Source organism: Streptomyces sp. NPDC050508 (assembly GCF_040655155.1).
Taxonomy (GTDB): Bacteria; Actinomycetota; Actinomycetes; order Streptomycetales; family Streptomycetaceae; genus Streptomyces.
The window spans coordinates 112,671-170,341 of the sequence record NZ_JBFAJJ010000004.1 but is presented as its reverse complement, the minus strand read 5'-3'; the positions used below and the strand labels follow the sequence as shown (position 1 = coordinate 170,341).

Below are 57,671 nucleotides of genomic sequence, written 5' to 3'. Positions count from 1 at the left end.
CTCCCGGCCCCAGAAGTCGGCGAAGTACGCGGGGAAGATCCCTCGCGCCACGGCGGTCATCTGCGCGTCGTCGGAGATGGTGGGGATGCTCTGGAACGCCTCAATGACCTCGGGGAGCCCCGGGTTGTCGGCGTGCCGGGCGGCGAACTCCTGCACCAGGCGCATGGCCTCGGCGCCGTGCTCGGGACCGGTCACCGGCGCGCTCTCGTAGAGGATCACGCCTGCCATGCGGTCGGGGTGGTGCAGGGCGTGGTATTGGGCGACGAAACCGCCGTGCGAGTGCCCGAGGAGGTGCACCTCGGGGACGCCGAGGTGCTCGATCAGCCCCGTGAGGAAGCGGCTGTAGCGGTCCCGGGTGTAGCCGTGCGGGTGGGACGGCAGGCGGTCGGAGGCGCCGGTGCCGACGGGCTCCGGGTAGACGACCGTGAGGTGCTCCTCCAGCGCGGGCATGCGCAGGTACTCCCAGAAGATGCCCGGTCCGCCGGAGTGCGCGATGCAGACCGGTCCAATGCCGTGGACGTGGTAGCTCTGCGTGACCCCGTCGATCTCGACGGTGTGGGTCCCGGTGGCGAGCGGGTCGGTCGAGGGGGTGGTGCTCATGGGATCTCCCTGTTCGGCATGCGGCAATGACACGGACAGGACGCGGGAGAAAGGCCGAAGTTCGAAACAGATGACGTGACGCCGGTCACACCATGAGAGGCTGGAGGGAATGCGGGACGGGCACCGGCCGGGGATGGACGAGACGCAGCCGATGCACCCGCCCGGCACCGTCCAGGCTCATGAGCCAGGCCACGGCGGGCGGGCAGTGCTCGGGGTCGTCGTCGGGATTGGTGATGTCCATCTCCCAGACGACGAGCGACCGTCCGGCCACGGCGTGCACGAGGTGCTGGCGTACGCCGGCCTCCAGGTCGCACTCCATCCCACGCACCAACAGGCCTCTGCCGCCGACCGGTTGGTTCCCCTGGACCAGCGCAGCCTCGGGCGACCAGCGCTCGGTGAGCAACTTGCCGAAGTGTCCGCTCTCGGCCGCGTCGAGGGTTTCGCGCGCCTCGATCCGGCTGGCGCGGGTGCGGCGGGCGGCATCGCCGTGCGGGGCGTCCGCGGTGGCGGCGAGGGCCAGCGCGAGCTTGGCCCGCCCCTGACTGAGCCGACTTCGGACCGTTCCAACGGGAACGCCGCAGGCCTCGGCGATCTGCTCGTAAGACGTGACCCCGACACTGAAATGCCGCAGCACGAGCGGCAACCGCAACGCCGGAGACAGCTCCTCGATGGCCTCCCAGATCCAGTCCCGCATCGCGTGCTGCTCCAGCCACCGTTCCGGACCGGCGTCAGTGGCGGGCACATGCAGGTCGTCGAGCGGCCGGAAGTCGACGGACCCCCGCAGCAGCGAACGGGCCGCGTTGCGCACGATCATCCGCAACCACGGCCCTACGGCCTCCGGGTCACGCACGTCTCCCACGCGCCGGAGCGCTGTCAGTGCCGCGTCCTGCACCACGTCGTCGACATCGGGCCCCGGCCCCAGCACACTCACCGCGACGGCCCGCATCCCGGCCCGGTGCCGCTCCAGCAGCAGACCCAGGGCGGCGACGTCACCGGCCTGCGCGGCCAGGGTGAGCGCCGCGTCCTCGATGCGCGTGATCTCGCCCGCGTTCCGGCTGCTCATGGTGCCCCTCTTCCGGCGCTTCCGACGTCCCTACGACCGTAAGGGGAGCGGCGCGGTGACGTCACATCGCGAGGCGTCCGACGGTACCGGCGCCGTACCAGGTCGTGGGTGCGGGCGATCGGCTCCCGCACGGGTTCTGCACGGGGTCCGTACGCCCCGCAACGGAAGTGTTCAGCGGATGTTCAACGACTTGGACCGGTCCCTACGACCGTTGCGGGCGCGCCCTGTTGACCTCGCCCGGTCCCCGTCGCCGGCACTCGAATCCTGCCCACGGTCACCGCACCGCGGGCCGCAGTTGTTCAGCGCGCCGACCCCCGGCCCTGCACCGCACCGGTGCCCCCGTCCCGCGCAACCGCCGGGACGGCCACGCCGATGATCCGGGCGCTGTGCCGCCGGAAGGAGACGAACTTGGTGACGGCCTGGAGCAGGTTCGCGCAGGCCAGCACGGTCCAGAGGCCGGCCAGGCCCGCCGTGTCGGCGATCGGGACGGCGACGGCCGCCAGCACGCCGAACCACACCGCCGTCGACACCAGGCTCGGCACGGTGCGCTTGAGCCCGACGAGGCCGAAGCCCGCCACTGCCTGCAGGGCGTCGGCGACCACCACGGCCAGGACCAGCGGCAGCAGACGTACCACTTGGTCAGCCAGCCCCGGGCTCCTGGTGAACAGGTCGATCACCGGGCCGCGCAGTACGAACAGGACGGCGCCGAGGACGGCGACCGCGCACAGGGCGACCCCGATCCCGGCGTCCACACTGCGCCGGACGCGGGCGAGGTCGCGTTCCTCGGCGTAGCCGGCGATCAGCGGCACCGTGGCCTGGCCGACCGCCACGGCGGCGGTGAAGACGACGTTCACCAGGGATTCGGAGACGCTGTGTACGGCGGCGCTGTCAGTGCCGATACGGGCGGCGGCGAAGGTCAGCACGCCCAGCACCGAGAACTTCACCAGCACGGTCCCGCCGAGCGGCACCCCGACCCGGGCCAGCCGCAGTACCTCGCGCGGATCGGGCCGCGCGGGACGGATCGGTCGGCCGGCGAGGACCGTACGGCGGCGCAGCGCGTACTGGTTGAGGCCGGCGCCGGTCAGGCCGGCGGCGAGCATGGCCAGCCCGGCACCCGTCAGCCCGAGGCTCGGGAACGGTCCAAAGCCGCCGACCAGCAGTACCGACAGCGTCACGGACACGGCGGTGCCCACGAGCCCCGACCGCATCACCTGCGCCGAGCGGCCCAGCGCGACGAGCACGGCCGTGGCCGACGAGTTCACGGCGATCAGCAGCACGCTGCCCGCCAACATCCAGGGAAACACGCCCAGTTGGTCGATAATGCGGCCCGGGACCCCGAACGCCCCGCCGAGCAGCGGCACCGCCGCGACCGCGGCAGCGCACACCCCGCCCACGGCGATCGCCAGCCACATCCCGCTGCGCACCAGCTGCAGCAGTCGCCCGGGGTCGTCCCGGTGCGGTGCGACGAACGGCATCACCCCGCGCAACGCGCCCGCCACGGTGGCGGTGGCCGGGCTGAACACCGCGATCGTCACGGCGAACGCGGCCAGGGAGACGGTGGCATGACGGCCCAGCAGCGCGGTGTCGACGAGGGAGCCCGCCGAGGCGGCGAGGGTGGTGACGTAGACCGGTGCGGCTGCCCGGGCGATGGTCATGAATGCGCTGCGTTCGCTCACGCCCACCGATGTTGCCAGTCAACTGCCTTCCCCCGCAGACCAGTTACGGCGTTAGCGCCACACCTGCGCTGCCACACGACGGAAGTTGCCGCCCAGGATCGCGGCGACGGCGTCCTCGGGGTACCCGCGGGCGAGCAACGCGCCCTCGACGGTCAACAGGCCCTCCGGAGGCATGAAGTCGATCGGCCCCCAGCGGGTGTAGCAGTCGGGGTACAGCTCGGGGCTCTGTGCGAGCATCGCGTTGAAGTCCCCTTCGTCGAAGGGGTAGTCGGTGGACACACCGACGTGTTCGGGCCCTATGAGGTCGACGGCGTGGTCGATGTGCCGGACGAGCGCGTCGACGGAGGCGTCGTTGGGGCCGAGGAAGATCCCGACGCCGGTGATGCCGACGACCCCGCCCGTGGCGGCGCACTCCTTGGCCTGCTCGTCGGTGATGTTGCGTGGGTGGTCCCAGACCGCGCGCATGCAGGAGTGGCTGTAGATGACGGGCAGTTGGGACATCTCGCACAGGTCGAGGCCGGTACGGGCACCGCAGTGCGAGCCGCCCGCGACCATGCCGACGGCGTTCAACTCCCGTACCAGCGACCGGCCGTAGGCGGTGAGCCCTTCGTCGACCTCGTCGAGGCAGCCGCCGCCGGCCGCGTTGCGGGTGTTGTAGCTCGGCAGCATCGTGCGGACGCCGAGGTCGTAGAAGTGGCGCAACCGGTCCAAGTCCCCTTCGAGCGGCCCGGAGTCCTCCAGGTCGAAGGCGACCGCCACTTCGCCCGCACGTCCGGCGTTGTCGATGTCGTCGACGGTCGCGACCAGCCGCAGCCGCTCGTCCGCGGCGATTCGCTGCCGCCAGCTTGCGACGAGGTCGGTGACGTCGTCGGCGCCGTGGGGCGCGTAGCCCACGTTGACCGAGACGAAGCTGCCGCCCGGTCTGCGGTAGCGGGCCAGTTCGCCGACATCGGCGTTTTTCTCCAGCGCCAGGCAGCAGTGTTGTTCCCAGAGGAGGGGTGGGCGGCGCGCTTCCGTGGATTCGTTCGACACCGTACGGATCATGCCCGCGTCGGCGCTACGCCGTCGAGGGTGGCCCCGTACTCCCCCGCACCTCAAGCCTCGGTTCCGACAACACCGTCTCCGCCGCCCGCCCCGGATCCCTCATCCGGTCGACGAGAAGCCGCGCGGCGCGGCGCCCGATGTCGTGGCTGGAGTTGTCGACCGTGGTGAGCCACAGGTGTCGTAGGCGCGCGAGGTAGGTGTTGTCGTAGCCGACGAGGGAGATGTCCCGAGGCACCTGTAGGCCCAATTCATCGGCTGCCGACAGGGCGCCGACGCACGCGATGTCGTTGAAGGCGAAGACGGCCGTGGGGCGTTGCGGGGCGGTGAGCAGGCGGACCATCGCGCGGTAGCCGCCCTCCTCCGTGTGGTCGCCCTGTTCGACCGTCGCGAGGTCGGTCAGGCCGTGGCCGTGCATGACCTCTTCGAAGGAGGTGCGGCGGAGTGCGCCGGCGACGCCCTGACCGGCGATGTGGGCGATGCGGCGGTGGCCCAGGTCGATGAGGTGTTCGGTGGCCAGGGTGGCGCCGTACGAGTCGTCGCCGGCCACGACGTCGACGTGGGGCAGGACCGGCTCGACGGCGCCCGCGACCACCGTGGGGATGTGGCTCGCGGCGGCGAGGAGTTCGTCGGAACCGGGGAAGGTGCCCACCACGATCAGGCCGTCGACGCGGAGCTCCGTGAAGATGCGGGTGAGGTCCTCGCCGAGGTGGCGGTTGAGGCGGCCGTCGGCCAGCATCATGTGCAGGCCGTTCTCGTGCAGGCGGGAGCCCAGACCGTCGAGGAGTTCGACGAACCAAGGGTTGCGCAGATCGTTCAGCAGCACGCCGACCGAGCGGGTGCGGCGTTCGCTGAGGCTGCGGGCGGCGGCGTTCGGGCGGTAGCCGAGTTCCGCCACGGCGGCCAGCACGGCCTGCCGTTTCTCCGGCCGTACCTGCTCGGAGCCACGCAGCACCAGGGAGACCAGGGATTTCGACACACCGGCCCGCTCGGCGACGTCACGGATGGTCGGAGCGCTCATGGCTGGACCGTTCCATGCGGTCGCGCCCCCTGTCAAAGGCGCGGACACTCGGTGTTGACGTCCACGTATTGACATCAGGACGAACGGGTTCCACTGTGGCGGAGACAGTTTATGGACCGGTCCAAAGAAGGGCAGTCATGGTGACCTCTCTCGGCGTTGCCGTCGTGGGCTTCGGATGGATGGGGCGCGTGCACACCCAGGCGTACGCCCGTGTCCCGCACCACTTTCCGCAGCTGACCGTGCGACCGCAGCTCGTGACGGTCGCCGAGGAGGTCCCCGGGCGGGCCGAGCAGGCGGCCGAGCAGTTCGGCTTCGCCTCCACCACCCGTGACTGGCGCGAGGTGGTCGACGACCCGCGCGTGCAGGCGGTGAGCATCACCGCGCCGAACTTCCTGCACCGCGAGATCGGCGTCGCGATGGCCGAGGCCGGCAAGCACATCTGGATCGAGAAGCCGGTGGGCCTGTCGACGGCGGACGCGTCCGCCGTGTCCGACGCGGTCACCAAGGCGGGCGTCCAGGGCGCGGTCGGCTTCAACTACCGCAACGCGCCGGCCGTCGAGGCGGCCCGCGACCTGATCGCCTCCGGCGAGCTGGGCACGGTCACCCACATCCGCGTCCGCCTGTTCAGCGACTACGCGGCCCACCCGGACGGCGCGCTGACCTGGCGCTACGAGCTGGAGCGCGGCGGCCACGGAGTCCTGGGCGACCTGGCCTCGCACGGCGCGGACCTGGCCCGGTACCTCCTCGGCGACATCACCTCCCTCGCCGCCGACACCGCGATCTTCCTGCCGCAGCGGGCCCGCCCCACCGGCGCGACCGCCGGCCACGCCCTGGCCACCGGCGGCGAGTTGGGCCCGGTCGAGAACGAGGACTACGTCAACTGCCTGCTGCGCTTCGCCTCCGGCGCCCGGGGTGTCCTGGAGGCCTGCCGGGTCTCGGTCGGCGAGCAGAACAACTACGGCTTCGAGGTGCACGGCACCAAGGGTGCGGTGTTCTGGGACTTCCGCCGGATGAACGAACTGGCGGTCAGCCGCGGCACGACCTACCAGGACCAGCCCGTCACCACGGTGTATGTCGGCCCGGGCGACGGCGAGTTCGGCGCCTTCCAGCCGGGCGCGGCGAACGCGATGGGTTACGACGACCTCAAGGTGATCGAGGCGTACCGCTTCCTGCGCTCCGTCGCCGAGGGCACACCGTACGGCGCGACGCTCCCGGATGCCGTACGCAGCGCGGCAGTTCTGGACGCCATGGTGCGTTCCGTCGAGACCGGCACCTGGGTGAGCCCGGCGTGAACGGCGCACGCGTCGCCTGATCGGCGCGCCGCCGGGCGCCCGCGCGATCTCGCGCCCACCCGCCGGACTCGACTACCGTTCACGCTCGGGAGTCACTCGCCTACGCTGTGGTGACCGGTTGGCGGACGGGTATGGGGGCGGCATGGGATACGGCTTCGGACAGCGGCGGGGCGGTCAACTCCCCGTGGAGTTGACCAGCTTCGTCGGACGCACCGAGGAACTCTCGGTGCTGCCCGCCGAGTTGGCGCGGTCGCGGCTGGTCACGCTGGTCGGTCCGGGCGGTGTAGGCAAGAGCCGTACGGCACTGCGGGCGGCCCGCGCGGTCACGGACCGGTTCGCCGACGGGGTGCGGCTGGTGGAGCTGTCGGCCCTGCACGACCCGGAGTTGGTGCCACCGACGCTCGCGGGCGTCCTCGAACTGCCCGAGCAGTCCGGCATGACGCCGTTGGACGCCATCGTGGAACATCTGCGCGGGCGGCGGATGTTGATCGTCCTCGACACCTGCGAGCACCTGGTCGACGCGTGCGCGATGCTCTGCGACATCCTGCTGCGCGAGGCCCCCGGACTGAGCGTCCTCGCCACCAGCCGACAGCCGCTCGACGTGCCCGGTGAGCGCTGCCTGCCGATCGCCCCGCTGGCCCGCGCGGACGCCGTCGACCTGTTCGTGCAGCGCGCCGCGGCCGTCACCGGCGGCCCCGCCCTCGACGGCGCCGACCGGGAGAACGCCCTCGCCCTCGTCGACCGCCTCGACGGGATCCCCCTCGCGCTCGAACTCGCCGCCGTCCGTCTGCGGGCCGTCCCCCTCTCCGAGCTCGTGGCCCGCCTGGACCGCCACTGCGAGGTCCTGACCGGCGGCCGACGCACCACCCTCACCCGGCACCAGACCCTGCGGGCGGCCATCGACTGGTCCTACGACCTGTGCACACCGCAGGAAAAGCTGCTGTGGGCGCGGCTGTCGGTGTTCGCCGGTTCCTTCGAACTGTCCGCCGCCGAGCGGGTATGCGCGGGCGACAACCCTGGTGGAGCGGTCCAACTCGACGGCGAGCAGGTCGTCGAGGCGCTGATCGGGCTCGTCGACAAGTCGGTCGTCCAGCGCATCGGCGAGGACGGCGGCCGCTACCGGCTCCTGGACACCATCCGCGAGTACGGCACCGCACGCCTGGCCTCCACCGACGACGCCGAGGCCGTACGCCAACGGCACTTCGCCCACTACGACGAACTCGTCGACCGCTTCTGGAACGGTCTGATGGGCCGGGCCCAGGTCCAACTGCACCACTCCGTACGGGCGGAGATCGCCGACGTACGGGCCGCCCTGGAGTACGGCTGCGCCACCGAGGGACGGGCCAGCGACGCGCTGTGGCTGGCGACCCGGCTCGGGGCGTACTGGCGGGCGGCGGGGACGCTGTCCGAGGGCCGGTACTGGATCGACAAGGGGCTCGGCCTCGTCCCGCAGGACTCCGCGACGCGGGCCTGGGGGCTGTTCGTGACCGGGGTGTTCGGGATCTGGACGGCCGATCTGGAGACGGCGTTGGACCGGTTCCCGCAGGCCCTCGACGTGGCCCGCCGCGTCGGTGAGAGTCGCGTGGAGCTGTTCAGCGAGGGCTACTTGGGCGCCCTGACGGTGCTCGGCGGGGCCGTGGAGGAGGGGACGGCGGCCCTCGAAGCGGTCCGCCGACGGATGATCGCGGCGGACGACGCGCTGGGCATCGGCGTCGTCCACTACGAAGGGGCCCTGTTGTACGCCGCGTTGGGCTACACGGACCGCGCGCTGGAGTGGTGCGAGACGGGCCTCACGTATCTGGAGGGCCGCGGCGAGCGCCAGTTGTACGGGTCCACGCTCACCGTCCAGGGCGTCATCCTGTGGCTCGTCGGGCGACCCGAGGAGAGTGCGACGGCGTTGCGCCGGGGGCTGGAGGCGGCGAGTGAGATCGGCGAGGTGCTGGTCGCGGCGCTCGCGTCCCTGGGCCTCGCCTGGCACGCGGCCGGGCAGCGGCGGTACGTCAGGGCCTGCTGGCTGCTGGGCTACGCGGAGCACGCGCGACGGCTGGGCGGCGACCCGGTCGGCATGCTGCCCCGGCTGCTGGAGGAACAGGAGTCCCAACAGCGGGCGGTACGCGCGGCGTTGGGCGCGGAACAGTACGAACGGTGGCGCGAGGCCGGCGCCCGAATGTCGGGCCGCGAGCTCCTGGACGCCGTACGGGCCGACGCGGACGAACCGCCCGGCATCCCCACGGCCCGCCCCGGCACCCCGGACAGCCGCCCCGCCGATCCCCTCACCCGCCGGGAACGCGAGGTCGCCGCGCTCGTCACCCAGGGCCTGTCCAACCGGGAGATCGCCGAACGGCTCGTCATCTCCAAACGCACCGTGGACGCCCATGTCGAGCACATCCTGGCCAAGTTGGGCATCGCCTCGCGTACCGAGATCCTGGCGGCGGCACAGCCCGAGGGCACCAAGTCGGCGTAGGTACCCGGTACCTACGTACCCCTTCCGCGACCCGCGCCGACGCCTACGTGCACCGATATCGCCACCGATGTAGGGGAGTTCACGCCCCCCGCACCCGCCCGGCACCCCAAGCTGGTCCTACCGCCAGGGGAACGGGAAGTGTCGGGGCCGGCAGTGTTGGTCAACCCCACGGCTGTCATGGCAAGGCATCCGTCACCGCACCTCCCCTGGCGGCATTCGCGTAGGGCTGCCCCTGTCGGCGGGGGCAGCCCTCCTCCACGGGCCCGGCGGTCAGCCGCGCTCGGCCCGCTCGTACATCGTCTTGGCGGTGGCGCCCAGGATCTCGCCGTACATCTTGGTCGGCGTGAAGCCGTCCAGCGAACTGTTGACCGAGACGAGGGTGCCCTGCCCGGTGGTCTCCTTGAAGTCGGCCAGCCACGGGCCGCCGCTGGAGCCGCCGGTCATGTCGCAGGGGATCATCTGCTGGCCGTTCTCCTTCTTCTCCGTGCCCACGCAGCGCAGGAGTTCCTCGCCGAGCTGGGGGTGGGTGGCGGGGTAGCCGAAGGAGGAGATCTTGCCGCCGACCGCCCGGTTGAAGGCGATGGGCGTGCCGCCCACGACATCCGTGAGCTTACGGCCGCTCTTGTCGGCGTCGACGACCATCGCGGCCACGTCGTTCGTGCCCTCCTGCGCGAAGGTGCGCGGGGTCAGGACGGTGCGGACAGCGAAAGCGCCATACGGCTGCTTGCCCTTGCTGTAGGCCGGGACGAAGACCATCGACATGTTGGTGTTGTCCGGTGAGGCGGAGCGGCGGACGCAGTGCCCCGCGGTCATCACCACGGAACGGTTGGCGCTCTTCACTGCGGTGGCCGTGCACCAGGTGTCGGAGCCCCCGGCGTTGACCATGAACATCCGTCCCACGGTCTTCAGCTGTGGACCGGTCCACGTCTTGGTCTTCGGCCCGGTCGGACCGAGGTCCACCGACTTCCCTACGGCCTTGATGCGCGCCGGTGTCCAGTAGGCGAGGGCGTCCTTGCGTTCCTGCGCGGTGAACGAGAAGGAGGACACCGGGTCGGGGGCAGCGGCAGCGGCACGGGTCGCGCCGGAGACGGCCGTGGCCGAGACGGGGACGGCGAGCGCGAGGGCCGTACCGGCCACGGCGAGTACCGTGACCCGGCGACTCAGGCGCCGGTTCCCGGGAAGGGGACTGTCGTACATGGGGGAATGTCTCCTCGGCTGGTTCAAGCGGTTCTAGTGGTTCGAGTGGCTGTTGCGACCCGGCCCGGCCCGGCTACGCGCAATCCAAGAGAGGTAAATCCGGCGATCCGGGTTGCGTCCTCGGGTCGGTGGCCGTCTCCCGGAGGAAGGCGAGGAACTCCCCCACCGTGCAGCTCCAGAGCCGGCGTTCCACCAACGCCGTGTGCCGGCGGGCGAGTTCGTGATCGGCGCCGTAGACGAACCTGACGACGAGCGGGCCCTCGTACTCGCGGATCTCGATTCCGCTCGGCTGGACCTCGTCCGCCGAGTGCAGGCCCACCGCGATGCCGATGATCTCCCAGGCCAGCACGCCCGCTCTCCTGAACGCGCCGTCGGACGAGGTGTGCCACACCACCTCGAAGTGCTCGTGCGCGGGCGCCCCGGGATCGGGCCGCCGGTTCACGTTGTTCGATGTACTGGACACACCTACGTCCTTTCTGTGCGGCAGGGAACTTCGCGGCACGGGCTGCCTAGTTGAGGGCGTCCTCGGGGTTGGTCAGCCAGTAGGTGGTGGTCAGGGAGCTGTCGATGTACACGCCCTTGCTGGGCAGCGCGACCTTGACGCCCGAGCCCACGAAGTCGAGCGCGCGATTCTGGAAGATCACCGAGAGCGTCTTCGCGGTGTAGCCGCCGGTGCCGCTGCCGTCGGCGGCGGAGAGGAGGACGCCCGCGTAGCCCGACTGTCCGGGGCGGAGCGTGGTGACCGCCTGCGGCTGCGAGTCCTTGTAGACCGGGGGCACGGACTGGGCGTCCTGGAAGTTCAGGGCCGGGTAGCCGTACAGGTAGCAGGTCTTGGAGCCGGTGTTCTTGGCGGTCAGCAGCAGGTGGTTCAGCGGACGCGACACGGTCTGCGCGGTGACCTTGGTGTTGACGCCGGTGCAGGTGACGATGCCCGAGGTCGTGTTGGACCCGGTGGACCCCTTGGCGGTGGTGCTGCCCGACTTCGAGACGGCCGCGTCCGTACCGGAGGCCGTGGTGTCCGCGTCCGTCTTGGTGCCCCCGGTGTTCCCCTTGGGGGTCGCCGTCGAGGAGACACCGTTGTCGGCGACGACGGTCGGGGTGCTCTTGGCCCCCGTGTCCGTGCTGGTTCCGCAGGCGGTCAGTGCGAGTGAGGCGGCCGCGGCGAAGGTCGCGGTGAGGAGTGCCGTGCGGCAGCGGAAGGCGGTGTTGGTCATGATCGGGTTCCCCCTGAGTGCGGTGCTGGAAGGCGAGCCACCGGGTTCGTGGTGGGTCTCGCTGCGAACAACCGCAGCTTGCGCGGCGATCCGTCCCAGCCGCCAGAACAGTCGGGGGAAACGGGAAGCTGGAACGCTCACACAGGGCCTGACCTGCTGGAACGCACCGTCCCTGGAACGCGGGGGTGGGACGGGCACCGGCCGTTGGAGCGGTCCAGCCGGTGCCCGTACCGCACGATCAGCAGTACAGGTTGGCCCCGGTGCTGGTCCCGAGGATCGAGGTGAACCGCGTGTAGGCGTCCACGCGGCTCTGCACCTGGGCGGGGCTCTTGCCGTCGCACTCCACCGAGCCGTTGATGCTGCGGATGGTCTGGCCGAAGCCGGCGCCGTTGACCATCGCGTTGTGCGGGGTCATGCTGCCGGGTCCGCTCTGGGTGTTCCAGTACCAGAGCGCGGTCTTCCAGGCCACGGCCGAGTCGTTCTGCACCAGCCAGGGGTTGTTGAGCAGGTCGATGCCCAACGCGTCACCCGCGGCCTTGTAGTTGAAGTTCCAGCTGAGCTGCAGCGGGCCGCGCCCGTAGTAGGCGGCCTGACCGGCCGGGCAGCCGTATGGCTCGTTCCAATTGCAGTACGTCGGGTAGTTGGCGGTGTTCTGCTCGACTATGTACACCAGCCCGCCGGTCTCGTGGCTGACGTTGGCGAGGAAGGCGGCGGCCTCCTGCTTCTTGGTGGTGTCGCTGCCGGTGTTCGCGAAGCCCGGGTAGGCGCTGAGGGCGGCGGTGAGACCGCTGTACGTGTAGAAGGAGTTCCGGCTTGGGAACATCTGGTTGAACTGCGCCTCGCTGACGACGAAGTTGCCGACGGGCGTGCCGGACCCGTCGCAGGCGTACGGCTCCCAGAACCAGGTGCTGATGACCGGGTCGTAGCCCGGGTTGTCGTGCTCGGCGATGTACGCCTTGCCGTCGGTGTAGCGGACGATGTTGCCGGTGACGTACGACTGGCCGGCCACCCAGTTGGGATAGCTGGAACAGGAGGCGGCGGACGCGCCGGCGGCCGGAAGCACCACCGGCGTGAGGCTTCCGAGGACGAGTGCGGTCAGTACTGCGGCGATGCGGCGTCTCGACACAGGGTTCAACTCCTCTGTGGAGCACGGCCGTACCCCCCGCCAAGGGCAGGGCGAAGCAGAGCCTTTGAGCGCACGGGCCGGTTGGACCGGTCTAAGCGTGGGGGGCGGCCGTGGTGGGGGATGACGCAACTCACTGAACCGCATTGGTATGTACCAGTCAACCCCACGCCCGGGCGGCCGAGTTGCGACCGGCCCGCGCTGTGTCGACCGGCGTCACCTGCGCAGAGTCGTCACCTCCAGGGCCGGGTCAGCGGCGATGTCCGCCTGGGTGAAGCGTTCGGTGACCCACTGCTTGCGCGAGAAGAGACGGGTCTGGTCCGAGAAGTGGGGCGACGTCGGGTTCACCGACTCGCCATAGGTGAGGAGCGTGTGGCCGCGAGGGCCGCCCGGGGTCAGCTCGACGGTCATCAGGAAACTGCTGCCGAAGGCTCCGGCGGTCGGGGTGCCGGTGCCCGCGTCGGGGCTCGCCTCCACGACGTCGAAACAGCCCACGTCGCAGCCGGGCAGCGGGATGCCAGCCCACTTCTGTACAGCACCGAGTTCGACGTCGACCGGGAGCTCACGGGCCGCGAAGTCCTGGACGGCGTCGGCCAGGGCGCGTTGGACGCGTGCGTCGTCGCCGTTGATGCCGCGTGGCGTGGTGAGGGGCTGGGCGGGGTCGTAGGGGACGCGGCTCCAGGTGGGCGGGCCCTGGTCGGCGAGGCGGTTGTAGAAGGTGATCCAGAGCGCGGCACCCCGGCTGGTGGTGTCGGCGCGGGTGTCCCAGCGGGCGAGGGCCGCGCACGCCTGCGATACGTCGACCTCCATGCCGTCCGTGGCCGTCAGACTCGGGTGGGCGCGGCACAGGGCGACCACGTCGTCGCGGCCCGTCTCGGCGGACAGGACACGATTGCCGAGCATCGACGCGCGCAGGGTGCTCTCGGTGAAGCCCGCGGCGCCCAACCCGTCGGTGCCGTCCCGGCGTTGGGCGATCATGTCGAGTCCGAGCTGGGCACGCTGGTCGAGGTGGGGATCGATGTCATACACCCCAGGGAGTTCGGTGATGGGCGCCTCTGGATTGACGTACTGGGGCCCGTTGTTGGAGTTGGCGACATAGTCGGTACGGATCGACTTCGGCTGGTGCGAGGGACCGTAGATGCCGGGCACGAGTGCGTCGGGGTCGCTGCCCCAGGCGCAGGCCGACGTGGAACCGTCCAAGGCGGTGAACTCCCCGTCGTCCGCGACGGTGCAGCGCGCGAGTTGGTCGTCGGTGAGGTACGGGACGGCCGAGGAGTCGGTGAAGTACGTGGCACCGCTGGTGTCGGCCGCGAGGGTGTAGGTCCAGGGGATGCCCTGGAAAGTGTCCTGGGCGGCGCGGAGTTGGCCGAGGTCGCGGGCCTTGCCCATGGCGAGCCAGGTGTTCATGGAGCGCAGGTTGTCGGCGTTGGCGTCATGGATCGCGTAGGCGGTCGTCGTGGTCCAGCCGGAGGACAGGACCGGTCCAAAGCGTGAGGAGTACAGAGTCCGTTCGACGGTCGACAGACCGCCGTCGGCGTCCCGGACGGTGACCGGGACCGTACGGCGTTCCATCCGCACGGACTTGCCGTCGAGCACATAGCTGGTCGGGTCGCCGGCCACGAGCTTCAGCGCGTAGACGGAGGCGTGTTGGGCATCGCTCGCGGTGTGCGTCCAGGCGAGGGTGCTGTTGTGGCCGATCTCGACGAGGGGGGTGCCGTAGAGGCCGGCTCCGGACACGTCCAGGGTGCCGGGAATCGTCAACTGCACCTGGTAGAAACGGAAGTAGCCGACGGCCCACGGCAGGTGCGGGTTGGCGAGGACCATGGCGTTGCCGGTACGGGTGGCGTCCCTGCCGAGGGCCCAGCCGTTGCTGCCGACGTCGGCGGCGGCGAGGTCCTGGACGCCCGGGACGGCGGGCGTGGCGGATGTCGTGCCGGAGGCCGTGCCTGAGGCCGTCGGGGGCTTCGCGTCGCCGATGTCCGGGACCAGCGGTACCGTCGCGGTCACCTCGTCGACGTCGTAGACGACACTCCACAGGTCGAGCGCGGTGATCGGCCGTACCCAGAGCTTGCCCTTGCAGCGCGGGTCGGGCAGCCGGTCGACACCCGTGTCCCGCAGATAGCGGTTGTACCCGGCCGCGTACCCCTCGACCATGCGGCGCAGCTCCGCCGTCGGCCCCAACGGCGCCTTCCTGTCCAGCAGTTGGCGGACGGTGCCCGCGCGGACCTGCCCGCTGTAGTACGCGTCGCTCGCGAGGTTGGAACGGTCCACCTCGCCCTCGCCGGACTCTCCGTCGGGCCCGAAGTACCGGGACCGCTCACCCCGCAGGGTCACCACATGGTCGGCGAGTTCGCACAGGTTGTCCTGCGCGAACGCGTACCCGTACCCGTATCCGAGCCCGTCGAAGTCCCCGGCCAGGATGTGCGGGACGCCGTACGCGGTCCGACTGATCCGAACCGTGTGCCCGCCCTCGCCCAGCGTCTCACCACCCGGCCCCGCCGCGGCGGACGAGGGCGCAGGCAGCAGGTTCACGGTGGCCGCGGCAAGACAGAGAGCGGCCACGACGGCCGCCAACCTGCTTGATAACACACCTCTATGACGTTTCGTCAGTTCTCTGGGTTCGCCCATGGCCGCCACCTTGCAGGCTGAACCGTGCGGCGACATCGGGCGTGCGGCGGATATCCGGGCGGCTTGTCGGTCTGGGGATGTACGCCTTGAGGCCCTGCCCGGCGCTGCCCGACTCAGCGGCCTGCTACCCGCCACCTGCTCACGTCACGCGGCTCCTTGGTCGGCATACGCTCTGTCGAGGAGTTCCTCCACCAGCGTGCGCTTTGCTTCCGAGTAGGCCGCCCGGCCGGCGCGGTCGGCTGTGAACTGCCGCGCCAGCCCCTTCTTCAACTGGCTGTACCGCTCCACCTGATCGGGATGGCGCCGCAGGTAGTCGCGCAACAGAACGTGGTTCAGGTGGGGTTTCAACCGCGCGACGACGACATACAGGTGATGGGGACGGATGCCGATCGGAGCTTGGAACGCCTCTCGCCCCGGAATCCCCAGGTCTCCTTCGTGCCGGTAGCCGGCGGTTGCCAGTCGACGATTCACCGGAACCCAGCTCTACCTCTCCCTGCACACGAGTCCGCGTCTGCTGCGCGGCCGCCCCCGAACAGGGCAGACCCGCGGGACGAGTTCCGCGTCGCCGAGGGTCAGCGGACCCGGACTCCGGTGAGCACCCCGTCGCCCAACTCGTGGAGCTGCACGTCGAACGCCGGGTCTTCGGTGAGCAGGTCGCGGAAGGCGACCACCTGGTCACGATGGCTCACCGCGTTGTCGACGGCCACCACGCCGTACGGTTTCAGCACCCGCCGCAGCTGCGTCCAGTACTCCACGTACGCGGGCCGCTCCGCGTCGAGCACCACCAGGTCGACCGAGCTGCCGGGCAACTTGGCCAGTACGTCGGCCCCGTCGCCGTGCACCACGTCCACGTGTTCCTCGACCCCGGCGCGCGCCAGGTTCCGCAGCGCGACCGCGACCCGGTCCTCGTCGATCTCCACCGTCGTCAACATACCGCCGGTGTCACGGACCGCGTCGGCAAACCAGATCGCCGAGTAGCCGTTGGAGGTCCCGATCTCCAGCACGGACGTGGCGCGCCGGACGCGGATCAGCAGGGCGATCAACCGGGCGGCGTCCGGTGTCATGTTGCGCAACCGCAGCAGCCGGTCGGCCAACGGCCCGTCGTGCGCCCGCCCTTCCTCGTAGAGGTTGTCCAACAGGCGTGCCAGCTGCTGATCCACGGAGACTCCCGTCTTCGGTCGGTCGCAGTGCTTGATCTCGATCTCGATCTCGTTGCTAACACGTCCGACGCGATCCGTACACCCGGCAACCCGTCGACCTCACGTCTCCGAGGGACACCGTGAGCGCCGCCCCGGCAGGGACCGCCGGTGGCTTCGCAGTCACCTGCGTGAGCCGATGCGCCCTGTGTACGCCGTGTAGCTCTGGGTAGGTTGTACTTGCCGATGGTGACGGGAGGGGACGTTCCGTGACGACCGATACCGCCAATTTCCTGCGCAAGGCCACCGCGGTCCCCCGGCTCGCGGCCGTTCGCGTCGGCGTGACGGGGCACCGTTCGGTCCCCATGTCCCTTCTCCCCTACGTCCGTTCCGCCCTCCGGCGCCAATTGGCGCGGCGAGACGTCGAGTTGAAGGCCTTCAGCAGTCTCGCGGCCGGCGCCGACCAGTTGTTCGCCGATGTCGCGTTGTCCGAGGGCGTCCCGGTGACGGCCGTGATCCCCGGCATGGACTACTACGAGGCCCATCTCGGCGACGACGAGGCTCGGGCGACGTACCGCAGAATCCTCAGCTCATGTGCGGACCGCGTCGATCTGCCCCTCCAACCGACGCACGAGAAGGCCTACTTCGCGGCGGGGCGCTGGATCGTTGATCACGCCGACCGGCTGATCGCCGTGTGGGACGGCCGCCCGGCCCGCGGCCCGGGCGGCACCGGCGACGTGGTGGCGTACGCGCGGCGCATCGGGGTACCGGTGACCGTGCTGTGGCAGGCCGGGGTGCATCGGGACTGACCTCCGCCCCACCCGGCTGTCCTCTTCCTCAAGTCATGGCAGCCGGACGGAAACTGACTGACTCTCAGCCGCCGAAACGCACCAGCCACTCCGTGTGCGCCGGTGACATCAGGCGCTCCGCCTCCCCCACCGCTTCGGCCCAGCCCGCCTCCGTCACCGTGGTGGACATGGCGATCCTGGTCGTCTCCAGGTCCTGCTCGATGAGGGTGTGGGCGTGTGTCAGCGGCCCGTGCCGCCGGACCTCCTGCCAGGCGACGCCGGCCGCGGCCGCCGCGCTCAGCAGCCCCGCCAGGTCCGCGCCGCCGAGCAGACCGGCGGTGCGCAGCATGGCGGCCGACAGGGCGAGCAGGGTCAGCGCGGCCGTGAGGGTCGACCAGCGGGCGGCGGAGCGGTGCGCGCGCGTGGCCCGGTTCTTGTACCAGACCTCCTGCTCCAGGAGCCGGTCGCGCAGGTAGATGTCCCGGCGAGCGGCGTACGACTTGGACCGCACCAAGCGCATCTGGGCGGTGACCTGCCCCATTCCGCGCTCGCCGATCCCGTCGCGGGTGTCCTCCCAGCCGCATTTGCGCAACTCCCGCAGCCGCTCCTCCAGGCGCTCGCCGAACATCGCGTCGGGGTCCGCGACCCGGGAGTGGAAGGGACCTCCGTGGACCATGTACTGCCAGGCCAGCGTCTTGACCACTTCGGCGGCTGCCCGGTGCGCCTGCCAGTAGGCCCGGGAGCGACGGCGCGAGGTGCGCCGCCCGAGGAGGATCGTCACGCCGTACAGGATCGCGGCGAACGCCGCCATGATGCGGCCGGACGCCTGCTCGATGAACATCGCCGCCGTGGTGGCCAGGAGCAGCACGACGAGGTGCGTGCGGACCGAACGGAAGGCATCACCCTGATGGCGTAACGCCGATTGATCACTCGAACGGAACAGCGGTGGCAGGTCCCGGTCGTTCAGCATGGTGCTCGGTGCAGGTGTCATAGCGGCATGCATGGCGCCCCCGAAATCCCTGCGCGCCACCCGACTTCGTTCGCGCGCCCCGTAACAAGCAGGGTACGAAGGGATGCAGTACCGGAACCAGACCCACGCTCAAAGGGATGTCCCGACCTTCCTGGTATAGGGTCCGCACCATCGGGACCAGTCTCGCTCGGCGGTTCGTAATCCCTTGGTCCACTTGGGCACACCTAATTGGTCCAGTTGGGCACACCTAAGACGAAGCAACCCGAACCCACGACCGTTCCACACAATTCGAACCGGAGCGACGAACGATCATGATTCTCGACGTGACGCCCATGAGGCGCCCCTCCCACACCTCCGCGCCTGCCGCCCGGCGCACCCGCCTGACCGGTGACGGCCGGCAGGCAGCCGTCGCCGCGCGCGCCGCGGGCCGTGTGACCGACGTCCCCGACCGCCGCTCGGGCCTGCCGATCACCTTCAACTCGGCCTCCTGACCAGGGAAGCCGGCGCGTAACTTCACACGGACGGGGTGCGCGCGGCGGACAGCCGCCACCGCGTGTACCCACGTCAGTGACCTGACGACACGTCAATGCGCCTTCCACTCATGCGGTTTGGCGTGTCCTCGGGTCCGGATTCTGGAAGACTGACTCCAGTGACGAGTCAGGTGACCGATAATCCACCTCTGAGACAGCTGGTCCTCAAGATCCACAGTAGGTGTGATCTGCTCTGCGACCACTGTTACGTGTATCAGCACGCCGACCAGAGCTGGCGGTCCCGCCCGACCTTCATCCGCCCCGACACCGTGCGCGCCGTCGCCGCCAGGCTCGCCGAGTACGCGACCTCACGGGCCCTGGAATCCGTCTCCGTGATTCTCCACGGGGGCGAACCGCTGCTCGTGGGCCCGGCCCGGCTGCGCGACATCTGCGCGGAACTGACCCGCGCGCTCTCCCCCTTCACCACGCTCGACCTGCGGATGCACACCAACGCCGTCACGCTGGGCCGCGCTCACCTGGACGTCTGCAAGGAGTTCGGGGTCCGCGTCAGCGTCTCGCTCGACGGTGACCGCCTGGCAAACGACCGGCACCGACTGGACCGTCGGGGGCGCAGCAGCTACGACCGTGTGGTGCGGGGCATCCGGCTGCTGCAGGAGCCCGAATACCGCCACCTTTTCAGCGGACTGCTGTCTACCGTGGATGTGGCGAACGACCCGGTGGTCGTCCACGATTCGCTGGCCGCACTGCAACCGCCGCGGATCGACTACCTCCTGCCCCACTCCACCTGGGACAGCCCACCGCCCAACCCCGCCGGGGCGAGCACCCCGTACGCCGACTGGCTGCTCGCGGTCTTCGACCGCTGGGAGGAGCAGGGCCGCCCGATGCCGGTGCGGACGTTCGACTCGGTGCTCAGCACCCTGCGCGGCGGCCCCAGCCTGACCGAGGCGCTGGGGCTCGCGCCGAGTGATCTGGCAGTGATCGAGACGGACGGCACCTTCGAGCAGGCGGACTGGCTGAAGACGGCGTATGCCGGAGCTCCCGAGACGGGATACGACGTCTTCCGGCACGGTTTCCCGGAGTTCGCCGAGCATCCCGGCGTACAGGCAAGGCAGTTGGGCGTCGAAGGTATCAGTGACACGTGCCGTCGCTGCCCGGTGCTGCGGTCCTGCGGCGGCGGACTGTACGGGCACCGCTACAGTTCCGAACGCGGGTTCGACAATCCCAGTGTCTTCTGTGGCGACCTGCGCTCCTTGGTGGACGGTATCGCCGACCGGGTGACGGATCCCACGTTCAGCCGGGCCGTCCTGGGGACCGCTCAACTCCGGGGCGCCCAGCTGGAGTTGGACACTGGGTTGCTGCGCCGGGCGCACGGGCGTCTGGAGTCCGAGCCGGACTGGGCCCAGGCCTGGCGACTGCTGCGGACGCTGGACGACACCCCGGAGGCCGCCCCTCATCTGGACGAGGTGCTCACGCACCCCTACACACGCACCGGCCTCGTGCGGTTCCTGCACGGCGCCGCCGACACGGCACGCTTCATGTCGCTGGCGGCTGCCGCGGCCCTGCGGGCGGGGGTGCGGGCCACCCTCGCCTGGGACCAGCCCGGCACCCGGCTGCACCTGCCCACCCTGGGGTCCTATCGACTGAGCGCCACCGGCCGGATCGAGGTCACCGTGGCGCCCGGCGCCTTCCGCGTCCGGGGGGACGGGAATCCCGACGGGAGCTGGGTCCGGCTCGACGAGGGCCCCGCCGCCGGGCGTTGGCGGCCCCTGGTCCGGCTGTGGACCGAGGACGGCCCGCTCATCGACGACGCCGACCCCTACCGTGACTGCTTCCCGGCCGCTGTCGCCCTGCCGCCCGTGCCCGGCGAGTTCGCCGAACGGCTGGCCCGCGGCTACGAGTTGCTGGAGAAGGACGCACCGGACCGGCGCAGCGACCCGGATGCCTTCCACCCCACCGTCCTCACCCCGCTGGAGGCGGGCAGCGGTCTACTGCTCGGCGAGCACGGGTTCGGGGCGCTGGGCGTGGCAGTGGACGTCGAACCCAAGGAGTTCGCCCGGGAGTTGCCCCGTATCGGGCGCCGGGCGCGGCTCACCGCCCTGCGCGCGACGGCCGACCTGCACCGGCTGGGCGGCCCGGCGGGCGAACTGCTGGACCGGGCGGACGAGGGGCTCGGCCGGGAGGCCTACGAGGAGGCGGCTCGGGCGCTCACCGCGCTCAGCCTGCTGCCGGTGCACGAACTCACCGCCACCGGCGCGGTGTTGGTGGCCCGGATGTGGTCCCAGTGGGCGGCGCGCCGTGGCTGAACAGGCGAGCACCTCCCTGACCGATGGGGCCGCGAAGGAGCAACTCCCCCACTTATTGCGCTCGTTGGGCGTCCGGCCGGGTGGCGTACTGATGGTGCACGCCTCGCTGAGCGATACCGGGGTTGCCCCGGAGGTGGTCCGTGACGCCCTGTTGGACGCACTCGGCCCCACGGGCACCCTGATCGTGCCGGCCTTCACACCCGAGAACTCCGACACCTCCCGGGCACACCTGGCCGCCGTGTCGGGCCGGAGCGAGGCGGAGGTGGCGGAGTTCCGTCGGGCGATGCCGCCGTTCGACCCGGACGCCACCGAGTGCCCGACGATGGGGGCACTGGCCGAGTGCGTCCGGTCGACGCCCGGCGCCGTGCGCAGCGCGCACCCGCAGACCTCGCTGGCCGGACTCGGGCCCCAGGCAGGGAAGTTGCTGCGCCGCCACCCGCGGATCAGCCATCTCGGCAGGCTCTCACCGATGGCACGGCTGTACTCCGCCGACGCCCAGATCCTGCTGCTGGGGGTCGGGTTCGAGGTGTGCAGCGCGTTCCACTACGCCGAGTACCTGATGTGGCCCAGGCCGCCCCGGCGCACGTACCGCTGCGTCGTCGCGGACAAGGGGAACTGGGTCTCGTACCGTGATCTCTCCCTGGACGACAGCAGGTTCGGCGAGATCGGGTCCCGGCTGCCACGTGAGTTCCTGCGGGAATCCGACTGGGCGTCAAAAACGGTCGTACTGTGCGGAATGCGGGACGTGGTCGGCCACGCCAAGCGCCAGATGACCAGATATCGCCAGGCTTTGGCGTGAAAACGACGAACCGTACGGGCGCCGTTCAGGCACATTGTTGATTCCGGTTCAAGACGCCGTCGGCGGGGGCGGTCCATCGGCTTGTCGGCGGGCGGGGGGACGTGTGGACAAAGCTGAACGGGTGCATGAACGGGTTCCGGACAATCGGCCTCATTTCTTCCTGTCGTACGCCCATACTCCGCCGTGGGGCCCGGACAGCGGGGACCCGGACCACTGGGTGCACGTCCTGTACCGGGACCTGTGCAGCCACATCATGGCGCTCACCGACCTGCCCGCCGGCTCCACCGTCGGCTTCATGGACCGGGAGATGCGCTCCGGGGAGGGCTGGCCCGAGAAGCTGAGCGAGAATCTCGCCACCTGCCGGGTGTTCGTGCCGCTCTTTTCGCCCCGCTACTTCTCCAGCGAGATGTGCGGCCGGGAGTGGTTCGCCTTCACCGAGCGCATACTGCACGCGAAGGCCGCCGGCGCGACCAGCGTGTCGGCCATCGTGCCCGCCCTGTGGACCCGCGTCGAGACGACGGACCTGCCCGACTCCGTACGCCGTATCCACATGGAGCAGTTGGGCGCCAGCAACGGGATCTACGGGCTGATCAAGCTCAACCGCCGGCGCGACGAGTACGAGGAGGCCGTCTACGGCCTGGCCGAGCGCATCGTCCAGGTCGCCCGCGAGTCACGTCTTCCGCTCGGCCGGCCCCGCGACTACGAGAGCACGCCCAGCGCGTTCAAACCGCGCGGCGCCGGGCCCCGGCACATCCGGCTGACCGTCGCCGCGCCCACCCGGGACACCGTCCCCGAGTACCGCGACCGGACGCGCTACGGCGAGGACGCGCTGGACTGGAACCCGTACTCCGCGGAGTCGAGACGGCCCCTGCCCGCGCTCGCCGAGGACCTGATCCGTGCCCTCGACTACCGGGTCAGCGTCGCCTCCTTCGACGACGAGGACACCGGCGACCAGTCCTCGGCGCTGTCCCCCGAGGCGACCGGGGCCCAGGAGCCCGAGGACGGGCAGCCCGGCATCCTGCTCGTCGACCTGTGGGCGCTGACCGACGAGGAACGCCGCCGCAGGCTGAAGACGTTCGACGCGTCCTCGCCCGCCTGGGTGAGCGCGATCGTCCCGCGCGACCGGGCCGACCCGCAGTGCTTCGTGGACGAAGGGCAGGGCCTGGCCGACGAGTTGGAGCGGACGATGCCGACCATCCTGGACCGGGCTCGGCGCAGCGACTGCCGTATCGCCGTCGCCGGTGTACCCACCCTGAAGACGTTCACCAACGTGCTGCCGGGCGTGGTGGCGTACACGACACGGAAGTTCCTCAGGCAGGCCGAGCCCCGGCTGCCCGAGATCCCGCACGTCCCCAGAGAACGTCTCATGGACACCGACCAAGAGCCCGGCTCCGATGCGGGAGACGGCGACAGAGGAGAAGCATGACGGCCGCAAGGGACGGACGCATCATCACCTTCTACTCCTACAAGGGCGGTACCGGACGCACCATGGCGCTCGCCAACACGGCGTGGATCCTCGCCGCCGGCGGCAAGCGTGTCCTCGCCGTCGACTGGGACCTGGAAGCGCCCGGCCTGCACCGCTTCTTCCACCCGTTCCTCGACCCCAACGCGCTCACGGCCACCATGGGCGTCATCAACATCCTGCAGGACTACGCGTGGGCGGCGACGGACGGAACCCGTCGCAGCGGGACCTGGCACCTGGAGTTCGCGGACGTCGAGCAGCACGCCGTCTCGCTCACCCCCGAGCGGATGGGCATGAGCTTCCAGGGCGGGGGCTCGCTGGACTTCCTCTCCGCGGGCCGCCAGTTCCGCGCGTACTCGGCGACGGCGTCCTCCCTGGAGTGGGACAACTTCTACGACCGTCTCGGCGGCGGCGCCTTCCTGGAGGCGTTGCGCGACAGCATGAAGCGGTCCTACGACTACGTCCTGATCGACTCCCGCACCGGGCTGTCCGACACCGCGGACATCTGCACTCTCCAGATGCCGGATGTCCTCGTCGACTGCTTCACGCTGAGCGACCAGTCCCTGGACGGCGCCGCCGAGGTCGCGCACAGCGTCGGGGACGAGCACCGCAAGCGGCGGATACGGGTGCTGCCGGTGCCGATGCGCGTCGACGAGGGCGAGAAGGACAAGGTCGACGCCGGCCGCGCGCTGGCCCGGCTGAAGTTCGAGGGCTTACCGAAGAACGCGGACGGGGAACGGCTGGGCGTCGACGAGGTCACCGCGTACTGGGGCAGCGTGGAGATCCCCTACCGGCCCTACTACGCCTACGAGGAGACCCTCGCCACCTTCGGCGACGAGAAGGGCGACCCCAAGTCGCTGCTGTCCGCCTTCGAACGGCTCACCTCGGTCGTCTCCGACGGCGAGGTCACCACGCTGCCGCCGATCCAGGAGTCGGTGCGGCTGCGCTGCCGGGACGCCTTCATCCGGCGGCGGCCGCCGACCACCGCCGCCGAGCTGGTGGTCGCGTACACGGCAGAGAACCGGATGTGGGCCGACTGGGTCGAGTCACTCCTGAAGCGGGCCGGCTGCAAGGTCACGCTGCACGACCTGTCCACGGGCCCCCTCGACCGGCCCGCCCCCGCCGTGCGCACGCTGGTGCTGCTGTCCAACCCGCTGCTGCGCTCCCGGCAGGCCGCCGCCACGGTCCTGGGCACCCTGATGACGAGCGAGGCGGCACCGGGCACGCTGGTGCCGGTGCGGGTCGACGAGGGCCGGCTCCCGGAGTCGTACCTGGACCGGGCCGAACTCGTCGACCTGAACGGGCTTGACGAGTCCCGGTGCACCACCGCCCTCCTCGCCGCGCTGGAGCTGCCCGCGCAACTCCCGGACGGCGGGCCCGGCGTGCCCCGGTTCCCCGTGCACACGCCCAGGTTCCTGAACGTGCCGCAGCGCAACAACACCTTCACCGGACGCGGCCAGATCCTGGAGCAGCTGCGCGAACAGCTGCGGGGCGGCATGTCCGTCGTACTGCCGCAGCCGCAGGCGCTGTTCGGCCTCGGCGGTGTCGGCAAGACGCAGATCGCGCTGGAGTACGTGCACCGGTTCATGGCCGATTACGACCTGGTGTGGTGGGTGTCGGCGGAACACGTCGACAACGTCGTCGCCTCGCTCGCCGAACTCGGCGCCCTCATCGGCGCGCCCGGCGGCGAGGACATGGCGCTGGCGAGCCAGGAGACCGTGCACATGCTCTCGCGCGGGATCCCCACCAAGCGGTGGATCCTCGTCTTCGACAATGCCGACAACCCCGACGACCTCACCGGCTACTTCCCCACCGGCAGCAGCGGGCACATCCTCGTCACCTCACGCAACCAGTCGTGGTCGCAGCAGGGCGCGACCCTGCCCGTCGACGTCTTCCTCCGCCGCGAGAGCATCGAGCACCTCTCCGGGCGGGCTCCGGGTCTGAGCGCCGAGGAGGCCGACCAGGTGGCCATCGCCGTGGGCGACCTGCCGCTCGCCGTGGAGCAGGCCGCGGCCTGGCTGGCCGAGACCGCCACCCCGATCACCGAGTACCTGCGCCGGCTCACCGAGCAGACCACCGCGGTCCTCGCCCTCAACCAGCCCGCCGACTACCCCGAGACGGTCGCCGCGACCTGGAACATCTCCATCGAGCGGCTGAAGGAACGTTCACCCGCATCGGTACGGCTGCTGCAGCTGTGCGCCTTCCTCGCCCCCGAGCCGATCTCCTCCCAGCTGCTCTACAGCAAGGAGATGATCGACGCGCTCAAGCCGTACGACCCCGCGCTGCAGGAGAGCCTGCTCCTGGGCCGGGTCATCCGGGAGATCGGCCAGCTCGCGCTGGCCAAGGTCGACCAGGTCTCCAGCTCCATCCAGGTGCACCGGCTGGTGCAGGCCGTGATCCGCTCGCAGATGACCGAGGACGAGCGGCGCCAGGCCCGGCACACGGTCCACATGGTGCTCGCCGGCGCCCGGCCCGACGGTGACGAACCCATCGACGACCCCGAGTCCTGGGACCGGTTCGGCGTCATCTGGCCGCACCTGAGCGCCTCCGACATCCGCAACTGCACCGACGCGGACCCGCGCCGGCTGCTCATCGACCGGGTCCGCTACCTGTGGAAGCGCGGCGAGTTCCCGCGCGCCCAGCTGCTCGCCGAGGACCTGCTGGCCCACTGGAAGACGCTGCTCGGCGAGGCCGACGTGCAGTATCTGTACCTGTGGTGCCAGCTCGCCAACGTGCTGCGTTCGCAGGGGCTCTACGTGGAGGCGCAGGAGATCGACGAGGACCTGCGCGAACGCCAGCGGCAGCTCCTCGGCACCACGCACCCGCACGTGTACGTCACCACGTCGGCCCTCGCCAGCGACCTCGCCGCCCTCGGCGAGTACACCAGGGCGGTGGAGCTGGCGAAGGAGGCGCACGAGGGGTTCAGCCAGATCTTCCACGAGTCCCACCCGCGCACCTTGAACGCCGCCAACAACCTGGCCCTGGCCCTGCGCATGGTCGGCAGCTACAGCGAGGCCCGGCAGATCGACCAGGAGACCTACGCCCGCCGTGCCGAGGTCCTCGGCCCCGACCACCCCTACACGCTGGCGTCGGCCGAATGTCTCGGCCGCGACCTGCGCGAGGTCGGCCGGTACGCCGAGTCGGTGACCGTCCTGTCGCGGGCGTACCAGCAGCACAAGGACATCCTGGGGAAGGAGTTCCCCGGCACGCTCAGGTGTGCCAAGTCGCTCGCGGTGTCGCTGCGGCGGGCGGGCCTGCTGGAGGACGCGCTCGCCCTGACGTCGGCGACGCTGGACCAGTACCAGAAGCAGTACGCGACGGCCACGCCGGACTCGCTGGCCTGCGAACTGAACCTCGCCGCCGACCTGTTCGCGGCCGAGGACCGGCAGGAGGCGCGCAAGGTCGCGCAGAAGGTGCTCACCGAATACGTGAAGGTGCCGGGCGAGGCCCACCCCTACACCCAGGCCGCGATGAACAACCTCGGCATCTTCCACTGGGGCTGTGGGGACGCCGAGCAGGCCGAGGCGGTCTTCCGCAAGGTCCTCCTCCGCATGGCGGGCGTGCTCGGGGACAAGCACCCGCACACCCTGTTCTGCTCCGTCAACTACGCCATCGTGCTCGCCGAGACCGGCCGGCCGGAGGAGGCCTGGCAGCTGGAGAAGCACGCCATCGACACCCTGCGCACCCTGCTCGGCCCCCAGCATCCCGAGACCCTGGCCGTGATCAACAACGGCGCCCTCACCCTCGGCGCCCTCGGCCGCACCGAGGAGGCAGGTGTCCTGCGCGAGGAGGCCATGACCGAGCTGGTACGGCAGCTGCGCCAGCTCGGCGAGAACAACGGCATCACCAACCACGTGACGCACGAACGCCGGGTCTACCGCGACCTGGAGCCGCTGGCGGTGTGACCCGTCAGCCCTTCGGCGCGCCCGGCAGGAGCCAGTCCAGCACGTCGGGCAGGGCGCGCAGTGCCGCGAAGTGGGCCGCCTTGGGCTCCAGGACGGCCCTGGCCCGCGGGATGCGCGCGGCCAGCCAGGAGAAGTGGGAGGCGGGCGTGAAGACGTCCTTCGCGCCGTGCCACAGCATCACCGGCACCCTGATGTGCGCCGGGTCGAAGCCCCACGGGCTGGTCAGCGCGATGGCGTCGTCGATCCAGCCGTACGGTGAAGTGCGCAGCGCCTCGTGGTAGTTGCGCAGCAGCATCGAGCGGATGCTGTTGTCGGAGACGATCAGCCGGTCCTCGTCGGTCAGGTCCGAGCGCAGCTCCTCCAGGAGGCGGGCCGGGTTGCTGCGGATGGCGGCGGAGCGCGGGATGATGCCGGCCGCGTACCGCTCCGGGTCGGTGAACGCCGCGTGGAAGTCACGGACGTTGAACGGGGTCATCCCGGCGAACCAGTCGAGTCCTTCGGCGTCCCGTGGCGCGAGGCACACCAGGGCGGCGGCCCGTGTCACCCGGCCGGGCAGGAGCGCCGCACAGGCGAGGGCGTGCGGTGCCCCGCCGGAACGGCCGGCCACCGCGAACCGGTCCAGTTCGAGGGCGTCGGCTACGGCGGCGACGTCCTCGACGACGTCCACGACCCGCCGCCCCGGCCTGCGGTCCGACCCCCCGTACCCGGGCCGGTCGAAGGTGATGAGCCGGGCACCTCGCTGGTAGAGGTACATCGGCCGGGGCCGGGGCCCGACCCGGCTGCCGGGCATGCCGTGCAGCAGAAAAACCGGGTGCCCTTGGGGGTCCCCCGACACTTCTACCCGTAGCCGCCGTCCGCTCACCGTCCGTACCAGGTCAGGCACTCCCGTGTCCCCCTCTTCGTGCACGTCACTTGCCCATGCGTTCGGACGTCGAAACGACGGCGCAGGTCAACCGGCGTGATTGCGCGATTAGTTGACGCCGTGTCACGGAAGCTGGGGCATCGGATCGACGTCGCAAGCGCGCCGGAACAAGAAAACACCCGCGCCGGGCAGGATGCCGGAAGCGGGTGCCAGTTTGCCGTGCCCGCGGAACGGGGCTCATGGGGCAATGGTGATGCTGCGTTGTGTCCGAGGGGGGACTTGAACCCCCACGCCCGATAAAGGGCACTAGCACCTCAAGCTAGCGCGTCTGCCATTCCGCCACCCGGACTAGGTGTCTGCCGCCTGGCCGGGGGTGTTCCCCGCGGCGACGTGGACAACAATACCAAGCTTTCGGAGTGCCTTTCACCTGCATATCCACCCTGGGAGAGCAGGCCGCGAAAGGCCTGCCACCTGCGAGGGAACCGCCACGACGGGTGAACGGGCGGCTACGGACACGGGCCGGATTCCGGCACTCACCCGGCGAGCACGAGGGTCTGCAGCGCCCGTACGAGCGATGCCGCGGCCTCGTCCAGCGGCGCGAGGAAACGCCGCTCCACCGCTCTGCGCGCCTTCTCGGCCCGACGCAGGCAGTACTGACCAGCCGCGGTCAGTTCGACGATGTTCTTGCGACAGTCCTGCGGGCTGCGTCGCCGCTCCGCCAGACCGTGCTCCTCCAGGCCGTCGATCAGAGACACCATCGTGGCGCGGTCGACGCCCAGCCGCCCGGCAGCCTAGGTAGCCGAGCCGGGACTCCAAAGACCACGCCCATGCATGTGTGTCGTACGAGGACATCCTTCGCGTCTGGCTGGAGACGGACACGGTGCCGGAGATGGCGGACGCCTGGCTGTGGGACCACCTGCTGCCGGTCGCCGGACCCGAGGACGGGCAGATACACGAGGCCTGGACCCTGCTCAGCGCACTCGCCGCCCGGACGGAGCAGCTGCGGCTCGGGCTTCTCGTCACCAGCCACCGCGTGCGGCCACCGGCCTTGCTCGGCAAGATGGCGTCCGCCGTGGACGTATCTCGGACTTGGAGTCGGCGGCACGCATCAGCCGCCGGGGGCCGGGGGCATCGATGGCGCCAATCCGGCGATCACGGAGTACGAGGCGTACGGCCTCTCGCCCGTCCCGCCCGGCGAGGGCATCGTACGACTCGCGGAGACCGTCGAGATCCTGAAGGCGATGGACTCGGGACGTCTTCGACTTCGAAGGCCGCCAGTATCGACTCCGGGGCACACGATGCGAACCCAAGCCCGTGCAGCGGCCCGGCCCCCCGCTGCTCATCGGCGGCTGGGGCACCCGGCTGCCGCCCGGCTGGTCGCGGAGCACGCCGACATTTGGAACGTTCCCGGACCGCCGCACAACACCGTCGCCTACGTCGCCGAGCGCGCCCGCGTCCTCGACGCGCACTGCGCCGAGCTGGACCGCGATCCGACCGCGACCCGGCCGGGATCACGCGTTCGATGCAGGTCCTGGTGTCGTACGACGAACCGGCCACGACCCGGGAGACGGTCGGCCGGCTCGTCGACGCCGGGATGAACCACATCGTGCTGAGTCTGCCCCGCCCCTGTCCGCGGGGGGTGACCCGGTGGCCGGCCGACGAGATCATCGCCGGGCGACACTAGTTAGGTGGACGCGAGCGCCACCCAGCCGCCGGTCACGGCATGAGCTGGTACTCCGGGAAGTTGCCCGGCAGCCGCTCCCCCACCGGCCCGTGTGTCACCGCGCGGATGAGGAGTTCGCCGCCGACGAAGGCGCCGCGCCAGGAAGCGCCGAAGCCGCCGAACAGTTCGTCGCGGTCGCCGCGGGAGCGTGGTGTGCCGTGGCCGACCTTGAACGCCCGTATCTGCGGGGCCAGTCGGTCGTAGGTTGCCCGGTCGTCGGTGGACAGGGTGGCGACCAACGCGCCGTTGGACGCGTTCATCGCGGCCAGCAGCTCCGCCTCCGTGTCGACCAGGACGATGGTGTCGACCGGGCCGAACGGTTCCGCGTGGTGCAGTGGGGACGAAGGGGGCGGATTGAGGAGGGTGACGGGGCGGACGTATGCCGAAGTGTCCTGACCTGGAAGGAAGTTGGCCTCGGACAGCTTGCCGCGGTGCAGGGGTACGGCGCCGCGGTCGATCGCCTCGGCGACCTGGTCGTGGAGTTCCTTGGCCTTGGCCGCGTTGATCACCGGGCCGAAGTCCAGTTCCGGGTACGGGTCTTGGTCGTGCCGGACCGCAAGGGGGTGGCCGACGCGGAGAGTTCGGACCGCCGGGAGGTAGGCCGTGAGGAACTCGTCGAACAGCTCACGCTGGACGACGAAGCGCGGATACGCCGTGCAGCGTTGTTTGCCGTAGTCGAAGAGCTTGGGGATGACGGCGGTGAGCGTGTCCCAGTTCGTGTGGTTCCAGATGCCCCAGGTGTTGAGTCCTTCCTGTTCCAGTACGTGCCGCTTGCCGAGGTCGGCGACGGCCGTGGCCACCGCGGCTCCGGTGTCGCGCCCGCCGACGAAGGAGACACAGCCGATCTCGGGCGCGCGGACCAGCGCCTCCGACAGCTCGCTTCCGCTGCCACTGACGAGGGTGACGGGAATCCCCTCGCGTGCGGCCAGCGCCGCGGCCAGGGTGAGACAGGCGACGCCGCCGTCGGTCGGGGTCTTGGCGATGACCGCGTTTCCGGCGAGCGCCTGGACCAGCATCGCGTGGACGAGCACGCTCATCGGGTAGTTCCAGCTCGCGATGTTCGACACCGGGCCGTCCAGCGGGGCGCGGCCGGCGAGCATCGGCTCGATGCCGTCGACGTACCAGCGCACGCCGTCGATGGACCGGTCCACGTCCGCCTGTGCGAGCCGCCACGGCTTGCCGATCTCCCAGACCAGCAGCAGCGCGAGGAGTTCGCGGTGCTCGGTCAGGGCGTCCAGCGTGGCGGCGACGCGGGCGCGCCGCTCGTCGAGCGGGACGTGGCGCCAGGCGCGGTGCTGGTCGAGGGAGGCACGTACGGCCTGGTGGGCGGTGGACCGGTCCAGGCGGGGTGGGCCCGCGATGGGGCTGCCGTCGACGGGGGTGGTGGCGGGCAGGGCCCGGCCGTCCCGCTGCCAGGCAGCGTTCCAGAGGTTGAGGACTCGGTCGTCCTGGAACGCCTCGGGCGCGACGGCGAGGCAACGCCGCCAGGCGTCACTCCAGGACGTGCCCGCCTTGAGGATCGAGGGGTGAGGGGTGGGAGTGGGGGCGGATGTGGGGGTGGAACCGGGCGTGAGGGTTGATGCCATGCTTCTGCTCCGCTCTCGGTGCACAGTCGGGGCGGGGTGAGGCAGGAACGGTCCTACGTACGAACTGTCGTACAGATGAAGCTAGTTGCGCTCGAAGGAGCACAACAGTCACGCCACATCAACTATGAGTGACATCACGTGCCGCTACGAGTGGCATCACGTGCCACTTACGAGAGATCCAGGCGGTCCAGCACCAGCCGGGCGGTCTCCGTCGGTGTACTCCCGACCTTCACTCCTACGGCCTCCAGCGCCTCCTTCTTCGCCGACGCCGTGCCGGTCGAGCCGGACACGATGGCGCCCGCGTGGCCCATCGTCTTGCCCTCGGGTGCGGTGAAGCCGGCGATGTAGCCGACGACCGGCTTGGTGACGTGGTCGCGGATGTACGCGGCGGCGCGTTCTTCCGCGTCGCCGCCGATCTCCCCGATGAGGACGACGAGTTCGGTGTCGGGGTCGTCCTGGAAGGCGGCGAGGCAGTCGATGTGGGTCGTGCCGACGACGGGGTCTCCGCCGATGCCGACGCAGGTCGAGAAGCCGATGTCCCGGAGTTCGTACATGAGTTGGTAGGTGAGCGTGCCGGACTTGGACACCAGGCCGATACGGCCCGGCTTGGCGATGTCGGCGGGGATGATGCCCGCGTTGGCCTGGCCGGGGGTGATCAGGCCGGGGCAGTTCGGGCCAATGATCCGGGTGCCCTTCGAGCGCGCGTAGGCGGTGAAGGCGACCGAGTCGTGGACCGGGATGCCCTCGGTGATGACGACGGCGAGGCCGATGCCCGCGTCGGCGGCCTCGGTCACCGCCGCCTTGGCGAAGGCGGGCGGCACGAACACGACGGTGACATCGGCTCCCGTCGACTGCATACCGTCGGCGACCGATCCGAAGACCGGCACGGCACGGTCGTCGAAGTCGACGGTACGGCCGGCCTTGCGGGGGTTGACGCCGCCGACGATGTTCGTGCCGGCCGCGAGCATCCGGCGGGTGTGTTTCATGCCCTCGCCGCCAGTCATGCCCTGGACGAGGACCTTGCTCTCCTTGGTGAGGTAGATCGCCATGTCCCGGCTCCTTAGCGTGCGTTGGCGAGGTCGGCGGCGCGACGGGCGGCGCCGTCCATGGTGGTGGCCTGCTGGACCAGTGGATGCGCGTGCTCTTCGAGGACGGCCCGGCCCTGGGCCGCGTTGTTGCCGTCGAGCCGGACGACCAGCGGCTTGGTCAACTGGACGGTGTCCAGGGCCTGCACGATGCCGTCGGCCACCGCGTCGCATGCGGTGATGCCGCCGAAGACGTTCACGAAGACCGACTTCACGGCCGGGTCGGAGAGGATGACGGACAGCCCGTCGGCCATGATCTGGGCGGATGCCCCGCCGCCGATGTCGAGGAAGTTGGCGGGCCGGGCGCCGCAGCCGGCGACCACGTCGAGCGTCGACATGACCAGGCCCGCGCCGTTGCCGATGACGCCGACCTCGCCGTCGAGCTTGACGTAGTTGAGCCCCTTCGCGGCGGCCGCCGCCTCCAGCGGATCGTCGTGCGCCGCGCCCTCGGCACCCCAACGTGCCTGCCGGAAGCGGGCGTTGTCGTCGAGTGTCACCTTGCCGTCGAGGGCGAGGATCTGCCCCTGCCGGGTGCGCACGAGCGGGTTGACCTCGACGAGGACGGCGTCCTCGCGGACCAGCACCTCCCACAGCCGTACGAGGACGTCGACGGTCTGCGGCGGCAGGCCGGCCGCCTCCGCGATCTCGCCCGCCTTGGCCGAGGTGACGCCCTCGACGGGGTCGATGTGTATACGGGCGACTGCCTCCGGTCGACTGGCGGCGATCTCCTCGATCTCCATACCGCCCTCGGCGGACGCGATCGCGAGGAAGCGGCCCGCCGCGCGGTCGAGGACGTACGAGACGTAGAACTCGCTGTCGATGTCCACGGGTTGGGCCAGCATCACCTTGCCGACCGTGTGGCCCTTGATGTTCATGCCGAGGATCTGGCGTGCGGTCAGCTCCGCGGCGGCCGGGTCGGCGGCGAGCTTCACCCCGCCCGCCTTGCCCCGTCCACCGGTCTTCACCTGGGCTTTCACCACCACCCGGCCGCCCAGCCTGCGGGCGATCTCCCGCGCCTCCTTGGACGAGGCGGTGACCTCGGCCCGGGGCACCAAGATGCCGTGTTCCTCGAAGAGTTCCCTTGCCTGGTGCTCGTACAGGTCCATCTCGGCTCCTGACTTAAAAGTGCCGCACGCCCCCTGGACACCACCCACTGGATGCGGGATAACAAGCTTCATACAGTATTCGTCGACTGTATGCAATGTACCGCGAGAGCGTTCCAACCCCCTACGAAGGGACAGGACTTCGCCATGCCCGACGACACCCAGGACGTGATTTCCGGTGGTCATCTCGTTGCCAAAGCCCTGAAGGCCGAGGGGGTCGACCGCATCTACACCCTGTGCGGCGGCCACATCATCGACATCTACGACGGCTGCGTCGACGAGGGCATAGAAGTCGTCGACGTACGCCACGAACAGGTGGCAGCCCACGCGGCGGACGGCTACGCGCGGATCACCGGCAGGCCGGGGTGCGCGGTGGTTACCGCGGGTCCCGGTACGACCGACGCCGTCACCGGTGTCGCCAACGCCTTCCGCGCAGAGTCCCCGATGCTGCTGATCGGCGGCCAAGGGGCTCTCACCCAGCACAAGATGGGGTCCCTGCAGGACCTGCCGCACGTCGACATGATGACGCCGATCACCAAGTTCGCGGCGACGGTGCCGGACACGGCGCGCGCCGCCGACATGGTGTCGATGGCGTTCCGCGAGTGCTACCACGGCGCGCCCGGCCCCTCCTTCCTGGAGATCCCGCGGGACGTCCTCGACGCGAAGGTGCCGGTGGGCAAGGCGCGGGTGCCGAAGCCGGGTGCCTACCGCGCCTCGACCCGTTCGGCCGGCGATCCCGAGGCGATCGAGAAGCTCGCCGACCTGCTCGTGCACGCCGAGAAGCCGGCGATCCTGTTGGGCAGCCAGGTGTGGACAACTCACGGCACCGAGGCGGCCATTGACCTCGTCCGCACCCTCAACATCCCCGCGTACATGAACGGCGCGGGCCGCGGCACCCTCCCGCCCGGCGATCCGCACCACTTCCAGCTCTCGCGCCGGTACGCCTTCTCCAACGCCGACGTCATCGTCATCGTCGGCACGCCCTTCGACTTCCGCATGGGCTACGGCAAGCGCCTCTCCCCGGACGCGACCGTCGTGCAGATCGACCTCGACTACCGCACCGTCGGCAAGAACCGCGACATCGACCTCGGCATCGTCGGCGACGCGGGGCTCGTGCTGAAGTCGGTCACCGAGGCCGCCTCGGGACGCATCAACGGCGGTGCGTCCCGGCGCAAGGAGTGGCTCGACGAGCTGCGCGCCGCCGAACAGACCGCGATCGAGAAGCGGTTGCCGAGCCTGAAGTCGGACGCCTCACCGATCCACCCCTACCGTCTGGTCAGCGAGATCAACGACTTCCTCACCGAGGACTCCATCTACATCGGCGACGGCGGCGACATCGTCACCTTCTCCGGGCAGGTCGTGCAGCCCAAGTCACCGGGCCACTGGATGGATCCGGGGCCCCTGGGCACCCTCGGCGTCGGCATCCCCTTCGTGCTGGCGGCCAAGCAGGCGCGACCGGACAAGGAGGTCGTCGCGCTGTTCGGCGACGGCGCGTTCTCCCTCACCGGCTGGGACTTCGAGACCCTCGTCCGCTACGACCTCCCCTTCGTCGGCATCGTCGGCAACAACTCCTCGATGAACCAGATCCGTTACGGCCAGGCCGCCAAGTACGGCCTGGAACGCGAGCGGGTCGGCAACACCCTCGGGGACGTCCACTACGACAAGTTCGCCCAGATGCTGGGCGGTTACGGCGAGGAGGTCCGCGACCCCGCCGACATCGGCCCCGCCCTGCAACGCGCCCGTGAGTCGGGCAAGCCGTCGCTGATCAACGTCTGGGTCGACCCGGACGCGTACGCCCCCGGAACCATGAACCAGACGATGTACAAGTGAGGTGAACGGCCATGACCGCCAGGGCACTTGAAGGCATCCGCGTCCTCGACATGACGCACGTCCAGTCCGGCCCCTCCGCCACCCAACTCCTCGCCTGGCTCGGCGCCGACGTCGTCAAGCTGGAGGCGCCGACCGGCGACATCACCCGCAAGCAGCTGCGCGACCTCCCCGACGTCGACTCCCTCTACTTCACGATGCTCAACTGCAACAAGCGGAGCATCACCCTCAACACGAAAACCGAGCGCGGCAAGGAGATCCTGACCGAGCTGATCCGGCGCTCCGACGTCATGGTCGAGAACTTCGGGCCGGGCGCGGTCGACCGTATGGGGTTCACCTGGGATCGCATACAGGAGATCAATCCCCGCATTGTGTATGCGTCCATCAAGGGCTTCGGGGACGGTCCGTACACCAACTTCAAGGCGTACGAGGTCGTCGCGCAGGCGATGGGCGGGTCGATGTCCACCACCGGCTTCGAGGACGGGCCGCCGCTGGCGACGGCCGCTCAGATCGGCGACTCCGGCACAGGAGTGCATACAGTAGCCGGGATACTGGCGGCACTGTTCCAGCGGGAGAGCACCGGCCGCGGTCAGCGCGTCAACGTCGCCATGCAGCACGCCGTACTCAATCTGTGCCGGGTGAAGCTGCGCGACCAGCAGCGCCTGGCGCACGGCCCGCTCGCCGAGTACCCGAACGAGGACTTCGGCGACGAGGTGCCCCGCTCGGGCAACGCGTCCGGCGGTGGTCAGCCCGGCTGGGCCGTCAAGTGCGCTCCGGGCGGCCCGAACGACTACGTGTACGTCATCGTGCAGCCCGTCGGCTGGAAGCCGCTCGCCGAGCTGATCGGTCGGCCTGAGCTGGCCGAGGACCCCGAATGGGCCACGCCGGAGGCCCGGTTGCCGCAGCTCTCCAAGATGTTCCAGCTGATCGAGGAGTGGTCCTCCACGCTGCCCAAGTGGGAGGTGCTGGAGCGGCTCAATGCCCACAACATCCCGTGCGGGCCGATCCTGTCGACCAGGGAGATCATCGAGGACGAGTCGCTGATCGCCAACGAGATGGTCGTGACGGTGCCGCACCCCGAGCGCGGCGAGTTCGTCACCGTCGGCAGCCCGCTCAAGCTCTCCGACTCCCCCGTGGACGTGACCAGTTCACCGCTGCTCGGCGAGCACAACGAAGAGGTCTACATCGGCGAACTCGGTCTCGGCGACGAAGAGTTGCGCCTGCTCAAGTCGAACGGGGTGATCTGACGTGATGGCAGAGGACCGGGTCCTGAAGGTGCGCGTACTCCTCGACTCCGTGCGGGCCGAGGGACGGCTCGCGCTGACCGCGCCGGAGGGCAAGGTGATCGCCGACGCGTACGGGATCGCCGTACCGGGTGAGGAGTTGGCGACGGACGTCGACGAGGCCGTGGCCTACGCGGCACGGTTCGGCGGGCCCGTCGTGATGAAGATCGTCTCCCCCGACATCCTGCACAAGACCGACGCCGGCGGAGTGATCGTCGGGGTTGAGGGCGCGGCGGACGTACGGGCCGCGTTCCACAGGATCATCGACAACGCGCGGGCGTACGACGCCGACGCTCGCATCGAGGGCGTTCAGGTACAGGAGTTGCTGCCGCAGGGCCAGGAGGTCATCGTCGGTGCGGTGACCGACCCGACGTTCGGGAAGGTGGTCGCGTTCGGGCTCGGCGGGGTGCTCGTCGAGGTACTGAAAGACGTGACGTTCCGGCTCGCTCCCGTGAGCCCCGACGAGGCGCTGTCCATGCTGGACTCGATCCGGGCGGCGGAGATCCTGCGCGGGGTACGCGGCGCACCGGCCGTCGACCGGTGGGCGATCGCGGAGCAGATCCGCCGGGTGTCCCAACTGGTCGCGGACTTCCCGGAGATCGCCGAGGTGGACCTCAATCCGGTGATCGCGACTCCGGAGGGCGCGGTCGCGGCCGACATCCGGGTGATCCTCGCCGAGTCGCAGCCGGTACCCCGTCGACGGTATACACGCGACGAAATCCTGACGACCATGCGCCGGTTGATGGAGCCGAACTCGGTCGCCGTGATCGGTGCCTCGAACGAGCAGGGCAAGATCGGCAATTCGGTGATGCGCAACCTCGTCGACGGTGGTTTCGCCGGGGAGATCCATCCGGTGAACCCCAAGGCCGATGACATTCTGGGCCGCAAGGCGTACAAGAGTGTCACGGACGTTCCCGGTGAGGTGGATGTGGCCGTCTTCGCCATTCCCGCCAAGTTCGTGGCAGCGGCACTGGAGGAGGTGGGACGCAAGAACATCCCCAACGCCGTCCTCATCCCCTCCGGGTTCGCGGAGACCGGTGAGGTCCAACTCCAGGACGAGATAGTCGAGATCGCCGAGCGCTACGGCGTCCGCCTCCTCGGGCCGAACATCTACGGCTACTACTCGACCTGGCAGGACCTGTGCGCCACGTTCTGCACGCCGTACGACGTGAAGGGCGGGGTGGCGCTGACCTCGCAGTCCGGTGGGATCGGGATGGCGATCCTGGGTTTCGCGCGGACCACGAAGACGGGGGTGTCGGCGATCGTCGGGCTCGGCAACAAGTCGGACCTGGACGAGGACGACCTGCTGACCTGGTTCGGCGAGGACCCGCACACCGAGTGCATCGCGATGCACCTGGAGGACCTCAAGGACGGCCGCGCGTTCGTGGAGGCGGCCCGAAAGACCGTACCCCGTAAGCCAGTTGTTGTCCTGAAGGCGGGTCGTACGGCGGCGGGTGCGAAGGCCGCCGGCTCGCACACGGGCGCGTTGGCCGGCGACGACGCCGTGTACAGCGACATCCTGAAGCAGGCCGGAGTCATCCGTGCCCCCGGGCTCAACGACATGCTGGAGTACGCGCGCGGTCTGCCCGTGCTGCCAACTCCCAAGGGAGACAACGTCGTTATCATCACGGGCGCCGGCGGCAGCGGCGTGCTCCTCTCCGACGCGGTGACCGACAACGGCCTTTCCCTGATGGAGATTCCGCCGGACCTCGACGCGTCCTTCCGGAAGTTCATCCCGCCCTTCGGGGCCGCGGGCAACCCGGTCGACATCACCGGGGGCGAGCCGCCGTCGACGTACGAGGCGACGATCCGGCTCGGTCTGGAGGACCCGCGGATCCATGCGCTGGTCCTCGGTTACTGGCACACCATCGTCACTCCCCCGATGGTCTTCGCGGAGCTCACCGCGCGCGTGGTCGCCGAGTTCAAGGAACGCGGCATCGAGAAGCCGGTGGTGGCGTCGCTCGCGGGTGACGTCGAGGTCGAGGAGGCCTGCCAGTACCTGTACGAGCGCGGGGTGGTGGCGTACCCGTACACGACGGAGAAGCCGGTGGCCGTGCTCGGCGCGAAGTACCAATGGGCGCGTGCGGCGGGGCTGTTGGGCGGTGGTTCATGACGTGAGCCGACGCGGGGCCGGCCGACAGTGCGGTCGGCCGGCCCCGGGGACCCGTGCGCACGCGAAAGGCATTGGACAGGGGGCGCTGGCCAGACTTTCGACGCAAGGGGCACTGAGCGATGGCAACAACGGACTACCCAATGTCCGTCTCCTACAGGGAGGTGACGGACCGTCACGGCCGCGTGTACCGCATCGGTGAATCCGATGTCGACATCATGGGCCGGGCACGCAAGTGGATGGTCGTCCTGCCCTGGGTGGGCATGATGGGCATCAGTTCCGCCGAGTACGCGTTCACGTCGGCGGAGGACACGCTCCACGACGCGCATCTGTGGAGCAGTGGACACATCTTCTGGCTGATGGGCGTCTGGGTGTTCTTCCAGGCGGCCGTGGCCTTCCCTGCCGGGCAGTTGCGAGAAAGCGGCAAACTCCCGGCCCGTACGGCCATGTTGATCGGCGCGCTCGGCACCCTGCTGGGCTATCTGGCGCTGGCCTTCGCGCCGAACGTGCTCGTCGCCTACTTCGGCTTCGGCATGTGCAGCGGTATCGGCGCCGGTCTTGTGTATGCGACCTGCGTGAACATGGTCGGCAAGTGGTATCCGGAGCGCAAGGGCGGCAAGACGGGCTTCGTGAACGGCGGATTCGCCTATGGGTCCGTGCCGTTCGTGTTCCTTTTCACCTCCGTGCTCGACCTCGGCAACTACAAGGTGCTGCTCAGCCTGGTCGGCGTAGGACTGTGTCTGGTGGTGGCCTCGGCGGGCTGGTTCTTCCGTGATCCGCCCAAGAACTGGTGGCCCGCGCACGTCGATCCGCTCAAGGCGACCCAAGACCCCAAGATCCGGCGGGCGTTGGAGAAGAACCCGCCGGCGGTCAAGCAGTACACACCCAAGGAGGCCGCCCGTACCCCCGTGCTCTGGATGATGTGGTTCTGTCTGCTGTGCACGGCCGGCATCAACATCTTCGGCATCGCCTTCCAGGTGCCGTTCGGCAAGGACATGGGCTTCGCGGGCGGGATCGTGGCCACGGCGATGTCTCTGAAGGCGATCGTGAACGGCACCGGGCGCGGTGTCATCGGCTGGATCTCCGACCGCTACGGCCGCCGTCACACGCTGATCATCGTGTGCCTCGTGCTCGGCACGGCCCAGTTCGGCGTGCTGGTCTCGGGCCAGATGGGCAGCATGCCGTTCTTCCTGTTCTGCTCCATGGTCTCGGGTTTCGGCGGCGGGGCGATCTTCCCGCTGTTCGCGGCCATGACGGCCGACTACTTCGGTGAGAACAACAACGCCAGCAACTACGGCATGGTCTACAGCTCGAAGCTGATCTCGGGGCTCGTCGGCTCCGGCCTGGGCGCGGTCGTCGTGGGTGAGTGGGACTACCACGGCGCGTTCGTCCTGGCCGGTTCCGTGGGCCTGGCCTCCGCGGTGCTGGCGCTCTTCCTCAAGGCACCGGGCAGGCCCAACGCCCGGCGCATCGTGCCCAACCCGCACCCGCTCGGCGAGGAGATGGCGTGACATGACCGCAGATCCCATCACCACGAACGAATCCGGCGCCGCGAACCGTCCCTACCGTGAAGTGACCGACGCCCACGGCCGCGTCTACCGCGTCGGCGAGACCGACCGCGACATCCTCGGCCACTCACGCAAGATCATGATCTATCTGCCGTGGATCGCCATGATGGCGATCAGTGTCTTCGAGTACGCGTACGGCTCCGCGGAGGACACCCTGTCCAGCGCGCACGGCTGGACGCAGAGCAACACCTTCTGGATCCTGAGCATTTGGGTCTTCTTCCAGGCCGGCATCGCCTTCCCCGCGGGCTGGATGCGGGAGAAGGGCATCCTGTCGGCGCGCAGGGCGATGTACGTCGGCTCGGTGATGTGCGTCCTCGGCTTCCTCGCCCTGTCCCATCTGGACAACGTGTGGCTGGCGATCATCGGCTTCGGCGTCATCGGCGGCATAGGCGCCGGTCTGGTCTACGCGACCTGCATCAACATGGTCGGCAAGTGGTTCCCCGAACGTCGGGGCGCCCGCACGGGGTTCGTCAACGGCGGCTTCGCCTACGGCTCGCTGCCGTTCATCTTCATCTTCAACTACGCCTTCGACACCGGGAATTACCACCGTGTCCTGGACCTGATCGGCTGTTACATCCTGATCGTGGTGTTCGGATGCGCGTTCTTCTTCAAGGACCCGCCGAAGAACTGGTGGCCCGCCGACATCGACCCGCTGACCTACGGCGGCAACGACAAGAGCGCGACGAGCCTCGCCAAGAACCCGCCCGCCGTAAAGCAGTTCACGCCGAAGGAGGCCATCCGCACGGGCATGCTGCCGCTGATGTGGCTGTCCATCGTGCTGACCGCCGGAGTGTCGATCTTCGGGATCTCCTTCCAGGTCGACTTCGCCAAGGACGTGGGCTTCGGCCCGCTGGTGGCGGCCTCCTCGATGGGCATCATGGCCGTCATCAACGGCATAGGCCGCGCGGTCGTCGGCTGGCTGTCCGACCTGTGGGGCCGCAAACTCACCCTGGTCTTCGTCATTTTGGTCCTGGGCCTGGCCCAGTTCGGCGTGATCTGGGCCGGCCATCTGCGCAGCGAGTGGCTGTTCCTGTTCTTCGCGTTCCTGTCCGGTTTCGGCGGCGGCGCCTTCTACCCGATGTTCGCCGCCCTGACCCCGGACTACTTCGGCGAGAACTTCAACGCCACCAACTACGGCCTGGTGTACAGCGGCAAGCTCGTCAGCGGCCTGTTCGGCGGCGGCCTCGGCTCCATGGTCGTGGCGGCCTGGGGCTACAACGGGGCGTACGCGCTGGCCGGCGGTGTCTCGATGGTGGCGGCGGCCATCGCACTCCTACTGCGCCAACCGGGGCGCGGGGACAGGGAATCGGCGCACGTTCCCCAACCACAGCCCGCGACCTGACAGTTCGTACGACACCGTCGTGGACCTGCCCGATGGCCCTCCCCCGGTCGGGAGGGCCATCGCCCTCAACGCCCCCTTACGATCGGCACATTGATCGGACAGGGGCACCGGGGGAACCACATGAACACCGCACCCGAAGACGAGCCCGGCCGCAGAGTCACCACGCTGGAGCTCTTCTTCGACCTCGTCTTCGTCTTCACCATCACCCAACTCACCGTGCTGCTCGCCGCCGACCTGTCGTTCGCGACGGCGGGCCGCGTCGCGTTGATCTTCATCGTGCTGTTCTGGATGTACGGCGCCTACGCGTACCTCACCAACCAGGTCCCGCCCGACCGGCCTTCACGGCGACTCCTGCTGATGCTGGGCATGGGCGCGTTCCTGGTGTGCGCGCTGGCGATCCCACGGGTCTTCGACGACACGGGAGTTGTGTTCGGGCTCGGCTATCTACTGGTCGTGGTCGTGCACACCGCGCTGTACACGCGCAGCCACGGCTGGGACTCCATCTGGTACGGCGTCCCGAACGCGCTCGCCGCCCTGTCCGTCACCGCCGCCGGACTGGTCAACGGCCTTGCGGTGGACGGCTTGTGGCTGCTCGCGCTGGTGGTGCAGTTCGTGACGCCGTACGTGGCCGAGTACGGGCCCGGCCGCCGGGACGGACGCCCGGCGGCTGCCCTGCGGGTCCAGCTCGGCACCCTGGATCCGGCGCACTTCGTGGAGCGGCACGGGCTGTTGCTGATCATCGCGTTCGGCGAGTCCGTCATCTCGATCGGCATCGGGATCGGCGACCGGGCGCTCACACCGGGCCTGTTCGTGGGCGCGTTCCTCACGCTGGCACTGGCGATCGCCTTGTGGTGGACGTACTTCGTGCGGGACGAGGAGCTGGCCGAGGCGGCGTTCCGGGCGACCCCGGCGCCGCGCCGCTTCCGGCTGGCGATGAACGCGTACTACTACGCCTTCCTGCCCATGCTGCTGGGCATCGCCTACCTCGCCGCGGGTTTGAAGAAGACCCTCGGGCATCTCACCGAACACCTCACCGCGGGCCCGGCGTTGGCGCTGGCCGGCGGTGTCGCGTTGTTCCTCGCGGGGGATGTGGCGTTCCGGGCGGCGATGCGGTTGTTCCCCGTGCGCTTCCGCGCCGGCGCGGCACCCCTGGCCCTGGCCACGGCGCTGCTCGGCATCCACCTGTCCGCCGTCGTCGAACTCCTCGCCCTGGTGGGCGTGTTGGTCGCGATGCTGGCGGTCGAGAACCGGTGGTGCGCCAACAGCCCTGCGAAGGCTCAGGACTTCGCGCGCTCGTGATACGACCGCCGGGTGTGCTCGGTGTGTTCACGCATCAGCAGGCTGGCGCGCAGCTCGTCGCGGGCCGCGATCGCGTCGATCAGGGCGCGGTGCTCGATCCAGGACCTCACCCCGCGCTGACGGGCCACCGGTGTGTAGTACCAGCGGACCCGGCGGTCGACCTGCGCGGCGAGTTCGGCGAGGACCGCGTTGCCGGCGAGCTCCATGACCTTCGTGTGGAAGCGGGCGTTCATGGCGACGGCGGCGTCCACGTCGTCCGCGTCGACGGCGCGCTCGCCCTCCGCGCACAGCTCTTCCAGGACGGCGATGCCCGCCTTGCCCGCGTTGACGGCGGCGAGCCGGGCGGCTTCGGCCTCCAACAGCGTGCGTACGGTGAGGAGTTGGTCGGCCTCCTCCTCCGTCGGCTCGTGCACGAACGCGCCCTGAGCGGGCCGTAGATCGACCCAGCCCTCGGTGTTGAGCCGCTGCAGCGCCTCCCGCACCGGCTGCCGGGACACCCCGAGGTGCCCGGCGAGTTCGCTCTCGACGAGATGCTGACCGGGCTGCAGGGCGCGCGTGGTGATGAGTTCGAGCAGCGCCTCGTAGACGCGGTCGCGCAGCGGGCCCGGTCGTTCGAGCTTGGGCACCGACCCCTGCGGCAGTCCTTGCGACAACATCGCGGTCCCCCTCCTGGGCAGCATCGGCATTTTGTAGACCGTAGCCGTACAACCAAGTATCGATTGTCTATCGTCTACAGTCTACGGCGCACGGTAGCCAGGGGGTTCGGGAGTCGCCCTCGTCACAACCGAAGGCGCGCCCGAAGATGTATCCGAGTGTCCGCGCAGGTCACGGGCACCGGACGACCTGGCCGGCGTAGGACAGGTTCCCGCCGAAGCCGAACAGCAGGACGGGGTCGCCGGTGCGGACGGCACCCTGTTCGACGAGTTTCGAGAACGCGAGCGGGATGCTGGCGGCCGAGGTGTTGCCCGAATGGACGACGTCGCGGGCGACGACCGCGTTGACGGCGCCGATCTTCTCGGCGAGGGGCTCGATGATGCGCAGGTTCGCCTGGTGGAGGACGACGCCGGCGAGGTCGGCGGGGGTCAGGCCCGCCTTCTCGCAGGCCTTGCGGGCGATGGGCGGGAGCTGGGTGGTGGCCCAGCGGTAGACGCTCTGGCCCTCCTGGGCGAACCGCGGGGGCGTGCCCTCGATCCGTACCGCGTGCCCCATCTCGGGCACGGAGCCCCACAGGACCGGTCCAATGCCGGGTTCGTCGGCGGCCTCGACCACGGCGGCGCCCGCTCCGTCGCCGACGAGGACACAGGTCGTACGGTCGGTCCAGTCGGTGACCTCGGACATCTTGTCGGCGCCGATGACCAGGGCCCGGGTGGCCGCGCCCGCACGGACGGCGTGGTCGGCGGTGGCCAGGGCGTGGGTGAAACCGGCGCACACGACGTTGACGTCCATGGCGGCGGGCGACGGGATGCCGAGGCGGGCGGCGACGCGGGCGGCCATGTTCGGGGAGCGGTCGATGGCCGTGGAGGTGGCGACCAGGACCAGGTCGATGTCCCCGGGCGTCAGGCCCGCGGCGGCGAGGGCCTTGGCAGCTGCGTGGGCGGCCAGCTCGTCGACGGGTTCGTCGGGCCCGGCGATGTGGCGGGTCTTGATGCCCACCCGAGAGGTGATCCACTCGTGACTCGTGTCGACCATGCCCGCCAGGTCCTCATTGGTGAGTACCTTGGCGGGCTGGTAGTGGCCGACGGCGGCGATCCGCGTGCCGTTCATGGGTGGTCCCCCTCGTTGCCTTGGGTAGCGGGATCCACCAGTCTTGCCAGTGACTCGCGGGTACGACGGCAGGTGATGCCACAGGAAACAACCGTCCGGGTTGTCGGCTTCTGTCATCCATCCTGTGATTGACGGTGTCGCCCGAACATTCAGCCGGTGAACAGCTGCTTCGCCTTGAGGATCAGTTCGTACAGGCCGTACACGAGCGGTGCGCCCACCCAGAGCCAGGCGAAGGCGATGAGCGGCCGTCGGTCAGGCGGACTCTGACTGCTGTCGTTCGACATCGGCGGCCTCCCTCGGGGCGGGAATGTGGTGGCGGGCGTCGACGGGCCGGACGAGTTCGTTGGCGACGAAGCCGATGACGAGCAGCCCGATCATGATGATGAAGGACGTGTCGTAGAGGGACGCGCCGTGTTTGCCGGCGGCCTTCTGGTGGTCGGCGATCCAGTTCACGATCAGCGGTCCGAGGACACCGGCCAGGGACCAGGCGGTGAGCAGCCGGCCGTGGATCGCGCCGACCTGGTAGGTCCCGAAGAGGTCCTTGAGGTAGGCGGGCACGGTCGCGAAGCCGCCGCCGTAGAAGGAGAGGATCACCAGCGCGCACAGGATGAACAGTGGCTTCGAGGAGTCGCCGAACAGGGCGATGAGCGCGTACATGACCGCGCCGACGCCGAGGTAGACGCGGTAGATGTTCTTGCGTCCGATCAGGTCGGAGGTCGAGGACCAGCCGATACGGCCCGCCATGTTGGCCGCGGAGAGCAGTGCGACGAAACCGGCGGCGGCCGACACCGTGACGGGCGTGGAGGTCCCCGCGAAGAAGTCCGTGATCATCGGGGCGGCCTTCTCCAGGATGCCGATGCCCGCGGTCACGTTCATGCACAGGACGACCCACAGGCACCAGAACTGCGGGGTGCGCACGGCGCTGTTGGCCGAGACCTGTACGCCGGAGAGGACGCTGGGCGCGTTCGCTGTGTCCTTGAGGTCCTCCGTGCGCGGCACCCGCACGAGCAGCACGCCGAGCGTCATGAATACCGCATACGAAAGACCGAGTACGAGGAACGACTGGGCGATGCCGGTGTTGTCGGAGCCGAACGACTTCAGCATCTGCGCGGTCCACGGGGAGGCGATGAGCGCGCCGCCGCCGAAGCCCATGATGGCGATGCCGGTGGCCATGCCGGGCCGGTCCGGGAACCACTTGATGAGGGTCGAGACGGGTGAGATGTAGCCGATGCCGAGGCCGATCCCGCCGACGAAGCCGTAGCCGAGGACGATCAGCCAGAACTGCTTCGTCTCCGCACCCAGCGCGGAGATCAGGAAGCCGGAGGAGAAGCAGATCAGGGCGACGGTCATCGCCCAGCGCGGTCCGTTGCGTTCGACGAGGGTGCCGCCGAACGCGGCCGACAGGCCGAGCATGACGATCGCGAGCTGGAAGGGCAGCGCGCTCTGCGTGCCGCTGAGGTTCAGTGAGGATTCGAGCGGCGGCTTGAAGACACTCCAGGCGTAGGCCTGGCCGATGGAGAGATGCACCGAGAGGGCGGCGGGCGGAACCAGCCAGCGGCTCCACGCCGGGGGTGCGACTGGGGGACTCATGATCCCGGACGGTAGGGAGTGGCAAGGGAGTTGAGAAGGCGGCGCGTCGACCGTATGCGATGAGCGGTATGCAGACTGCGCCGAACGGTCGCTGACGGAACGGTGGTTGCCGGAACGGTCGCTGTCCGAACCCTTGCCGCCCCCGACTCCATACTGTAGACAATATTTCGTCGACACTGTTCTCCACTGCTCGGCGCCGTCCGCACTGGCCGGACGGCAGCCACCTCCGCGGTACTCCCTCGACCGAACGGAGAGTCTCCAGTGAAAGTCGCAGTCCTCGGCGCCGGCGCGATCGGCGCCTATGTCGGCGCCTCGCTCCACCGTGCGGGCGCCGATGTGCACCTCGTCGCCCGTGGACCGCATCTCGCGGCCATGAGGCGGCACGGTGTCCAAGTACTCAGCCCGCGCGGCGACTTCACCGCCCGCGCCCATGCCACCGACGACCCGGCCGAGATCGGCCCGGTCGACTTCGTCCTCCTCGGCCTCAAAGCCAACTCGTACGCCGCGTGCGGGCCGCTGATCGAGCCCCTGCTGCACGACACCACGGCGGTCGTGGCCGCCCAGAACGGCATCCCCTGGTGGTACTTCCACGCACACGGCGGCCCCTACGACGGGCAGCGCATCGAGAGCGTGGACCCTGACGGCGCGGTCAGTGCGGTGCTCGCGCCCGAGCGGGCCGTCGGATGTGTCGTCTACGCGGCAACCGAGCTTGCGGGACCGGGAGTTGTCCGCCATCTCGAAGGCACCCGGTTCTCGATCGGAGAGCCCGACCGCAGCGTCTCGGCGCGCTGTCTGGCGCTGAGCGAGGCCATGCAGGCGGGCGGGTTGAAGTGCCCGGTCGAGCCGGATCTGCGCAACGACATCTGGCTCAAGCTGCTCGGCAACATCTCGTTCAACCCGATCAGTGCGCTGGCCCGCGCCACCATGCGGCAGATGTGTCTGCACGGCGGCACCCGCAAGGTCATCGAGATCATGATGACCGAGACGCTCTCCGTCGCCGAGGCCCTGGGCTGCGAGGTCGGCGTCTCCATCGAGCGGCGGCTCGCGGGCGCCGAGCGCGTCGGCGACCACCGCACCTCGACGCTCCAGGACCTGGAGCGCGGCAAGCCGCTCGAACTCGACGTACTCCTCGCGGCCGTCGTCGAGTTGGCGGAGATCACCGGCGTGGAGGTGCCCACTTTGCGCACCGTGCACGCCATCTCGGACCTGCTCGCGCTGAGGAGCGCGGCATGAGGAGTCCCGTATGAGGAAACGCGAACGACGCGAACGGAAGACCTACCCCCGGCTCACCCACCCCCTCGTCCGGGACTCCCGCAACGAGCCCTTCCGCCAGGCCACTTGGGAGGAGGCCCTGGACCGCGCCGCCCAGGGCCTGGCGGCGGCGCGCGGCGCGTTCGGCATGTTCTCCTGCGCCCGTGCCACCAACGAGATGAACTACGTGGCGCAGAAGTTCGCCCGGGTCGTCATGGGCACCAACAACGTCGACTCCTGCAACCGCACGTGTCACGCCCCGAGCGTGGCGGGTCTGTCGGCCGCGTTCGGTTCGGGCGGCGGGACGTCGTCGTACGAGGAGATCGAGCACACGGACGTCATCGTGATGTGGGGCTCCAACGCCCGTTTCGCGCACCCGATCTTCTTCCAGCACGTGTTGAAGGGCATACACAACGGCGGTCGGCTGTATGCGGTCGACCCGCGTCGTACGTCGACCGCCGAGTGGGCGGAGAGCTGGCTCGGGCTCAATGTGGGCACGGACATCCCGATGGCGCACGCGATCGGCCGGGAGATCATCCGCGCGGGGCTCGTCAACGAGGCGTTCGTCGAGCGGGCGACCTCGGGGTTCGAGGAGTACCGGGCGCTCGTCGAGCCGTGGACGCTGTCCCTCGCGGAGAAGGTGACGGGTGTACCGGCCGCCGCCATAAGGGAGTTGGCGCACTCCTACGCGCGCGCCGAGCGGGCCCAGCTGTGCTGGACGCTCGGCATCACCGAGCACCACAACGGCACGGACAACGTGCGCGCGCTCATCAACCTGTCGCTGCTCACCGGCCATGTGGGCCGCTACGCCAGCGGGTTGCAGCCGCTGCGCGGCCAGAACAACGTGCAGGGCGGCGGCGACATGGGCGCGATCCCCAACCGCCTGCCCGGCTTCCAGGACATCCTCGACCCGGACGCACGGCTCAAGTTCGAGTCGGCCTGGGACACCGCCATCCAGCCCCACTACGGCCTGAACCTCACCGAGATGTTCGAGGCGATGGAGGAGGGCACGCTCAAGGCGGTCTACTGCATCGGCGAGAACCCGGCGCAGTCGGAGGCGGACAGCGAGCAGGCCGTACGACGGTTGGCGGCCCTCGACTTCCTTGTCGTCCAGGACATCTTCCTCACGAAGACTGCCGAGTTGGCGGACGTCGTCCTGCCCGCCACCGCCGGCTGGGCGGAGACCGAGGGGACAACGACCAACAGCGAGCGGCGAGTTCAGCGGGTACGGCGGGCGGTCACGCCGCCCGGTGAGGCCCGCGAGGACATCGACATCATCTGCGCGCTGGCCGACCGGCTCGGGCACGACTGGAAGTACGCCGACTCGGAGGCCGTGTGGAACGAACTGCGGTCGCTGTCACCGGATCACCACGGGATGACGTACGCGCGCCTGGAGGAGCACCAGGGCATCCAGTGGCCGTGCCCGAGCACCGACGAACTCGAACCGACCTATCTGCACGGCAGGTTGTGGGAGACGGACCCGGCGCGACGCGGTGTGCGGGCGCCGTTCGGGCTCGTCCAGCACGATCCGCCCGTCGACCTCACGGACGAGGAGTATCCGATCCGGCTGACGACCGGGCGGCGGCTGGACTCGTACAACACCGGTGTGCAGAGCGGGAGTTTCGCCTCTCCGCTCAGGCGCGGCGAGTTCATCGAGCTGTGTCCGGAGGACGCGGAGCGGTACGGGGTCGTGGTCGGCGAGGAGGTGCGGGTGTCCTCGCGGCGCGGGGCGGTGGTGGCGCCGGTGTGGGTGGACACGGCGTTGCGGCCCGGGCTCGCCTTCATGACCATGCACTTTCCCGACGAGGTGGACACCAACCAGCTGACGATCGAGGCGAATTGCCCGATCGCGGGGACGGCGGAGTTCAAGGCCTCGGCGATCCGCATCGAGAAGCTTCCGGTCGCGACCTACGTGAGGTGACGCAAGTGGACCTGCACTTCGGCGACAGCAAACCGACGGACGAGGAACGGGCCGCCGTGGACGCCCTGTTGGGCCCTCCGGAGTCCTCGTGGGAGGGCGCGGACCGTTCCGACGCCGATCTGAGGTGGGCGCGCGGCGGGCGTGCAGCGCGGGACCGTCGTGATCTGCTGTTGCCGGGGCTGCACGCGATCAACGACCGGGTCGGCTGGATCAGCGAGGGCGCCCTCGCGTATCTGTGCCGACGCCTCACGGTCCCACCGGCGGAGGCGTACGGGGTCGCCACCTTCTACGCCATGTTCTCGGTGACACCCCGCCCGGCGACCGTGCTGCACGTGTGTACGGACCTCGCGTGCACGGCCGCAGGCGCAGCTCGCCTTCAAGCGGGGGTCGAGTCCCGGCTGGGGCCCGGCAGCGGGGTCGCCGTCGAGCGGAGCCCCTGCCTGGGCCTGTGCGAACGGGCTCCGGCCGCGCTCGCGGTCAGGTCCGGCGATCCGGTGCGTACGGCGGTGTCGGCACCGGCGACGGTGGAGGCGGCCGTCCTCGCGGCGACCGCGCCCGACTCGGCGCCGGAGGAACCGGCCGCGGTGAGCGCCGTACCGCAGGCGGGCGACCCTGCGCTGGTCCTGCTGCGCCGGGTCGGCGTCGTCGATCCGGCCTCGCTGGACGACTACCGCGCGCACGGCGGTTACACGGCCCTGCGCCGGGCGTTCGAGCTCGGTCCCGCCGGGGTCATCCGTGAGGTGACCGACTCCGGCCTGGTCGGGCGTGGTGGCGCCGCCTTCCCCACCGGCCGCAAATGGCAGGCCGCGGCGTCCCAGCCCGACCGTCCGCACTATCTGGTGTGCAATGCCGACGAATCCGAGCCGGGCACCTTCAAGGACCGGGTGGTCATGGAGGGCGACCCGTACGCGCTGGTCGAGGCGATGACGGTGGCGGCGTATGCAGTCGGCGCACACCGGGGCTTTCTGTATGCACGTGGCGAGTATCCGAGAGCCGTACATCGTATGCAGCATGCCGTCGACCAGGCGCGCGCACGCGGGCTCCTCGGCGACGACGTCCTCGGCCAGGGGTATGCCTTCGACATCGAGATCCGGCGCGGCGCGGGCGCGTACATCTGCGGTGAGGAGACGGCCCTCTTCAACTCCATCGAGGGGTATCGGGGCGAGCCGCGCTCAAAGCCTCCCTTCCCTGTGGAGAAGGGACTGTTCGGCAAGCCGACGGTCGAGAACAACGTGGAGACGCTCGTCAACGTGCTGCCGATCCTGACGATGGGCGCGCCCGCGTACGCGGCGATCGGCACCGGCAGGTCCACCGGGCCCAAGCTGTTCTGCGTGTCGGGGAGTGTGGACCGGCCGGGCGTCTACGAACTGCCGTTCGGCGCCACGCTCGGCGAACTGCTGCAACTGGCAGGCGTACGGGGGCGGTTGCGGGCGGTGCTGCTCGGCGGGGCGGCGGGGGGTTTCGTACGGCCCGACGAACTGGACATCCCGCTCACCTTCGAAGGCACCCGGGAGGCGGGCACGACGCTCGGTTCGGGGGTCGTGATGGCCTTCGACGACACCGTGCCGTTGCCCCGACTCCTGTTGCGGATCGCCGAGTTCTTCCGGGACGAGTCGTGCGGGCAGTGCGTACCGTGCCGGGTCGGGACCGTACGGCAGGACGAGGCGCTGCACCGGATCGCGGAGCGCACCGGCGCCGCTGCCGCCGACGACATCGCCCTGCTGAGAGAGGTCGGGCGGGCGATGCGGGACGCCTCGATCTGCGGTCTGGGGCAGACCGCGTGGAACGCCGTGGAATCCGCCATCGACCGGCTGGGAGCGTACGAATGACCGCGATACCGCTGGGGATTCCGCGTCGGATGCTGGAGTTCACGATCGACGGGGAGCCCGTCCGGGCACCCGAGGGTTCGACGGTCCTGGACGCCTGCCGGGCCGCCGGGAAGGACGTGCCGACGCTCTGCCAGGGCGACACGCTCGCCCCGAAGAACGCCTGCCGGGTGTGCGTGGTGGAGGTCGAGGGGTCCAGGACCCTCGTGCCGGCCTGTTCTCGCAGGGCCGAGCCCGGCATGGAGGTGCGGACCGACACGGAGCGGGCCCGGCACAGCCGCAAGATCGTCCTCGAACTCCTCGCCTCCTCGGTCGACTTGTCGACGACACCGAGGGCCGCCGAGTGGATCAAGGAGTACGGGGCGGAGCCGGACCGTTTCGGCCCGGACGCGGCCCGGCTCGGCGAGGAGCCGAGGGTCGACAACGACCTGTATGTGCGCGACTACGACAAGTGCATCCTCTGCTACAAGTGCGTGGACGCGTGCGGCGACCAGTGGCAGAACACCTTCGCGATCTCCGTCGTGGGGCGTGGTTTCGACGCGCGGATCGCGGTGGAGCACGACGCGCCGCTGACCGACTCGGCGTGCGTGTACTGCGGGAACTGCGTCGAGGTGTGCCCGACCGGGGCCCTGTCCTTCAAGTCCGAGTTCGACATGCGGGCGGCAGGTACCTGGAACGAGTCGGAGCAGACCGAGACGACCACCGTGTGCGCGTACTGCGGAGTGGGCTGCAACCTCACGCTGCACGTGCAGGACAATGAGATCGTGAAGGTCACCTCTCCGCACGACAACCCGGTGACCCACGGCAACCTCTGCATCAAGGGCCGTTTCGGCTACCAGCACGTACAGAACCGGGGCTGATCAGGACATGGGACGAGTCACGGAACGACGCAAGGTGATCCGGATCCGGGACGGCGTGGTCTCCAGCCGCCCGGACACACTCGTCGCCGAGGAACCCCTGGAGATCCAACTCAACGGCAAGCCGCTCGCGATCACCATGCGCACACCGGGCGACGACTTCGCGCTCGCGGCCGGGTTCCTGGTCAGCGAGGGTGTACTGGCTAACGCATACGATCTGCAGAACATCGTGTACTGCGCGGGGGCGACTGTAGACGGCTCGAACTCGTACAACGTGGTGGACGTACGGACCGCCCCGGACGTGGTGATGCCCGACATCACGCTGGAGCGGAACGTGTACACGACGTCCTCGTGCGGTCTGTGCGGCAAGGCGAGCCTGGACGCGGTCCGTACGACGGCGCGCTGGCCCATCGCCGACACTCCCCCGGTCCGTGTCGAGCCCTCGCTGCTCGCGAGCCTCCCCGACCGGCTGCGCGCGGCCCAGCGGGTCTTCGACCGGACCGGGGGTCTGCACGCGGCGGCCCTGTTCAGCGAGGAGGGCGAGCTGCTGGACGTACGGGAGGACGTGGGCCGGCACAACGCGGTCGACAAGCTGGTCGGCCGCGCCCTGCAGAACGGGGACCTGCCCCTGTCGCGGGTGATCCTGCTGGTCTCTGGCCGGGCCTCCTTCGAGCTGGCGCAGAAGGCCGTGATGGCGGGCATCCCGCTGCTGGCGGCGGTGTCGGCGCCCTCGTCGCTGGCCGTGGACCTGGCGCTGGAGACGGGCCTGACCCTGGTGGGTTTCCTGCGGGGCAGCAACATGAACGTGTACGCGGGCGAGGACCGTATCGCCCTGCGGGCCGCGGCCGCCCAGGGCTGAGATCCGCGCCCCGCGTCACGGCGGCGGGGCCCCGGCCGGCGGGGAGCGCCCCCTGCGCCGCAGGGGCCCCGCCTCAGCCTTGCCCGGTCCCGGCGAGCACCGTGTCCCCGGGTCAGCCCTGTGCGGTCTCCACGAAGGCCGTGATCAGGGGTGAGCGGCGGGCCGCCTCCCAGGCGAGGATCACCTGGTCGGGTTCGGCGTCGGTCACGGGGACGTAGGTGATGCCGGGGCGGGAGTACTGCTCGGCGACGGAGACGGGGACGAGGGTGATGCCCGCGCCGGAAGCCACGGCCTCGAACTTCTCCTCGATGCTGCGGATCGGCACGTCGTCGGGACCGGGATCGGCGTACCGCAGCCAGGCCTCGCCGTCGAGGTCGGCCAGCACGAGGTCCTGCTTGCCGGCGAGGCGGTGGTCGGCGGGGAGCATGGCGACCCGGGTCTCGGTGAAGAGCGGGAGCAGTGTGAGGCCCTGTTCGCGGATCGGGCGGCGCAGGTAGGCGAGGTCGACGGTGCCGTCGAGGATCAGCTGTTCCTGGTCGTCCCATTCGACCCGGCGGGCCCTGACCTCGATGTCGGGGTGGGCGGCGCCGTAGGCGCGCAGGGCGTGGGTGATCACGACGCCCGCGCGGAAGCCGACGACGAGGCGGTGCGGCCCCCGCGCGGACCGCTGCACCCTACGGCGTGTCGCATGCGCCGAGGCGAGCAACGTGCGCCCGTCGTCGAGGAGTTGCCGCCCTGCCGCCGTCAACGTCACGCCGTGGCTGTCACGTTCGAAGAGCGTGGCGTCCAAGTCCTTTTCCAGGGCCCGGATCTGACGGCTCAGCACCGGCTGTGCGATGTGCAGCTGCTCGGCCGCGCGGCCGAAGTGCAGCAGTTCGGCCACCGCCACGAAGTAGCGGACCTTCCGCAGGTCGAGGTCCATCGGTGCCGCCCTTCCGTACGCCTTCGGCGATGCCTTCAGGGTATCGCCACCAACGAAAGAGGTCTTGGACGGCGGGGCGGTGGCGGCCACAGGCTGGATGACGTCACAACAACGCGCGCAACCCGAAAGGTGCAGGACATGGGACTGCGAGGACAGCGGATCGTCGTCATCGGCGGTACGGCGGGAATCGGGCTCGCGGTCGCGGAGGCGGCCGCGCGGGAGGGCGCCCGGGTGGTGGTCGCCTCACGCCGGCAGGAGAGCGTGGACACGGCCCTGAAGCAACTCCCGGAGGACGCCGAGGGCCACGTACTGGACGCGGGCGACGAGGAGGCGGTGCGGGACTTCTTCGCGGGGCTCGGCGGCTACGACCATCTGGTGTACACGGCCGGTGAGGCGCTGCTGATGGAGAGCCTCGCCGAGTCCGACCTCGGGCGGGCCCGCGCCTTCCTGGACACCCGGCTGTGGGGTGCCTACACGGCCGTGAAGTACGGCGCCGCGTCGATCCGGGAGGGTGGTTCCGTGGTCCTGACCACGGGCACCGCCGGTCGCAGGCCGCTGCCCGGCACTTCCGTCGCCGCCGCGCTGTGCGGGGCGATGGAGTCGCTGACCCGGGCACTGGCGCTGGAGCTGGCCCCGCTGCGGGTCAACGTGGTCGCGCCCGGTGTGGTCCGCACCGAGTTGTGGCGGGAGTTGGGCGACGAGCACCGGGACGGGCTGTTCGAGTCCGTCGCCGGGTCGCTGCCGGTCGGCCGGATCGGCGAGCCGGAGGACATCGCCGAGGCGTATCTGTATCTGATGCGCGGTGGCTACAGCACCGGTTCGACGGTGGTCGTGGACGGCGGCACGGTCCTCGTCTGACCGCTCCACCGCCCGCGCCGGCCACCCGTCTCAGTCACCCGGCGCGAAGCGCACCTCCGCCGCCGTCACCACCGATCCCAGCCGCGGGAAGTCGAGTTTGACCGACGCCTGGTGCTCGGCCGCGGTGAGCGCGCTCATCGCGTCCTCGACGAAGACGAGTTCGTGCCCGAGGTCGCCGGCGGCACGCGCGGTGGACTCCACGCCGAGGTTGGTGGCGATCCCGCCGAACACCAGGGTGTTGACGCCCCGTTCACGCAGCCGCTCCTCAAGTCCCGTGCTCTGGAAGCCCCCGATCGTCCGCTTCACGATCTCCAAGTCCCCTTCCCGCAACAGCCCGTCGGCGAGTCCACTGCCGGCGGGCTGCTCGGCGATGCCGGGACGTTCGACCCGGATCAGCACGACGAGCGCACCGGCGGAACGGAACACGGATGCCAACTCCCCGGCCACGGCGATGACTTCGGTGCCCTTGTACGGTTCGAGCGGCAGCGCGACGATGCGGTCCATCAGGTCGACGAGGACCAGGGCGGTGCGCTCGGGGTCGAGGGCGAGCCGGGGTTCGGCAGTCTGCGGTGGGGTCATGACGGAACGTTAGCCCCCGTCAGCCGTCCGTACCGGAAATCCGGATCAACAGGTCCATGAACCGGGCGCGTTCGGCCGTCGACAGCGGGGCGAGGAGCTCCTCGTTGGCCTCACGGGCCGCCTTCTCGCAGCGCTTCAGCAGCCGTGCACCCTCGGTCGTGAGCGACACCGCGTTCTTGCGGCGGTCGTTCGGGTCCGGCTCCCGTACGACCAGGCCGGAGGACTGGAGGTCGTTGAGGATGCCGACGACGTCCTTGGGGTCGAGCCCGACACTGCGGCCGAGGTCGGCCTGGGCGACGGGGGCGAGATCGCGGACGGCGGAGAGCACCACGTGGTGCCACATCTTCACCCCCTCGGCGGCCAGGGCGTCGGCGACGAGGGCCCGGCCGCGGGCGGCGGCTCGGCCGAGGAGCCAGCTGGGGAGGGAGCGGATCGCGGGGAGGGGTGCTTCGGCCATGCGGGCAGCCTAGCGAAAAGTCGTTGAACCTCCCAATGAAATCGTGAATATCATTGGGCATCCCAACGACTTTCGACGATCCCTGGAGGTGCGATGCGTCGCGTCCGGTACGAGTCCACCGGCGGCCCGCTGTTCCTGGAGGAGGCCCCCGTCCCCGAGCCGGGCCCCGGCGAAGTCCTCGTCCGCACCGAGGCGGTCGGGGTCACCCTGCCCGTCGTCCGCAAGGTCACCGAGGCCGCCGAGCCGATCCCGCTCGGCGGCGAGATCGCCGGGGAGGTGGCCGCCGTGGGCGAGGGCGTCACCCGTTTCCGGGCGGGCGAGCGCGTGACGGGTCTGTGCTTCGGGCACGGATACGCCGACTACGCCGTCCTCCACGAGGCCATGGCCTCCCCCGTGCCCGGCACCGCCTCCGCCGTCGACGCGGTCGCGCTCGTCCGCAGCGGGCTGGTGGCCCTGGGCGCGCTGGACGCGGCCCGCCCCGAACCCGGCGAGGCCGCCCTGATCACGGCCGCGGCGAGCGGAGTCGGCCATCTCGCCGTGCAGTTGGCGAAGGCGCGGGGCTGTGCCGGGCGGGTGGTGGGCGCGGTGTCCGATCCGGCGAAGGCCGACTTCGTGGGCGCGCTGGGCGCCGCCGAGGTGGTCACGTACGGGCGGGACGACTGGGGCGGCCCCTTCGGCTACGTCCTCGACGCGGTGGGCGGCGACCTGCTCACCCCGGCCGTCGCCGCGCTGGCCCCGGGCGGGCGGCTCGTGGCGTACAGCTCCGGCGGCGGGACGATCCAGGCGTACGACCTGCTCGTGGGCGGCAAGTCCGTGATCGGGTTCCAGACGGCTCGGATCGCGCGCGGGAAGCCGGAGTTGTTCGAGCAGTGGCGGCAGGAGCTGTGGCGGCTGTTCGCGGAGGGCACCCTGAAGCCTGTGGTGCACGGGGAGTTCGGGCTGGCGGAGGCCGCCGCGGCACACAGGGTGATCGAGTCGCGGAGCAACCTCGGCAAGGTCGTGCTGCGCCCCTGAGGCGTCACACCGGAGCTGACGCTCCCTCACTGTCCGTCCGCCACGGCCGACTTCCGCACCTCCGACCGCTGCACGCTTCTTGTGAGGCACCGGAGGCCCCAACTAACGTCTGTGACACGCCCGTTGGACGTGGGATGTCCGGATGTCCAGACGAATGAAGGGCAGGTAGCACCATGCCGTCGAGTCTTCGCGCACGTCTGAGATCCACCCTCACCGCCGCACTCACCCTGGCCGCGCTGCTCATGCTCCCGAGCCCCGCGCACGCCACCGCCCAATCCGCCGCCCCCACCCCCGAGTTCGACCAGCAGGTCCTCTTCAAGGCCTCCCAGGACCCGGGCTACGCCTGCTTCCGCATCCCCGCCGTGGTGAAGACGAACGACGGCACTCTGCTCGCGTTCGCCGAGGGCCGGGTCCTCAACTGCGGTGACGCCGCCGACATCGACATCGTCGTCAAGCGCTCCACGGACGACGGCCTCACCTGGAGCCCGCTTCAGGTCGTCAACCGCGGCGGCGGCGACACCCACGGCAACCCGGCGCCCGTCGTGGACCGTAGGACCGGGCGCATCCTGCTCGCCGAGACGTACAACACGGGCCGTACGGACAGCACCAGTTGCTCGGTCCCCTGCGATCGCACCCCGCACCTGCAGTACAGCGACGACGACGGTCTGACCTGGTCGCAGCCGCGTGATCTGAGCGACGAGATCCTGCCCCCGAACTGGAACTCCTGGTACGCCACCGGCCCCGTGCACGGCATCCAGCTCACCCGCGGCAAGCACCGGGGCAGGCTCGTGTTCGGCGTCAACACCGAGACC

At 70.0% G+C, this 57,671-nt stretch carries 48 protein-coding genes and 1 tRNA gene (2 of these 49 cut by a window edge); 23 read left to right on the top strand and 26 right to left on the bottom strand.

Features of this window, described 5'->3' with window-relative positions; all coding sequences use genetic code 11:
- The 5 genes from AB0I69_RS13190 to AB0I69_RS13170 form a co-directional block, all read right to left on the bottom strand.
- Window positions 1–600 carry the 5' portion of an alpha/beta hydrolase gene (locus AB0I69_RS13190; protein ID WP_363095712.1) on the bottom strand. 303 nt of this gene lie to the left of the window's left edge, so only the first 600 of its 903 coding nucleotides appear in the window; it begins with the start codon at window positions 598–600; its stop codon lies beyond the left edge, outside the window.
- An 85-nt stretch (window positions 601–685) separates the two neighbouring features.
- Window positions 686–1,663: a sigma-70 family RNA polymerase sigma factor gene (locus AB0I69_RS13185; RefSeq protein WP_363095711.1), complete on the bottom strand. Its 978-nt coding sequence runs from the start codon at window positions 1,661–1,663 to the stop codon at window positions 686–688.
- Window positions 1,664–1,962: 299 nt separating this feature from the next.
- Window positions 1,963–3,339 (bottom strand): MATE family efflux transporter, encoded by a 1,377-nt coding sequence (locus tag AB0I69_RS13180; protein WP_363095710.1) that lies wholly within the window; start codon window positions 3,337–3,339, stop codon window positions 1,963–1,965.
- A 51-nt stretch (window positions 3,340–3,390) separates the two neighbouring features.
- Window positions 3,391–4,371, bottom strand: coding sequence for a membrane dipeptidase (locus tag AB0I69_RS13175; protein WP_363095709.1), 981 nt, complete (start codon window positions 4,369–4,371; stop codon window positions 3,391–3,393).
- Window positions 4,372–4,396: 25 nt separating this feature from the next.
- Complete coding sequence (locus AB0I69_RS13170) at window positions 4,397–5,401, bottom strand: LacI family DNA-binding transcriptional regulator (RefSeq protein ID WP_363095708.1); 1,005 nt, start codon at window positions 5,399–5,401, stop codon at window positions 4,397–4,399.
- Window positions 5,402–5,538: 137 nt separating this feature from the next.
- Here AB0I69_RS13170 and AB0I69_RS13165 point away from each other — a divergent pair, with 137 nt between their 5' ends.
- Window positions 5,539–6,693 (top strand): Gfo/Idh/MocA family oxidoreductase, encoded by a 1,155-nt coding sequence (locus AB0I69_RS13165; RefSeq protein ID WP_363095707.1) that lies wholly within the window; start codon window positions 5,539–5,541, stop codon window positions 6,691–6,693.
- Window positions 6,694–6,835: 142 nt separating this feature from the next.
- The gene (locus tag AB0I69_RS13160) at window positions 6,836–9,157 is read left to right on the top strand and encodes a LuxR C-terminal-related transcriptional regulator (RefSeq protein WP_363095706.1); all 2,322 of its coding nucleotides are present in this window, start codon (window positions 6,836–6,838) and stop codon (window positions 9,155–9,157) included.
- Window positions 9,158–9,427: 270 nt separating this feature from the next.
- Here the strand turns inward: AB0I69_RS13160 and AB0I69_RS13155 are convergent, their stop codons facing one another.
- The 7 genes from AB0I69_RS13155 to AB0I69_RS13125 all read right to left on the bottom strand — a co-directional run bounded on the left by AB0I69_RS13155 (window position 9,428) and on the right by AB0I69_RS13125 (window position 16,479).
- A complete protein-coding gene (locus AB0I69_RS13155) occupies window positions 9,428–10,354 on the bottom strand; it encodes a trypsin-like serine protease (protein WP_363095705.1) in 927 nt (308 codons plus the stop codon).
- 73 nt (window positions 10,355–10,427) lie between these two features.
- Window positions 10,428–10,817 (bottom strand): hypothetical protein, encoded by a 390-nt coding sequence (locus AB0I69_RS13150; protein ID WP_363095704.1) that lies wholly within the window; start codon window positions 10,815–10,817, stop codon window positions 10,428–10,430.
- A gap of 46 nt (window positions 10,818–10,863) precedes the next feature.
- Window positions 10,864–11,568, bottom strand: a complete 705-nt coding sequence (locus AB0I69_RS13145) for a DUF4232 domain-containing protein (protein WP_363095703.1) — start codon at window positions 11,566–11,568, stop codon at window positions 10,864–10,866.
- A gap of 238 nt (window positions 11,569–11,806) precedes the next feature.
- Window positions 11,807–12,694, bottom strand: coding sequence for a glycoside hydrolase family 19 protein (locus AB0I69_RS13140; protein WP_363095702.1), 888 nt, complete (start codon window positions 12,692–12,694; stop codon window positions 11,807–11,809).
- Between the two features lie 213 nt (window positions 12,695–12,907).
- A complete protein-coding gene (locus tag AB0I69_RS13135) occupies window positions 12,908–15,253 on the bottom strand; it encodes a penicillin acylase family protein (protein ID WP_363095701.1) in 2,346 nt (781 codons plus the stop codon).
- Between the two features lie 210 nt (window positions 15,254–15,463).
- Window positions 15,464–15,790 carry a GrpB family protein gene (locus tag AB0I69_RS13130; protein ID WP_363095700.1) on the bottom strand — a complete coding sequence of 109 codons (327 nt, stop codon included), beginning with the start codon at window positions 15,788–15,790 and terminating at the stop codon, window positions 15,464–15,466.
- Window positions 15,791–15,891: 101 nt separating this feature from the next.
- Window positions 15,892–16,479: a class I SAM-dependent methyltransferase gene (locus AB0I69_RS13125; RefSeq protein WP_363095699.1), complete on the bottom strand. Its 588-nt coding sequence runs from the start codon at window positions 16,477–16,479 to the stop codon at window positions 15,892–15,894.
- 341 nt (window positions 16,480–16,820) lie between these two features.
- Between AB0I69_RS13125 and AB0I69_RS13120 the strand changes: the two genes are divergently transcribed.
- Window positions 16,821–17,264, top strand: a complete 444-nt coding sequence (locus AB0I69_RS13120; RefSeq protein ID WP_363096133.1) for a hypothetical protein — start codon at window positions 16,821–16,823, stop codon at window positions 17,262–17,264.
- 64 nt (window positions 17,265–17,328) lie between these two features.
- Here the strand turns inward: AB0I69_RS13120 and AB0I69_RS13115 are convergent, their stop codons facing one another.
- Entirely contained in the window at window positions 17,329–18,234 is a 906-nt protein-coding gene (locus AB0I69_RS13115; protein ID WP_363095698.1) for a DUF4231 domain-containing protein, read from the bottom strand.
- A gap of 302 nt (window positions 18,235–18,536) precedes the next feature.
- On the opposite strand from AB0I69_RS13115, the gene AB0I69_RS13110 reads away from it, so the two are divergent.
- The 5 genes from AB0I69_RS13110 to fxsT all read left to right on the top strand — a co-directional run bounded on the left by AB0I69_RS13110 (window position 18,537) and on the right by fxsT (window position 27,173).
- Window positions 18,537–18,704, top strand: a complete 168-nt coding sequence (locus tag AB0I69_RS13110; protein WP_363095697.1) for a hypothetical protein — start codon at window positions 18,537–18,539, stop codon at window positions 18,702–18,704.
- Between the two features lie 110 nt (window positions 18,705–18,814).
- Window positions 18,815–21,007 (top strand): radical SAM/SPASM protein FxsB, inactivated metallohydrolase extension form, encoded by a 2,193-nt coding sequence (gene fxsB, locus AB0I69_RS13105; RefSeq protein ID WP_363095696.1) that lies wholly within the window; start codon window positions 18,815–18,817, stop codon window positions 21,005–21,007.
- A 91-nt stretch (window positions 21,008–21,098) separates the two neighbouring features.
- The gene (locus tag AB0I69_RS13100) at window positions 21,099–21,806 is read left to right on the top strand and encodes an AAC(3) family N-acetyltransferase (protein WP_363095695.1); all 708 of its coding nucleotides are present in this window, start codon (window positions 21,099–21,101) and stop codon (window positions 21,804–21,806) included.
- A gap of 121 nt (window positions 21,807–21,927) precedes the next feature.
- The gene (locus AB0I69_RS13095) at window positions 21,928–23,232 is read left to right on the top strand and encodes a TIR-like protein FxsC (protein WP_363095694.1); all 1,305 of its coding nucleotides are present in this window, start codon (window positions 21,928–21,930) and stop codon (window positions 23,230–23,232) included.
- Window positions 23,229–27,173 carry an FxSxx-COOH system tetratricopeptide repeat protein gene (fxsT, locus tag AB0I69_RS13090; protein ID WP_363095693.1) on the top strand — a complete coding sequence of 1,315 codons (3,945 nt, stop codon included), beginning with the start codon at window positions 23,229–23,231 and terminating at the stop codon, window positions 27,171–27,173. The genes AB0I69_RS13095 and fxsT overlap by 4 nt, the downstream gene beginning before the upstream one ends.
- Window positions 27,174–27,177: 4 nt before the next feature.
- Here fxsT and AB0I69_RS13085 read toward each other — a convergent pair whose 3' ends face one another.
- The 3 genes from AB0I69_RS13085 to AB0I69_RS13075 form a co-directional block, all read right to left on the bottom strand.
- On the bottom strand, window positions 27,178–28,056 hold the full coding sequence (locus AB0I69_RS13085; RefSeq protein WP_363095692.1) for an alpha/beta hydrolase: 879 nt from the start codon (window positions 28,054–28,056) through the stop codon (window positions 27,178–27,180).
- 243 nt (window positions 28,057–28,299) lie between these two features.
- Window positions 28,300–28,384, bottom strand: a tRNA-Leu gene (locus AB0I69_RS13080).
- A gap of 184 nt (window positions 28,385–28,568) precedes the next feature.
- Window positions 28,569–28,814, bottom strand: coding sequence for a MarR family transcriptional regulator (locus tag AB0I69_RS13075; RefSeq protein ID WP_363096132.1), 246 nt, complete (start codon window positions 28,812–28,814; stop codon window positions 28,569–28,571).
- 743 nt (window positions 28,815–29,557) lie between these two features.
- On the opposite strand from AB0I69_RS13075, the gene AB0I69_RS13070 reads away from it, so the two are divergent.
- The gene (locus tag AB0I69_RS13070) at window positions 29,558–29,719 is read left to right on the top strand and encodes a hypothetical protein (RefSeq protein WP_363095691.1); all 162 of its coding nucleotides are present in this window, start codon (window positions 29,558–29,560) and stop codon (window positions 29,717–29,719) included.
- A gap of 32 nt (window positions 29,720–29,751) precedes the next feature.
- Here AB0I69_RS13070 and AB0I69_RS13065 read toward each other — a convergent pair whose 3' ends face one another.
- From AB0I69_RS13065 to sucC, 3 genes are all read right to left on the bottom strand, one after another.
- Complete coding sequence (locus AB0I69_RS13065) at window positions 29,752–31,344, bottom strand: aldehyde dehydrogenase family protein (RefSeq protein WP_363095690.1); 1,593 nt, start codon at window positions 31,342–31,344, stop codon at window positions 29,752–29,754.
- Between the two features lie 167 nt (window positions 31,345–31,511).
- A complete protein-coding gene (sucD, locus tag AB0I69_RS13060; RefSeq protein ID WP_363095689.1) occupies window positions 31,512–32,393 on the bottom strand; it encodes a succinate--CoA ligase subunit alpha in 882 nt (293 codons plus the stop codon).
- 11 nt (window positions 32,394–32,404) lie between these two features.
- Complete coding sequence (sucC, locus tag AB0I69_RS13055) at window positions 32,405–33,535, bottom strand: ADP-forming succinate--CoA ligase subunit beta (RefSeq protein ID WP_363095688.1); 1,131 nt, start codon at window positions 33,533–33,535, stop codon at window positions 32,405–32,407.
- A 144-nt stretch (window positions 33,536–33,679) separates the two neighbouring features.
- Here sucC and AB0I69_RS13050 point away from each other — a divergent pair, with 144 nt between their 5' ends.
- The 6 genes from AB0I69_RS13050 (at window position 33,680) to AB0I69_RS13025 (ending at window position 42,961) form a co-directional block, all read left to right on the top strand.
- On the top strand, window positions 33,680–35,362 hold the full coding sequence (locus AB0I69_RS13050) for a thiamine pyrophosphate-binding protein (protein ID WP_363095687.1): 1,683 nt from the start codon (window positions 33,680–33,682) through the stop codon (window positions 35,360–35,362).
- A gap of 11 nt (window positions 35,363–35,373) precedes the next feature.
- Complete coding sequence (frc, locus tag AB0I69_RS13045; protein ID WP_363095686.1) at window positions 35,374–36,606, top strand: formyl-CoA transferase; 1,233 nt, start codon at window positions 35,374–35,376, stop codon at window positions 36,604–36,606.
- Between the two features lie 4 nt (window positions 36,607–36,610).
- A complete protein-coding gene (locus tag AB0I69_RS13040; RefSeq protein WP_363095685.1) occupies window positions 36,611–38,755 on the top strand; it encodes an acetate--CoA ligase family protein in 2,145 nt (714 codons plus the stop codon).
- A gap of 119 nt (window positions 38,756–38,874) precedes the next feature.
- A complete protein-coding gene (locus AB0I69_RS13035) occupies window positions 38,875–40,263 on the top strand; it encodes an OFA family MFS transporter (RefSeq protein WP_363095684.1) in 1,389 nt (462 codons plus the stop codon).
- A 1-nt stretch (window position 40,264) separates the two neighbouring features.
- Window positions 40,265–41,662: an OFA family MFS transporter gene (locus tag AB0I69_RS13030; protein ID WP_363095683.1), complete on the top strand. Its 1,398-nt coding sequence runs from the start codon at window positions 40,265–40,267 to the stop codon at window positions 41,660–41,662.
- A gap of 120 nt (window positions 41,663–41,782) precedes the next feature.
- The gene (locus AB0I69_RS13025; RefSeq protein WP_363095682.1) at window positions 41,783–42,961 is read left to right on the top strand and encodes a low temperature requirement protein A; all 1,179 of its coding nucleotides are present in this window, start codon (window positions 41,783–41,785) and stop codon (window positions 42,959–42,961) included.
- Here the strand turns inward: AB0I69_RS13025 and AB0I69_RS13020 are convergent.
- From AB0I69_RS13020 to AB0I69_RS13005, 4 genes are all read right to left on the bottom strand, one after another.
- Window positions 42,940–43,617: a GntR family transcriptional regulator gene (locus AB0I69_RS13020; protein WP_363095681.1), complete on the bottom strand. Its 678-nt coding sequence runs from the start codon at window positions 43,615–43,617 to the stop codon at window positions 42,940–42,942. The two genes, AB0I69_RS13025 and AB0I69_RS13020, sit on opposite strands and share 22 nt — an antisense overlap.
- Before the next feature lie 169 nt (window positions 43,618–43,786).
- Window positions 43,787–44,725, bottom strand: coding sequence for a beta-ketoacyl-ACP synthase III (locus tag AB0I69_RS13015; protein ID WP_359609628.1), 939 nt, complete (start codon window positions 44,723–44,725; stop codon window positions 43,787–43,789).
- Between the two features lie 149 nt (window positions 44,726–44,874).
- Window positions 44,875–45,009 (bottom strand): hypothetical protein, encoded by a 135-nt coding sequence (locus AB0I69_RS13010; RefSeq protein WP_019073074.1) that lies wholly within the window; start codon window positions 45,007–45,009, stop codon window positions 44,875–44,877.
- Window positions 44,978–46,315 (bottom strand): OFA family MFS transporter, encoded by a 1,338-nt coding sequence (locus tag AB0I69_RS13005; RefSeq protein ID WP_363095680.1) that lies wholly within the window; start codon window positions 46,313–46,315, stop codon window positions 44,978–44,980. Before AB0I69_RS13005 ends, AB0I69_RS13010 begins: the two co-directional genes overlap by 32 nt.
- 261 nt (window positions 46,316–46,576) lie before the next feature.
- Here AB0I69_RS13005 and AB0I69_RS13000 point away from each other — a divergent pair, with 261 nt between their 5' ends.
- Genes AB0I69_RS13000 through fdhD form a run of 5 tightly spaced genes read left to right on the top strand, consistent with a single transcriptional unit; the run spans window position 46,577 to window position 53,029 of the window.
- On the top strand, window positions 46,577–47,548 hold the full coding sequence (locus tag AB0I69_RS13000) for a 2-dehydropantoate 2-reductase (RefSeq protein WP_363095679.1): 972 nt from the start codon (window positions 46,577–46,579) through the stop codon (window positions 47,546–47,548).
- Window positions 47,549–47,558: 10 nt separating this feature from the next.
- Window positions 47,559–49,487 (top strand): molybdopterin-dependent oxidoreductase, encoded by a 1,929-nt coding sequence (locus tag AB0I69_RS12995; protein ID WP_363095678.1) that lies wholly within the window; start codon window positions 47,559–47,561, stop codon window positions 49,485–49,487.
- 5 nt (window positions 49,488–49,492) lie between these two features.
- Complete coding sequence (locus tag AB0I69_RS12990; RefSeq protein ID WP_363095677.1) at window positions 49,493–51,316, top strand: NADH-ubiquinone oxidoreductase-F iron-sulfur binding region domain-containing protein; 1,824 nt, start codon at window positions 49,493–49,495, stop codon at window positions 51,314–51,316.
- Window positions 51,313–52,173, top strand: coding sequence for a 2Fe-2S iron-sulfur cluster-binding protein (locus AB0I69_RS12985; RefSeq protein ID WP_363095676.1), 861 nt, complete (start codon window positions 51,313–51,315; stop codon window positions 52,171–52,173). The genes AB0I69_RS12990 and AB0I69_RS12985 overlap by 4 nt, the downstream gene beginning before the upstream one ends.
- 7 nt (window positions 52,174–52,180) lie before the next feature.
- Window positions 52,181–53,029, top strand: a complete 849-nt coding sequence (gene fdhD / locus AB0I69_RS12980) for a formate dehydrogenase accessory sulfurtransferase FdhD (RefSeq protein WP_363095675.1) — start codon at window positions 52,181–52,183, stop codon at window positions 53,027–53,029.
- 112 nt (window positions 53,030–53,141) lie between these two features.
- Here the strand turns inward: fdhD and AB0I69_RS12975 are convergent, their stop codons facing one another.
- Window positions 53,142–53,951: a LysR substrate-binding domain-containing protein gene (locus AB0I69_RS12975; protein ID WP_363095674.1), complete on the bottom strand. Its 810-nt coding sequence runs from the start codon at window positions 53,949–53,951 to the stop codon at window positions 53,142–53,144.
- A gap of 138 nt (window positions 53,952–54,089) precedes the next feature.
- Here AB0I69_RS12975 and AB0I69_RS12970 point away from each other — a divergent pair, with 138 nt between their 5' ends.
- Window positions 54,090–54,809 (top strand): SDR family oxidoreductase, encoded by a 720-nt coding sequence (locus AB0I69_RS12970; RefSeq protein ID WP_363095673.1) that lies wholly within the window; start codon window positions 54,090–54,092, stop codon window positions 54,807–54,809.
- A gap of 30 nt (window positions 54,810–54,839) precedes the next feature.
- On the opposite strand, the gene AB0I69_RS12965 is transcribed toward AB0I69_RS12970, so the two are convergent.
- A complete protein-coding gene (locus tag AB0I69_RS12965; RefSeq protein WP_363095672.1) occupies window positions 54,840–55,388 on the bottom strand; it encodes an isochorismatase family protein in 549 nt (182 codons plus the stop codon).
- 19 nt (window positions 55,389–55,407) lie between these two features.
- Window positions 55,408–55,845, bottom strand: coding sequence for a MarR family transcriptional regulator (locus AB0I69_RS12960; protein WP_363095671.1), 438 nt, complete (start codon window positions 55,843–55,845; stop codon window positions 55,408–55,410).
- Between the two features lie 93 nt (window positions 55,846–55,938).
- On the opposite strand from AB0I69_RS12960, the gene AB0I69_RS12955 reads away from it, so the two are divergent.
- A complete protein-coding gene (locus AB0I69_RS12955) occupies window positions 55,939–56,859 on the top strand; it encodes a zinc-binding dehydrogenase (protein ID WP_363095670.1) in 921 nt (306 codons plus the stop codon).
- Window positions 56,860–57,032: 173 nt separating this feature from the next.
- Window positions 57,033–57,671, top strand: the 5' portion of a protein-coding gene (locus AB0I69_RS12950) for a sialidase family protein (protein WP_363095669.1). Its footprint extends 1,233 nt past the window's final position; 639 of the gene's 1,872 nt are visible here — the first part of the coding sequence; the start codon lies at window positions 57,033–57,035; its stop codon lies off the right edge, out of view.

Coding starts and splice junctions, on each gene's coding strand:
- AB0I69_RS13185 (WP_363095711.1), bottom strand. CDS start 1,663: ATGAGCAGCCGGAACGCGGGCGAGATCACGCGCATCGAGGACGCGGCG.
- AB0I69_RS13170 (WP_363095708.1), bottom strand. CDS start 5,401: ATGAGCGCTCCGACCATCCGTGACGTCGCCGAGCGGGCCGGTGTGTCG.
- AB0I69_RS13165 (WP_363095707.1), top strand. CDS start 5,539: ATGGTGACCTCTCTCGGCGTTGCCGTCGTGGGCTTCGGATGGATGGGG.
- AB0I69_RS13160 (WP_363095706.1), top strand. CDS start 6,836: ATGGGATACGGCTTCGGACAGCGGCGGGGCGGTCAACTCCCCGTGGAG.
- AB0I69_RS13155 (WP_363095705.1), bottom strand. CDS start 10,354: ATGTACGACAGTCCCCTTCCCGGGAACCGGCGCCTGAGTCGCCGGGTC.
- AB0I69_RS13145 (WP_363095703.1), bottom strand. CDS start 11,568: ATGACCAACACCGCCTTCCGCTGCCGCACGGCACTCCTCACCGCGACC.
- AB0I69_RS13120 (WP_363096133.1), top strand. CDS start 16,821: ATGTCCCTTCTCCCCTACGTCCGTTCCGCCCTCCGGCGCCAATTGGCG.
- AB0I69_RS13115 (WP_363095698.1), bottom strand. CDS start 18,234: ATGACACCTGCACCGAGCACCATGCTGAACGACCGGGACCTGCCACCG.
- fxsB (WP_363095696.1), top strand. CDS start 18,815: ATGCGGTTTGGCGTGTCCTCGGGTCCGGATTCTGGAAGACTGACTCCA.
- AB0I69_RS13100 (WP_363095695.1), top strand. CDS start 21,099: ATGGTGCACGCCTCGCTGAGCGATACCGGGGTTGCCCCGGAGGTGGTC.
- fxsT (WP_363095693.1), top strand. CDS start 23,229: ATGACGGCCGCAAGGGACGGACGCATCATCACCTTCTACTCCTACAAG.
- AB0I69_RS13070 (WP_363095691.1), top strand. CDS start 29,558: ATGCAGGTCCTGGTGTCGTACGACGAACCGGCCACGACCCGGGAGACG.
- AB0I69_RS13065 (WP_363095690.1), bottom strand. CDS start 31,344: ATGGCATCAACCCTCACGCCCGGTTCCACCCCCACATCCGCCCCCACT.
- sucD (WP_363095689.1), bottom strand. CDS start 32,393: ATGGCGATCTACCTCACCAAGGAGAGCAAGGTCCTCGTCCAGGGCATG.
- sucC (WP_363095688.1), bottom strand. CDS start 33,535: ATGGACCTGTACGAGCACCAGGCAAGGGAACTCTTCGAGGAACACGGC.
- AB0I69_RS13050 (WP_363095687.1), top strand. CDS start 33,680: ATGCCCGACGACACCCAGGACGTGATTTCCGGTGGTCATCTCGTTGCC.
- frc (WP_363095686.1), top strand. CDS start 35,374: ATGACCGCCAGGGCACTTGAAGGCATCCGCGTCCTCGACATGACGCAC.
- AB0I69_RS13040 (WP_363095685.1), top strand. CDS start 36,611: ATGGCAGAGGACCGGGTCCTGAAGGTGCGCGTACTCCTCGACTCCGTG.
- AB0I69_RS13035 (WP_363095684.1), top strand. CDS start 38,875: ATGGCAACAACGGACTACCCAATGTCCGTCTCCTACAGGGAGGTGACG.
- AB0I69_RS13030 (WP_363095683.1), top strand. CDS start 40,265: ATGACCGCAGATCCCATCACCACGAACGAATCCGGCGCCGCGAACCGT.
- AB0I69_RS13025 (WP_363095682.1), top strand. CDS start 41,783: ATGAACACCGCACCCGAAGACGAGCCCGGCCGCAGAGTCACCACGCTG.
- AB0I69_RS13020 (WP_363095681.1), bottom strand. CDS start 43,617: ATGTTGTCGCAAGGACTGCCGCAGGGGTCGGTGCCCAAGCTCGAACGA.
- AB0I69_RS13015 (WP_359609628.1), bottom strand. CDS start 44,725: ATGAACGGCACGCGGATCGCCGCCGTCGGCCACTACCAGCCCGCCAAG.
- AB0I69_RS13010 (WP_019073074.1), bottom strand. CDS start 45,009: ATGTCGAACGACAGCAGTCAGAGTCCGCCTGACCGACGGCCGCTCATC.
- AB0I69_RS13005 (WP_363095680.1), bottom strand. CDS start 46,315: ATGAGTCCCCCAGTCGCACCCCCGGCGTGGAGCCGCTGGCTGGTTCCG.
- AB0I69_RS12995 (WP_363095678.1), top strand. CDS start 47,559: ATGAGGAAACGCGAACGACGCGAACGGAAGACCTACCCCCGGCTCACC.
- AB0I69_RS12985 (WP_363095676.1), top strand. CDS start 51,313: ATGACCGCGATACCGCTGGGGATTCCGCGTCGGATGCTGGAGTTCACG.
- fdhD (WP_363095675.1), top strand. CDS start 52,181: ATGGGACGAGTCACGGAACGACGCAAGGTGATCCGGATCCGGGACGGC.
- AB0I69_RS12975 (WP_363095674.1), bottom strand. CDS start 53,951: ATGGACCTCGACCTGCGGAAGGTCCGCTACTTCGTGGCGGTGGCCGAA.
- AB0I69_RS12970 (WP_363095673.1), top strand. CDS start 54,090: ATGGGACTGCGAGGACAGCGGATCGTCGTCATCGGCGGTACGGCGGGA.
- AB0I69_RS12965 (WP_363095672.1), bottom strand. CDS start 55,388: ATGACCCCACCGCAGACTGCCGAACCCCGGCTCGCCCTCGACCCCGAG.
- AB0I69_RS12960 (WP_363095671.1), bottom strand. CDS start 55,845: ATGGCCGAAGCACCCCTCCCCGCGATCCGCTCCCTCCCCAGCTGGCTC.
- AB0I69_RS12955 (WP_363095670.1), top strand. CDS start 55,939: ATGCGTCGCGTCCGGTACGAGTCCACCGGCGGCCCGCTGTTCCTGGAG.